Below are 56,708 nucleotides of genomic sequence, written 5' to 3'. Positions count from 1 at the left end.
TGACGCTGGCGTTTATCACCACGCCGATTTTCTACCTTTCCGGCACCATCTGGCCGCTGCAGGCGATGCCGGGCTGGGTGCGCGCCATTTCCTACTGCATTCCTTCCACCTGGGCCACCAAGGCGATCGCCGGGGTGAACCAGATGGGGATGTCGCTGAATGAAGTGGGGAACGACGTGCTGATGCTGCTGTTGCTTGGCGCGGTGTATACCGTGATTGGTATCGGGGTGGGTCTGGTGCACAACAGCGTGGCGCTGCGCAGCCTGTTTCGTAAGCGGCGGGCGTAGCGGCTGGCCCCTTTTTTCCGTTGTTTATTTAACGTGAACTGCCGTACAGGTAGTTGTTTCTGTAAGCTCTGCGTAATTGGAATTGCCGCAAACGAACTGTATTCCTCTGTTACTTCTGTGAACGGCAATTGCAGGGGCCGAGGGCGCGGCCCCTGCACCCGCGCCCGCGCTTAGGCACGTTCTGCCCGCTGTGCGGGTGCCCTCATGGCGTCACCATCGCCGGGCGGGTCGGCTCTACAGGCATCCCTGCCTGTGCCGCCTCAATCAGCCATCCCTGGCCGATTGCCCCTGGCTCCGGTTCCTTGTTCGGCAGCCCGTGATGCGCGCTAAAGGCCAACACCCGAATTTGCAGGCACCGGGATTGGCGACCATGGGTGCTGACGTTAGAGTCGCTAAGGTCGAAGTATTTACCGCACCAGCTCCAACCCGGCGACGCGTCGCCAGTAGCCGTTACAGTCGCTGCTGCCGGCCAGCGCCAGCGGTTGCTGAGCGTTTTCATTGGCGCGGAACTGCTCGAGCATCGTCAACGTCTCCACGCCCTGCGGCGATAGCCGCACGATATCGACCAGCTCCTGCATGCCGCTCAGCTCATTGCCCAGGTTGTAGCAGTAACCACTCATCGTCTGAATGCCGTTGAGTACGAACACCTGCTGGTCTTCCTGTGAGCGCATGGCGCGCCCCTGCGGGTATTTGATGCAGCAGGTTTCGCACTCGTCCTTGCCGCGGTTTTCCGAACGGGCGGTAAAGCAGCGGGCGGAGTAGGCCAGCGGCAGGTGACCGTAGCCCAGCACTTCCACCTCAAAACTGCGGCGGAAACCCAGCTCGCCGCACTGCTCCAGCACCTTACCCAGCCAGTCGCGGGACAGCTCCACCGGCATGCACCAGCGCGTCATGCCCTGCTTGTGCAGCAGCCGCAGGGTATAGGCGTTATAGCAGTTCAGCGCATGGCCGGCGACAAACGGCAGGCCGCGTTCCGCCGCCATATTCACCGTGCCGAGATCGTTGGCCTCAATCAGAAATTCGCCGTTCTCCACATAGCGCTTCAGCTCGTTTAACTCGGAGGGGGCCTGCAGCAGCGCCAGCGTGGAGAGCACCACCTGCTTGCCGGACTGCGCCACCGTCTTGGCCAGCGCCAGCCAGTCGCCGACTTTCATCTCGCGCCGCTTGGTGCAGACGCTCTCGCCGAGATAAATTATATCGGCGCTGCTGTGCTTCGCCTGCTGGTAAAAGCTTTCGGTCTCGGTTTTCGGCCAGTAGTAGAGCACCGGCCCCAATGCGTATTTCATGCAGCCTCCTGCTATTGCCATTTACGGTGATAGGCGCCGAGCGTGGTCTGGGTGCCTTCAGACATTGCGCCGAGCGCCGCCATCCAGCCGGCGTCGGGCTGGTAGCCGGCGGGGTCGGCGATGCAGCGGTCGATTGCCTGGCGCCAGACGCGCGCCACCTGGCTGACATAGGCCGGGCTGCGCTGGCGGCCCTCAATTTTTACCGAAGCGATATTGGCGGCCAGCAGCTCCGGCAGCAGCGCCAGCGTGTTCAGGCTGGTGGGCTCTTCCAGCGCGTGGTAGCGCACATCGTCAACCAGATAGCGGCCTTTGCATAGCGTCGGGTAGCCGGCGTTTTCGCCTTCCTGATAGCGGTCAATCAGCACGTCGTTCAGGCGTGATTCCATGCCCTGCGGCGTCTGCTGCCAGCGGACGAAACGCGCCGGCGAGCAGGCGCCGACGGTATTGGGGGATTCGCCGGTCAGGTAAGAAGAGAGATAGCAGCGGCCTTCCGCCATGATGCACAGACTGCCGAAGGCGAACACCTCCAGCGGCACCGGGCTGGTGCGCGCCAGCTGTTTCACCTGATGCATCGATAGCACGCGCGGCAGCACCACGCGGTGCACGGCAAAGTGACGCTGATAGAAGCGAATCGCCTCTTCATTGGTGGCGGAGGCCTGCACGGAGACGTGGCGCTCGATATGCGGGTAACGTTCGGCGGCGTACTCCAGCATCGCCAGATCCGCCAGAATCAGCGCATCGGCGCCCAGCTGCGCCGCCATATCCACCGCGCGCTGCCAGCGGGCGTAGCCGTCGGGGTGGGCGAAGGTGTTGATGGCGATATGCAGCTTACGGCCGTGGCGATGCACATACTCCACCGCTTCCTGCAGTTTCTTTTCGCTGAAGTTCAGCCCGGCGAAGTGGCGCGCGTTGGTGTCGTCCTTCAGACCGATATAAACGGCGTCGGCGCTGTTATCGATCGCGGCCTTCAGCGCCGGTAAATTTCCGGCGGGACAAAGCAGCTCCATACAGTGATCCTGGTCCAGCGGCGGGGCGCTGTGACGGTTGTCGCCGTGCGTAATACGGCAGCGGCGCTGTTTAACGGGGGGACAATTTTAGTGAAGTCATACGCAGCAGGTTTTGATTTGGGGCAGCTTCTGGCGTATTGATAAACGGCGGGGGAGTCACCCTCAATCGCATGATTTGTTGATATAGACCGCGGAAGCCTGGCCGCAATATGGCAAAATAGCGGGAATTGAGTAATGAAGGAGTGGATGACCGTGTTGGAAAAACTACGATCGCGCATTGTGCGCCAAGGGCCGTCGCTGCTGCGCGTGCCGCTCAAACTCACCCCTTTCGCCCTGCAGCGTCAACTGCTGGAGCAGGTGCTGGGTTGGCAGTTCCGTCAGGCGCTCGCGGATGGCGATCTGGAATTTCTTGAATCACGGTGGCTGAAGATCGAAGTACGCGATCTGGCGCTACAATGGTTTATGACGGTAGAAAACGATCGGCTGGTGGTTCGCCAGCATGCACAGGCCGACGTCAGCTTCAGCGGCGACGCCAACGATCTGATCCTGATCGCGGCGCGCAAGCAGGATCCTGACACGCTGTTTTTCCAGCGTCGGCTACAGATTGAAGGGGATACCGAATTGGGCCTGTATGTAAAAAATCTGATGGATGCGATTGAACTGGAAGCCATGCCGGCGCCGCTGCGCATTGGCTTGCTGCAGCTGGCGGAGTTTGTTGAAGCAGGTTTACAAGAGGGCGCAGAACCGTCTTCCCGAGTGGTGGCGCCATGCTGATTCGCGTAGAGATTCCGGTAGACGCCGCGGGCATCGATGCCCTGCTGCGCAGTGCCTTCGGGCGTGACGATGAAGCCGATCTGGTGCGCCAGCTGCGTGAAGACGGCCTGCTGACGCTGGGCGTGGTCGCCACCGATGACGAAGGCGGCGTGGTGGGCTATGCCGCCTTTAGCCCGGTCGACGTCGAAGGCGAGGATCGCCAGTGGGTCGGCCTGGCACCGCTGGCGGTGGAAGAGCGCCTGCGCCGTCAGGGGTTGGGGGAGAAGCTGGTTTACGAAGGGCTGGATGCGCTGAATGAGTTCAGCTATGCCGCCGTGGTGGTGCTGGGCGAGCCGGCGTATTACTCACGCTTTGGCTTTAAGCTGGCGGCGGAGTTCGGGCTGAGTTGCCGCTGGCCGGGCTGCGAGCAGGCGTTTCAGGTTTACCCGCTGGCGCAAGACGCGCTGGACGGCGTAAACGGCGCAGTGGAGTACGCCGCGCCGTTTAACCGTTTTTAACCAGCAGATAGTCCAAAGACAGAGGCGGGTGTGACACCAGCCTCTCTTTTTGCACCTTGCTCAGCTGCTTGATGCGGTATTCCAGCCGCAGCGCCAGCGAACGGTCGCCGACCGCGCAGTGAAAGGCCAGCTGCAGCTCGCCTTTGCCGCGCAGCGCCTTGGCGCCTTTGCCCGCCTGATGCTGCGCCAGCCGCCGTGCCACGTCGGTGGTGATGCCGGTATACAGCATGCCGCTTGGCAGACGCAGCATATACAGGTGCCAGGTGGTGGTTTCCGCCATTATTCCTACCTTTGAACGAATCGTCTCGTGCGGGTCTGTTCCGCATGGTTTACGGCGCTCAGTATCCCCGTTTCTCCTTTTTCTGTCTAACCGGGCAGTGATACCGGAAAAAATATAGGCAATAGACGATTATTATCGCCGAAGCGACTTTTTAGCAAAAATAAGAGGTCGGTAATAGCAAAACAGATAATAGAACTTTATATTTCACACGGAGAATGAGAATTTACTACCCGTGGTAGTGTAGTTGTCGGTTTTTTGTGAACAGCGCACCACAAAAAAGGAATTTTCTAATTTTATAGCAAAGGAATAATCACCGTGGGCAATATTGTTTCGCCGTCAGAATTAAAAACCATTCTGCACTCCAAACGTGCCAATTTATATTATCTGCAATATTGTCGGGTGCTGGTAAACGGTGGCCGGGTAGAATATGTCACGGATGAAGGACGGCAGTCGTTGTATTGGAATATTCCTATCGCCAACACCACGGTGGTGATGCTGGGCACCGGCACGTCGGTCACGCAAGCGGCGATGCGTGAATTCGCCAAGGCCGGCGTGCTGGTTGGCTTTTGCGGCGGTGGCGGCACGCCGCTGTACGCAGCCAATGAGGTCGAGGTCGACGTTTCCTGGTTAACCTCACAGAGCGAATACCGTCCTACTGAATATTTACAGCACTGGGTGAGTTTCTGGTTTGACGAACAATACCGTCTGGCGGCGGCCGTCGCTTTTCAGCGTGTACGCATTGCGAAAATAAAACAGCACTGGCTGAGCCCCGCCATGCAGCGGGAAAGTGGGTTTAATTTATCCCAGGAGCGGCTGCTGCAATTATTATCCCGTTATGAAAATAGCTTTGCAGATTGCCGCAACGGTACCGATTTATTAACGCAGGAAGCGGTGATGACCAAGGCGTTATATAAATTAGCGGCGCAGGCGGTGAGCTACGGCGATTTTACCCGCGCCAAACGCGGTGGCGGGGCGGATGTCGCTAATCGTTTTCTCGACCACGGCAATTACCTGGCTTACGGGCTGGCGGCGGTGGCTACCTGGGTGATTGGTTTACCCCACGGGCTGGCGGTGCTGCATGGCAAAACCCGGCGCGGTGGGCTGGTGTTTGACGTGGCCGATCTGATTAAAGACGCGCTGATCCTGCCGCAGGCGTTTATCGCCGCCATGGAAGGGGAAGATGAACAGACGTTTCGCCAACGTTGCCTGAATGGCTTCCAAAAGGCGCAGGCGTTGGACGTCATGATTGACGCCCTGCAGGATACGGCACTTCAACTGAGTCAGGTGGCGCGATGAATATCATGCTGGTGGCGCAGTGCAGCAAACGGGCGCTGGTGGAAACGCGGCGTATTCTCGACCAGTTCGCCGAACGCCGCGGCGACCGTACCTGGCAAACGGCGATTACGCTGGAGGGGCTGAATACCTTGCGCCGTCTGCTGCGTAAAACCGCGCGGCGCAATACGGCGGTGGCCTGCCACTGGATTAAAGGCGCCAACCAAACCGAGTTATTGTGGATTGTCGGCAACCCGCGCTGTTTTAACCGACAGGGCGCGGTGCCGACCAACGTCACGCAGCGCGATATTCTGCGTCAGCAGGATGAAGATCAGTGGCGCAGCGCGGAATGCATCAGCCTGCTGGCCGCCATCGCCGGTCTGTTCCACGACTTCGGCAAGGCCAACGTCCTGTTCCAGCAGGGGTTGCGTGGGCAGGCCAAGGGCTATCAGCCTTACCGTCATGAATGGGTGTCGCTACGGCTGTTTTGCGCTTGGGTGGGCGAGCGCAGCGATCGGGAGTGGTTGGCGGCGCTGAGTGAGATCGACGCAGATGATGATGCGCGTATGTTGGCTGCGCTGGTGGACGATGATGTGTCGCCCTCTGCTTCCGTTTTTGCCGCGTTGCCGCCGTTGGCTACCACCGTGGCCTGGCTGATTGTTTCCCACCACCGTTTGCCGACCTACCTTGGTGCTGACCATGCGCCGGATCCGACGCAGATGGACACCTGGCTTACGCGACAACTGGATGCGATGTGGAACGTCCCTCCTCATCAGCTTGCCGACTGGAGCCGGGAGGAGAGGAAAGCGGTATGGACATTTCCCGACGGCACGCCGATCCGCAGCCGGCACTGGCGTGCCAAGGCGCATAAATTTGCCCGGCGCGCCCTGTTGCAGCTGGCGTTATTACAGTTTGGCGTGCTGCAACAGCGTTTTACCAGCCATATGGCCCGCCTGACGCTGATGCTGGCAGACCACCACTATTCATCATTACCGACCACCACCGCTGCCTGGCAGGATGAAGGCTATCACGCCTATGCCAATAGCGATCGGCAGAGCGGTCGGTTAAAGCAAAAGCTGGATGAACACACCATCGGCGTCGGACAGAACGCGCTGCTGTTGGGGCGCAGTCTACCGAAGATCCGCCGGACACTGCCGGCGATAACCCGTCATAAAGGTTTTCAACGCCGCAGCACGCAGGAGCGCTTCCGCTGGCAGGATAAGGCATTCGACGTGGCCGCTGCATTACGGGAGCGCAGCGTGCGGCAGGGATTTTTTGGGGTCAACATGGCCTCGACCGGCTGCGGAAAAACCTTTGCCAATGCGCGCATTATGTATGCCTTGGCTGACGAGGCGCTGGGCTGCCGGTTCTCGGTGGCGCTTGGGCTGCGCACCCTGACCTTACAGACCGGCGATGCGCTGCGGGATAAATTGCATCTGCAGGATGATGATCTGGCTGTGCTGATTGGCTCTGCGGCGGTCAGCCAGCTCCATCAGCTGCGGCAGAAAGAAGCCGCGCCGGGCGGCAGCGCCTCGACTGAAGCGCTGCTGGCGGAGCATCACTATGTTAGTTATGAGGGCAGCCTGGACGACGGGCGGCTGAGCCGTTGGCTGCAGGAGCGTTCGCCGTTAAATAAATTGCTTAGCGCGCCGGTGCTGGTGACCACCATCGATCATCTGATCGGCGCGACGGAGGGCGTGCGCGGCGGGCAACAGATCGCCCCAATGCTGCGACTATTGACCGCCGATCTGGTGTTGGATGAACCGGATGATTTTGATCTTAACGATCTGCCGGCGCTGTGCCGCTTGGTCAACTGGGCCGGCATGCTGGGCAGCCGGGTGCTGCTCTCTTCCGCCACCTTGCCGCCGGCGCTGATTGAGGCGCTGTTTAACGCCTATTGCGCCGGCCGACAGGATTACCAGCAGGTGTGCGGCCAGCCCGACACGCCGCTGAACATATGTTGCGCCTGGTTCGATGAACATGAAGCCAGGCAGCAGGACATCGCCGATGCCGCTGGTTTTAAGCAGGCGCACGGTGCTTTTGTCGAACGCCGCGTGAAGCGGCTGGGCAGCACGCAAGTGCTGTGCCAGATGGCGCTGATTCCCATTGATGCCTCCAGCCAGCGCAAGGGTGACGTGCTGGACAGCGTGGCGACGACATTTTCAACGGCGATGCACCGCCTTCATCACGATCATCATCAATGCCATCCGTCCGGACAACGGGTATCGCTGGGGGTTGTACGCATGGCGAATATCGATCCGCTGGTGGCGGTGGCCCGGCGTCTGATGAATACGCCGTCGCCGGCGGATACGCGGGTGCACTACTGCGTTTACCACAGCCAGCACCCGCTGATGATGCGTTCGCATATCGAGCAGCGTCTGGACCAGACGCTGACGCGTTACGATCCGCAGGGGCTGTGGCAGATCCCGGAAATTGAGCAGGCGCTGCGCCGTTACCCTGAAAAAAATCAGCTGTTTGTGGTGCTGGCAACCTCGGTGGCCGAAGTCGGGCGCGATCATGACTATGACTGGGCGCTGGCCGAACCCAGCTCGATGCGTTCACTGATTCAGCTGGCGGGGCGCATTCAGCGCCACCGGCGGCAGCCCTGTGAGACGGCGAATTTATGGGTGCTCCGGCAAAATATCAGGGCGCTGTGCGGGGCAGAACCCGCCTACACGCGACCGGGTTTTGAGTCCGCCGCCTTTACGCTGAACCGTCACGATCTTAGCGACATCTTGCGGCCCGAACAGTATCAGGACATCAGCGCCATTCCGCGCATCCAACAGCGTAGATCGCTGTCTTATAAAGAGAACTTTGTCGATCTGGAGCACTACAGTCTGCGGGTCAAACTGCAGGGGCTGAAAGGGCAAAAAACCTATTACGCTGCGCAGTGGTGGCGGGAGCAGGCAACCTGGAGCGGTGAACAGCAGCGGCTGACGCCGTTCCGTCATTCCGCGCCCGACAAACGTCACTACCTGTGGATAGCGGAAGAGGGAGATACGCCGTGCTTTAAGTTTCCCGATCTGCAGCCAGGACAATGGCGTGAGAGCGCCGGATTCCGCGAAGCGTCGCTGGCCTTGGCCGACGGCGTCAGCGCGTGGTTTGAACTGAACTATCTCGATGTGTATCAGCGGCTGGCGGAGCAGTTGAACAAGGAACTGAGTGATATCAGTCAGCTGTTTGGCGAAGTGTGTTTGCGTCGAGAGAAGGGGGATGCGTCATGGCATTACCACCCGTTATTGGGAGTGTTTGGCGCACTCGAATGAGTGCGCCGCTGCCTGTACGGCAGTGATTAACTAATTGAATTAGCTGATATCAAATCATCTATTTCTAAGCTATCTGTTCGATAGTCGTTTCATTATACATGAAGATATTTACTTGAGAGAGACGTTCGAAGGACTCGTCTTGAATATTTTTTGTCCTTGCTAGCTGTAAGGTTATGAGTGTACAATTCATCCATGTTTGATTTTTAGTATAGATGAAATCAAATAATCTAGGTTAATTTAATGTATCAGAGACTTGCTTTTGTGCTGCTGGTCTTGGCTGTGGGCTTAATACTTTCAAAGTCAAACGTTAGCAATATGATTGTGAATGATGATTCGGCCTCATTAAGTAAGCAGCAATCTTTCTCAATTTTTTCAATCACTTTTAATCATAGGTAAGCCTTTTTTTGAAAGGGGGTTAGCATGTCAAATCAAGGGATTGTTGCTTTCATCGATAGCCGAAGGCAGCCAAAGCTGGAAGCCTTCGATAAAGACACGGAGAAAAAGCTGGCCGGGTTAAGCGATGCGCTGGAGATTGCCGCCGTCAGGCAGAGGGCGGCAGAGCAGCGGCGTGAGCTGGAGCAGCGTTATGAGGTGCGTAACTGGCTGACGGATGCGGCGAACCGCGCCGGGCAGATCGGTCTGGTGACCCATGCGCTGAAGTTTACCCACAGCGATGCCAAAGGCAGTAGCATTTTTGCGGTGCAGGAGGATGAAGATGCCCGCTACCTGGCCACCGCAACGTTGCGCCAGCCGGCGATCGACGCGGTTGGTAACGCTGCAGCGCTGGACGTCGCCAAGCTGCTGCAAATGGAACATCGGGGCGACACGCTGATTGCCCAGCTTAACCGTGGCGATGAGAGTGCACTGGCAGCGCTGGCGGAGGATGAACAGCAGTTAAACCAGTGGGTCAGCGGCTTTAAACAGGTTCTGATCAACAAGCAGCCTGCCTCCCATGCGCTGGCAAAACAGCTCTATTTTCCGATCGGCGATAACCAATATCACCTGCTGAGTCCATTGTTTTCCTCCTCGTTGGCGCAGGCGCTGCATCAGCGTCTGGCGCAGGCGCGTTTTAGCGAACAGGCGAAGGCGATTTCCGCCGCGGTCCGGGCGGGAAAATGGCACGCGGAAACGCGCGTGATGTACCCCAATCTGGCAGTGCAAAGCATGGGCGGCACCAAACCGCAGAATATTTCCTACCTTAACAGCACGCGCGGCGGCCGTAACTGGCTGCTGAACTGTGCCGCGCCGCAGTGGCTCACGCAGTCCAAGCCGCCGTTAAAACACACCTCTATTTTTTACCGTAGCAGCGAGTTCAGCGCGATAGCGCGCGATGCGGTGCGACAGCTGCGTGCCTACCTGCTTAGCGTCCAGCCCAGGGACAGCACAATGGAGATCCGCCAGCGGCGCGCGGCCGGCGTCGATGAAGTGATTGATATGTTGTTCAGCTACGCCGCCGGCCTCCAGAACCTGGAAGCGCAGGCCGGCTGGAGCGCGGAGGCAGAGTGTCGCCTGAAGCGATCCCAGCAGCTGTGGTTGGATCCGCTGAGAGGGCGCGTCGATCCGGATTTCCGCGCCGAACGCGAAGCCGGCGACTGGCAGCGGGAGATCGCGCTGGACTTCGGCGTATGGCTTAACAGACAGCTGGAGCATGAACAGATGCTGTTTAGCGAAGTGGAACGCAGGGAATGGTCAACGGCGCCGCTGTTTAAGCAGCGCCTGCGTGAGTTTGAGGCGGAGTGGGCGGAGGCGGCGCTATGAGTTCGTTAATTGTTTTGCGCCATGTTCGCGTGGAGAACGCCAACGCCATTGCGGGGCTGACCTATGGCTTTCCGGCCATCAGCCACTTTCTCGGTTTTACCCATGCGCTGTCGCGCAGGCTGCAGCACAGCCGAGGCCTGACGCTGGATAACTGCGGTGTGGTGTGCCACCAGCAGCAGTTGCAGGCGTACTCCTCCGGTTACGACAGGGTGTTCGCTCTGACGCGCAATCCGTTAACCAAAGAGGCTAAAACGGCGGCGTTCAATGAAGAAGGGCGCATGCATATCACCGTATCGCTGGTGATGGAGTGCAACGGCGTCATCGACGGCGGGGAAGCCGGTGCGCAGGCGCTGGCAGATGAGTTGACCCGCCTGAGTCTGAGCCAGCGTCTGGCCGGCGGCACCATTGTCGATATCGGTAACGTCAGCGTGATGGCATATCCCGCCACGCCGGCAGCGCTGCGACGTATTACCCGCCGGCTGCTGCCGGGCTTCGCGCTGCTGGATCGTTCCGAACTGCTGTACGACCACTATCAGACGCTGCACGCAAGTAATCCGCAGGTGGAGATGCTGGACGCCTGGCTGGACTTCGCCGCGCTGAAACAGCAGGCAGAAGGCGACGAGCAGAGCGAACACGTTGAGTGGCGCTACCTGCCGAAGCCGGCTGCCGGCTATCTGGTGCCGTTGCAAACCGGCTACCGGGCGATTTCTCCGCTGTACGCGCCGGGCGAGGTTAAAAACACCCGGGATGCGGCCACGCCGTTCCGTTTTGCCGAAGCGCTGTATGGCGTCGGCGAATGGCGCAGCCTGCACCGCATTAGCGACCTGCCGCAGATGTTATGGCAATACCACCATCAAGATGACTGCTACCTGTGCCGCGGCGTGATGTCGGCGCAGGAAGAGTACGCAGAATTTAATGAAGAATAATTTAAAGGATTAATGACATGGCTAAAGCAACGATTAAAACGGCATCCGTACTGGCTTTTGAACGTAAACTGGCGAACTCCGACGCCATGATGTACGCCGGCCTGTGGCAACAGGACACGTGGCAGCCGGTGAAGATTCAGGAAAAGGCGGTGCGCGGTACCATCTCCAACCGTTTGAAGAATGCGCTGACCAGCGATCCGGCCAAGCTGGACGCCGAGATTCAAAAAGCCAACCTGCAGCGGGTAGACGTGGCGGCGCTGCCGTTCGATGCTGATACGCTGAAGGTCAGCTTTACCCTGCGGGTGATGGGCAACCTGGCGACGCCGTCGGTGTGTAACGATCAGGATTATCAGGCCGCGCTGGCGCAGATTATCAACGGCTATATTACGGAACACGGCTTTGCCGTATTGGCGGCGCGCTATGCGGAAAACCTGGCCAACGGTCGCTTCTTGTGGCGCAACCGGGTTGGCGCCGAGGCGATTAAAGTCTGCGTCAGCAGCAACGAGCAGCGCTGGGAGTTTAACGGTGAAGATTACAGCCTGCGTGCCTTCAGCCAGCCGGACGGCGCGCTGGCTGAGCTGGCACAGGCGATCGAACGTGGTCTGTCGGGCGACAGCTTTGCCTTCTTCCGTGTAGATGCCTATGTGCGGCTGGGGCAGGGGCAGGAAGTGTTCCCGTCGCAGGAGCTGGTGTTGGACAGCAACAGCAAGAAAAGCAAAATCCTCTATCAGGTCAATGAGGTTGCTGCGCTGCACTCACAGAAGGTGGGCAACGCCTTGCGCACTATCGATACCTGGTATCCAGATGCCGTTGAATTAGGTCTGGGGCCGATTGCCGTGGAGCCTTACGGTTCGGTCACCAGCCGCGGCAAGGCCTACCGTCAGCCGAAGCAGAAAATGGATTTCTATACCCTGCTGGATAACTGGGTGACCAAAGGGCAGGTGCCGGAGGTGGAGCAGCAGCATTACGTGATGGCGATTCTGGTGCGCGGCGGCGTGTTCGGCGAGAAGGGCGAATAAGGGGAGCCTATGGACCACTATATCGAACTCCGCGTACTGCCCGATCCGGAATTCAGCGCGCCGATGCTGTTGGAGGCGCTGTTTGCCAAGCTGCACCGGGCGTTGGGTGCGGTTGGCAAGGGGCGTATCGGCGTCAGTTTTCCCGATGCAGGCAAAACGTTGGGGGAACGGCTGCGGCTGCACGGTTCGCAGGCGGCATTGACCGAGCTGGAGCAGCACAGCTGGCGTAAAGGCCTGCGTGACTACACCGAAAGCAGCGCGATATTGCCGGTGCCGGCAGGGGCGGCGTATCGCACGGTGCGTCGCGTGCAGGTGAAAAGCAGCGCAGAGCGGCTACAGCGCCGTTCGGTCGCCAAAGGCTGGCTGACGATGGAGCAGGCGCAGGAACGTATTCCGGCGGCGAAAGCGCAGCGCAGCACGCTGCCGTTTATCCGCCTGAAAAGCCTCTCCAACGGCCAGTCTTTTTTATTGTTTATCGAACAGGGCATGTTGCGCAGTACTCCGACCGCCGGTGAGTTCAGCGCTTATGGCCTGAGTGCTATCGCCACCGTTCCCTGGTTCTGACCCTTTTTCTGTACGCAATCCTAACCTGTTGATTTAGCAGGTTAGGATTGAAGCGTCTGAAAAAAGGGTTTTTAGCGGAAGAATGAGGGTCTGGCTGTTAAAACAGTCAGTTAGATGTAAATGGCAACAGCTCACTGCCGTACAGGCAGCTTAGAAAAACCTCCTCCGGCCAGTTCTCAAGAACTTTATGCTCACTGCCGTACAGGCAGCTTAGAAAGAGGACTCTACGACACGCCGGAATCTTTCCCTGCTCACTGCCGTACAGGCAGCTTAGAAATGGTAAAAACCGTTTTGCTTCCGATTCCGCCCGCTCACTGCCGTACAGGCAGCTTAGAAATGCCAGCAGGGGCAGCATCAGGTCATCAACCGCTCACTGCCGTACAGGCAGCTTAGAAATTACGGGCTTCCTGATCGTTCTTGTTCTTGTTGCTCACTGCCGTACAGGCAGCTTAGAAATTGCGTTGGCTCTTTACCAGCTGACGCCCGTTGCTCACTGCCGTACAGGCAGCTTAGAAAAGGGAAAAATTTGTAGCAGTTGAGTCTTACTGGCTCACTGCCGTACAGGCAGCTTAGAAATTTAATAATTTTAGCGGGGATACAGTAAAAATTGTTGTCGATCATGGTCGCCATATGAATTTTGGCGATCTACCACAGGGGATATTTAGGTGATTAAGAGAACTAAAATTTTTTCGATCGTTTTTATAACGATACTTTTGTTCGGTTGTTACAAAGTAGCCTCGGTTGCCATGACGGACAGCACTGATTACTCCCGTGCTGATTGGCTGGCGTATAAGCTAATCGCGCCAGATGAAGTAAAGAACGCTCCTTTTTTGACTGATGATACGGTCATTCATTTCCGAGCTGCTGATGGAGCTTCTCCGCAAATAGACGAGATTGAGTATGGCAAGAATGTGGATGAGGCTGTCTTGGTCGACTATCTGGAGTCTTTAGGATACCGACACGTTGACGACCCCGTCTTCGGTAAAAGGTGGGCACAAGAAAGCTCCGGAAGAAGCGCATATATAGCCAAAACAGAGGATGCGATAAAATTAACCTTCACTCATTGATCGGTAGTGTTCCACCGTATCATTCAGAGACTCATTGCTACATAGGCAGCTTAAAGCAGGTTATCTATGCCCAAGGTTTATGAATAGTCGGATTGATACCGTGCTTATCACTCCAGGGTAAACGGCAGAAGCATCCCTTCTTCACTGTCCGTTTTTAGTCTGCGTAGTTTTCTTTATCGGGTAAGACACCTGCGGTTTGATCTCTTTTAATACGAACATGCTCTGCATCTCTTTAATGCCGGGCAATCTGCGGACTACCGACATGGCAAAATCAGCATACGAATCGAGATCGGAGGCCACGACCTGCAGCAAGAAGTCGGCATCGCCGCCAATGCTGTAACAGGCCACCACATCTTCCAACGCCGTTACCTCTTCTTCAAATTTCTTGGCTTCCGTTTCGCTATGGCTGTCGATGGCGACGCGAATAAACACCATTACACCCAGGCCGATCTTTTTGCGATCCAACACCGCGCGATAGCCTTGGATTACTTCTTCTTCCTCAAGTTTGCGGACTTTGCGCCAGCACGGCGAGGCCGACATGCCTATTTTCTCCGCTAACGCCTGGTTTGTGACTCTGGCATCGTCTTGCAACAGCCTGAGGATTTTCATCTCTGTCATATCAAGCGGCATAGCGGAACATTCCTTCCATTTTTTGCTTTGTAATCGGTAATTCTTGCCAATAATTCTCGTTTAAGCAAGCAATATAGGTCACAAATTCCTCGATGCTCAATGCATAATAGGTTCGTGGAATTAATGTGTTGTTGTGCCTGTTTTATCTCGAAATGGCGAGGGTTTGTTAGCGATTCAGAGAGGGCTTCTGTTCTTAACGACGACTCATTGTGCACGTTAAATATATTCTCTGCTGCTTGTTAACAATATTTCAGTATGGGGATAAGGGATGGCGATTCTGCGCCGACATTGTCTTGTAATTATATGAATATTAATGTCGTGTGGAGATTTTTAGATAAATGCAGCGTAATAATAGGTGAGGTATTGATATAAAACCCACTCAATTGTGCTGATAACTCAAGAGCATTATTTAAATTCACAGATGTGATAATTCACGGTTTTGTCTTGGCTTATGTCTGGTATCAAATAACCGGCCTTCTAATTATCAATTACAACAGGAATTCTTATGTTAGGAACCGCTCAAATCATCTCTTACGCTGCTGCGTTAGGCTTGGCGGCTGCCGTGCCGGGGCCGGGCATGACCGCGCTGGTCGCCCGCAGCGTCAGCGGCGGCGCAGTGACGGGGTTTACCATGCTGACCGGGTTGATACTCGGGGACTTAATCTATCTTTCCACTGCGGTATTTGGTTTGGCGGTTATTGCGCATACCTATACCTCACTCTTTACCCTGATAAACTGGGCCGCCGCCTGCTACCTGTTCTTTCTCGCCTGGCAATTCTGGCGTTATCAGCCCCAGGCGGTAAATATCGACCAGAAGGCTACCCGTCGTGAGCTAACCTCCGCATGGCTGTCCGGGTTGACGATAACGCTTGGGAACCCCAAAACCATCGCCTTTTACCTGGCCATTCTACCGCTGGTTATCTCTTTGGATCGTGTATCCCTACAGGTTTGGGGAACGATGCTAGTGCCGTTGACCATGTCTGTCCTATTGGCCGTCGGCGCTATCTTTATTCTGGCGGCAATAAAAATACGCCGTTTCCTCACTAGCGCTTCGTCACAGCGCATACTCTTTCGTACCACGGGAGTTATTATGGTGCTGGCAGCTTTTGGTATGGTGATGAAATCTTTGTAAGGGCGGCAGAACATAGGCTGGCAAACGTTGTTTGCGCCTCGCGAGCTTTATAGTTTGAACACCAGTTCCCAGGCTTTGACCCTTTTTTTATACCGAATTTTAATCTATTGATTTATAAAGCTATAATTAGTGCGTCTAAAAAAAGGGTTATGGGCAAAATGATAGTGCTTATGCTGTTTAAACAATCGATTAGCGCTATACTGCAACAGTTCACTGCCGTGCAGGCAGCTTAGAAATCCCGCGCGGCCAGCAGTTCACGCGCCATTGCGTTCACTGCCGTGCAGGCAGCTTAGAAAAGCAGCGCCGGAGGCTTTCAAGGCACTGATTGGTTCACTGCCGTGCAGGCAGCTTAGAAATCGATACGCTTTCGAGGTTATGACTGTAAGCTGTTCACTGCCGTGCAGGCAGCTTAGAAATGGCGCGATAGGCTGGATTAAATCAGCCATCAGTTCACTGCCGTGCAGGCAGCTTAGAAAACTTTCATCTAGTGTGCAGCTCAATACACTACGTTCACTGCCGTGCAGGCAGCTTAGAAAGATAGAAAAGTGAATTCGCTAACTGAAACAGGGTTCACTGCCGTGCAGGCAGCTTAGAAATTAGCGATCACCCCGTGATTGTGGACGTGAAGGTTCACTGCCGTACAGGCAGCTTAGAAATGCAGGCGCACCCCGCGCAGGGCGCCGGCGGGGTTTTGCTTTTTCTATGTAAGTCACGGCCGGTAGCGAATCTCAAAAATTATAAACAACTGATACCAATATCGATTTTGAACTCTCCAACATGCTTACTGTCACTGTTTCTTGAGGATCGTCTCCAGTCCAACATGTGGCCTCGATAAAGCATTCTTTCTGCTTTTTGTACCCTGCGGTTTCTAGGTAAGCATCGACTTTACTCGAATCATTTGCATCGTAATATCTGATCGCATATACATGTGATGAAGGGCCGGTAATGTTTGCAAAATCAAAGTCATAACGAGGGGATATGCGCGGCATAGCCTTCAGGAGGTCAGGAGTATAAAACTCATACTCTCTCTTATCCTGTTCGGTATAGTGTGCGCTGCCGGCAAAATTCATCGCTATATAAGGCCATACCCACACGAATGCAGCGGTAATCACCACTCCCGCTACTATGATCGCTTTAACTGATTTACGCATAGGGCAATACCCCGTTCCTCGCACTATCTATATATGAACCATTAGCAGTGGCAATCTTAACAATACCTGAACGGAAGTCACTCCACGGCCTGACTGTTTTCATGAAACTAGGTAACTCCCCTCTTCGTGGTGTGGCATGTGGGAATCTTTTGGGATCCGGGAATAGTATCGGCTTGAACGTCTCATTTTTCCAAGAACCTATTTTCCCATAGTGATCCCAACGTTTTAATGCTTCGGCTTTACTTACGGGGCGCAGCATACCAAATGGATTTTGGAGTGATACGGCGCGGTAAAAGCCCAACAAATTTGATATCAGATCCTCCCCGCTGAACCCACTGTCTGTCACAAGACTCACGGGAAATGAGGCCTGAAGCCCTTCAAACTTCAGCGACAAAGACATCATCATTGCCAACGCAATACTTTGCCGCTCGTAATATGAGCGCCCGTGTTTAATTCGCCAGGTTATAAATTTACCCATTTTAATCGTCTTTGTTGGATCCCTCATAGACTGCGAATATGATACCCGATAGTATTCCTCGCCAGAGGATTCCCCGGAATCAATAGTGCGCATTAGGTTTCGAATATCAATGCCCTGCGCATGTCCCAGGTCGATCCAACCAATAACTTCCGTATATACCAGCCCATACGGCGCACTGGAAGCCTCCGCTCCATCAATTATATCGCTTCGTTTACTCATCCTTGAGATTCCTTCCTGTTAACAATAGATAATAAGCTACCAGCCATCCTTATCTAACGGCATAAAAACAACATATCTTGTAAGATTTTTACATTCAATAAGCACTGGAGAAAAAACGAGTGAAATGTGCGCTTGAGCATGTAAGTTAATTTAATGTTTTATTTACCTAGGGATATTAAATATAACTTAAAGGTATTGTATAAGGAATGAATGCACTGAAATTTTTAACTATATGATTTTTATTGAGGTTGAAGTTTTTGCATTGATAAAGTAAATGGCAAGACGTTTTATTGATTTATGTAAGTGGGAAAATGAAACGTTTCTGAATAGAAGCGCTATATTTTTCATTATCATTCAATAATGGCTATCAGCTATCAGCTATCAGCTATCAGCTATCAGCTATCAGCTATCAGCCATTTGCTAGTTATGCCGACAGCCAGTGAGTTTAGTGCTTATGGCCTGAGTGCCACTGCTAGCATCCTTTAGGTTCTAACCCTTTTTTTGTGAAAAACTATAACCTATTGATTTTTAATGGTTATATTGAAGTGTCAGAAAAAATGGTTTTTGGTCAAATAATAAGGAATTTTCTGTTTAAACAGACGATTAACGCTATACTGCAACAGTTCACTGCCGTACAGGCAGCTTAGAAATGTAGCTTTTTGAAAATTATTTGGTGCTTGATGTTCACTGCCGTACAGGCAGCTTAGAAAGACAGAGTTTACAGTAAATGCCTGCGCATACCGTTCACTGCCGTACAGGCAGCTTAGAGAAATCAGAATTCAGGCCGGGTTAACCGGCCTTTATTTAATCTGATTTATTCATTTTTTTTCTAATATGACGAACCAGCATAAATGTCAGCTTGCATAAAATTATGGATATTATTGTGTTTAAAAATAAAACTATTGCTATAGCCATGAAATCCCATGGTTCCGGATACCCCCCAATAATATCTGTAATGTTTGTTGCGGTATCCAGAGACATTACATGATGTATGTTGCGCCTGATGAAGTGATAAAATGGAAACCATACGCCAACGTTCATCAGGAATATGATGAAAACAGCTAATTTTGCCAGTATTAAAAATGCCTTTTTCATCCGCTTACCTTGCATTCTCCGTTGCTAATCACATCAATGATACCATACGCGCGCAATCTCATATTTCTGATATTGATTGTTTTAGTCCTCAGTAGAGCACTACGAATTGCTGCAAAGTCTGAGTGATGTTTTAGCGTGATACAACCATATGATATCGTTCCCGGATGCAGTCTAAAATTCCCTCGCTTGACGCCATTTATCCATGTGTGATCGTCTATCTTCCCGTCGTCCCTGAATAGTCCAAACCACTCATTTTTTCCGGTAGGTATATTGCGTAAATTCCGGTTTAGCACATCACTAAACCACGTTGCTATTGGTTCACGAATGCCACCGGTAGGGCGATCAACGATCCAGTATTTGCCCGAGGGGATTGGCCCCTCGTTGGGAATCATCCCACACCCTGGCGCGTTCCGGTAATTACCGTCGCCGGAGAACGCCATAAACGTGCCGATGCCATAAATCGTCAGCGGTGAATAATCCGCATCATTAACTATAAACTTCCCGTATAGTGCCATGTTTCCCATCCGTGATTGATAAAGTCGCGCCATTCCTGCGCTCTGAAAACATAAACCACCGCGTATTTTTTTCAATCACCTTTGACAAAATCAGGGCTTTGTTTAGCGTTATCATTGCCAATGTCTGATTTCTTGGGGCAATATTGGGACTCACTGCCGTACAGGCAGCTTAGAAACTCATCGCCCTCTCGTTTTAAATCAAGCGCATGTTCACTGCCGCACAGGCAGCCTCTCAATCCGGTGGTAAGATGCTGTTAACAGCCTAAAGGAGACCCCGGTGGAACAGAGCGAACAACAGCAGCATATCATCCGCTTCCTCAGCAAACAGTACGTGCTGACGCTCTGCGCCGGCAACGGCGTGGAGATGTGGTGCGCCAACTGTTTTTACGTGTTTGACGCCGAGCGCATGGCGCTGTGGCTGATGACCGAACCGCATACCCGCCACGGGCAGCTGATGCAGCAGCATGCTGAAGTGGTCGGCACCATTGCGCCAAAGCCCAAAAGCATCGCGCTGATTAAAGGCATCCAGTATCGCGCAGAGGCGCGCATACTGAGCGGTGATGAAGAGCAACAGGCGCGCGCCCGTTACTGCAAGCGTTTCCCGGTGGCAAAAGCCATGTCGGCCACCCTGTGGCAACTGAGCCTGCAGGAGGTGAAGATGACCGACAACGTTCTCGGTTTTGGCACCAAGTTGTTTTGGGCCCGCAGCTAGCGCAGGCTTCCTGCCGATCCAGGGTTTGTTACCTGTCTTATACTTACATGGAAAGCGACAACGGCACGGGAGGCATTATGGCACGGGTATTGATAACGGGCGCTACCGGGCTGGTGGGCGGCGAGCTGTTGCGCCTGCTGCTGGCGGACCAGCGGGTGACGGCGATTACCGCCCCCAGCCGCCGGCCGCTGCCGCCGCATGACAAACTGACCAACCCGGTGGGCGACGATCTGTTCGCCCTGCTGACGGAGCTGGATCAGCCGGTTGACGCGGTGTTCTGCTGTCTTGGCACCACGCGGCAGCAGGCCGGCAGCGACGGCAATTTCCACTACGTCGACTATACGCTGGTGGTGGAAAGCGCGCTGACCGGCCGTCGGCTCGGCGCGCAGCACTGTCTGGCGGTGAGCGCGATGGGCGCCAGCCCGCATTCCACCTTCCTGTATAACCGCATCAAAGGGGAGATGGAGCAGGCGCTGCGCGAGCAGGGCTGGCAGCGTCTGACGCTGGTGCGGCCGTCGATGCTGCTGGGTAAACGTGCCGCGCCGCGTTTGCTGGAGCGCGTAGCCCAGCCGCTGTTCAGGCTGCTGCCCGGCAGATGGAAATCGGTCGCCGCCCGCGATGTGGCGCAGACCCTGCTGGAGCAGGCGTTCAGCCCCGGCGACGGCGTCAGGGTGCTGGAGTCCGATCGGCTGCAGCACGGGGAGCGTCTGGCGCACTGACATCGATGCAGAGGCCATCGTACGCCAGCTCCAGCCCTGGCGGCAGCGGGTGCGTCAGCAGCCAGGCGTCGAGGTGGTGGCTGATATGCGTCAGCAGGGTGCGCTGCGGCAACAGCCGTTGCTGAATCTCCAGCGCGCGGGTGAGGTCGTTATGGTTGCGCGGCGCCTGTGCCTGCGGCGGCAGGCTGCAGTCCAGCACCAGCAGATCCAGGCGGACGCCCTGCAGAAAACGCAGGGTGTCCGGCGGCAGACCGACGGTATCGGTCAGGTAGGCCAGCGTGCGGTCGGCGCTCTGGATCAGGTAACCGTGGGTGATTTTAGAGTGGATCAGCGGCAGCGGGGTGATGCGCAGTCCGCCCAGCGTTATGCTGACAAACGGCGCCAGCGGCGGCTGAAAGTCCAGAATGCCGGGGTGTCTGAACAGATCGTCGCAGCCCTGTTCATCGGGCGGGCCGTACACCGGAATGGCGCTTCCACACCCCCAGCGCAAATGAAATAACCCCTGAACGTGATCCATGTGGTAATGTGTCAGTAAAAAACGCTGAATTTGCCCCGCCGAAAACCGCCGCTCCAATGACGTCAATCCCGCATCAATTAACGTAGTTTCCCCCTGATAATCCAGCATGGCGCTGCATGCGCGACGACGCCGGGCCGGCTCACGGCGCGCCCGTTGGCAGATGGCGCACGCGCAGCCAAATGCCGGCACCTGCTGGGCGCCGCCGGTGCCGAGAAAAGTCAGTTGCATGGTGTCTCCTCGCGCCGCAGCGCCGTCAGCAGTTGCAGCAGCGCCGCCAGCGTTTCGCTCAGCTCGCCGTTGTTATCCAGCCGCAGGCAGTCGGACGGCACGCTGTAGGCCGCCGCACGCGCCAGCCGCTGTTCAATCTGCCCGCTGTCTTCGCGGCCGCGCCGCTCCAGACGCCGGCGCAACACCGCCGGTTCAACCTGCAGGCACAGCGGCAGCAGTTGCGCGCCGTAGCGCTGACGGGCGTAGGGCAGATAGGCGCGCGAGCCGTTGATCACCACGTCGATCCCCTGCAACAGCCACAGATCGACCTCGATCCCTAACGCATAACGGGTGTGATGGGCCAGCCAGTCCAGCGCAAACAGGCCGTTGGCGCGCCGGCGCAGAAACTCGCGTTCACTCAGCGCCACGTGGTTCTCACAGCCGGCCTGCGCCGGGCGGGTGATATAGCGGTGCGCCACCAGCGGCGCGCTGTCCGCCGCGTTGCGCAGGGCGGCCAGCAGGCTGTCCTTGCCGGAGCCGGAGGCCCCCATCAGATAGATAAGCTGCGCCATCAGAACACCTGCCGTCCCTGACGCCACACGTGCTGTACATAGATATGCTCGCCGTGCGCGCGCGCCAGCACCAGATCGGCGCGCAGCCCCTCGGCAATGGTGCCGCGATCGGCTAACCCCAATGCCCGCGCCGGGTTGCGGGTGACCATTGCCACCGACTGCGGCAGGTCATAACCGTTGCGCGCGTCGGCGGCCAGGAGGAACGCCGCGTCGAGCAGGCTGGCGGGGTAGTAGTCGGAAGAGAGGATATCCAGCACCCCCTGCGCCGCCAGCTGATGCGCCGCCACGTTGCCGGAGTGCGAGCCGCCGCGCACGATGTTCGGCGCTCCCATCAGCACCTGCAGCCCCTGCCGGTGCGAGGCGCGGGCCGCTTCCTCGGTGGTGGGGAACTCGGCGATCGCGCTGCCCAGCGCGCAGGACTCGGCAACGTGCGCGGCGGTGGCGTCGTCATGGCTGGCGAGCGCAATGCCCCGTTCGCGACAGCGTTCGGCAATGGCCTGGCGGTTCGGCGTCGCCCAGCGGGCTGACAGCGCGACCTGCTGCTGTTCATACTCATCCATCGCGGCGTCGCTCAGGTTATATTTGCCCTGATAATATTCGCGATACTTGGCGCGCGAGGCGAACTGGCGCTGGCCCGGCGAATGGTCCATCAGCGACACCAGCGACACGCCCGGTTTATCCATCAGTTGTTCAAACAGCGGCAGCGTGCCGGCGTTGGGCAGTTCACAGCGCAGGTGCAGGCGGTGTTCGGCGCGGTTTACCCCGGCGCGCTGGCTGTGGATCACCGCGTCGATCATTTTTTGCAGGTTCTCCAGCCGGTGGCCGCCGTCGCGTACATCGCCTATCGCCACCGCGTCCAGCACCGTGGTGATGCCGCAGGCAACCATCAGCGCGTCGTGGCTGCTCATGGCGGAGTGGGCCGGCCAGTCCACGTTGGGGCGCGGCATAAAGAATTTATCCAGGTTATCGGTATGCAGTTCGATCAGGCCCGGCAGCAGCCAGCCGCCTTCGCCGTCCAGCGCCTGCGGCAGACGGCTGTGGCCGTCGGCAAAGCTGCGGATCACGCCGTCGCCCATCTCCAGCGAGCCGTTCACCACCTGGTCGTCCAGCACCAGCTTTACGTTATTAATAATCATCACGGCGTCTCCAGCGCCTGCGGCGCTTGCATGATGTGCAGCCGGTCGGCGACCTGAGCGCGCACCTGGTCGTCATGAAAAATGCCGACGATGGCGGCACCGCGCCGGCGCGCCTGTTCGACCAAGGCGACCACCGCCGCGCTGTTGCGTGCGTCCAGCGAGGCGGTGGGCTCATCCAGCAGCAGGATCGGGTAGTCGACGATAAAGCCGCGGGCGATGTTGACCCGCTGCTGTTCGCCGCCGGAAAAGGTGGACGGCGCCAGCCCCCACAGCCGTTGCGGCACGTTAAGCCGGCTGAGCAGTGCGCTGGCGCGCTCGCGGCACTCGTCATGCGCCACGCCCAGCTCCAGCAGCGGCTGCATCACCACCTCCAGTGCGCTGATACGCGGGATCACCCGCAGAAACTGGCTGACCCAGCCCAGCGTCCGGCGGCGCACCGCCAGGATCTGCCGCGCCTCCGCCTGCGCCATATCGATCCATTCTCCCTGATGGTCCAGCCAGATATGGCCGCTGTCCGGCAGGTAGTTGGCGTACAGCGAGCGCAGCAGGGTGGACTTACCGCTGCCGGAGTGGCCGTGCAGCACCACGCATTCGCCGGCGCTGACCGTCAGGCTGGCGTCGTGCAGCACCGGCAGCCGCGTCCCGTGCTGCTGGTGCAGCACAAAGGTCTTGCTCAGATGTTCGACGCGAATTTTGATCGTCATAGATTCCCCACTCAGTTACGACAACACGGAAGACACCAGCAGTTGGGTATAGGGATGGTGCGGGTCGTCCAGCACCCGGTCGGTCAGGCCGCTTTCCACCACTTCCCCCTGTTTCATCACCAGCAGCCGGTGCGCCAGCAGGCGCGCGACGCCCAGATCGTGGGTGACGATCACCGCCGCCAGCCGCATCTCCACCACCAGCGTGCGCAGCAGATCCAGCAGCCGCGCCTGCACCGACACGTCCAGCCCGCCGGTCGGTTCGTCCATAAACACCAGCTTGGGATGGGTGACCAGGTTGCGGGCGATCTGCAGCCGCTGCTGCATGCCGCCGGAAAAGGTGGTGGGCAGATCGTCAAGGCGCGACAGCGGGATCTCGACGTCCTCCAGCCATTGCCCGGCCTGACGGCGGATATCGCCGTAGTGGCGCTGGCCGACGGCCATCAGCCGCTCGCCGATATTGCCGCCGGCGGACACCTGCGGCCGCAGCCCGTCCAGCGGGTGCTGGTGCACCACGCCCCAGTCGGTGCGCAGCAGGCGGCGGCGCGCGCTCTCCGCCATGGCGTACAGATCCTGCTCCTGCCCGGCCTGCGGACGGTAGAGGATGCGCCCCTGCTGCGGCGCCAGCCGCGCCGAGATGCTTTTCAACAGGGTGGTTTTACCGGAGCCGGATTCGCCGACGATGCCCAGCACTTCGCCGGGGTAAATATCAAAAGAGACGTCGCTGAAGCCTTTGCCCGGCGCGTACAGATGGGTCAGACGCTCGACCGACAGCAGCGGGGCGTCGTGTAACGGTGTGGTGCTCATGGGCGCGGTGTCTCCGTGGATGACGCCAGCTGCTGCCGGCAGTAGTCGGTATCTGAGCAGACGAACATGCGGTTGCCCTGATCGTCGAGCACCACCTCGTCCAGGTAGCTGCTGCGGGAGCCGCACAGCGCACAGGGCTGCTCCCACTGCTGGACGCTGAACGGGTGATCGTCAAAGTCCAGGCTGACCACTTTGGTGTACGGCGGCAGGGCGTAGATCCGCTTCTCCCGCCCGGCGCCGAACAATTGCAGCGCCGGCATCATATGCATCTTCGGGTTGTCGAATTTCGGGATCGGCGACGGGTCCATCACGTAGCGGTCATTGACCTTCACCGGGTAGGCGTAGGTGGTGGCGATATGGCCGTAGCGGGCGATATCCTCGTAGAGTTTCACCTGCATCACGCCGTACTCCTCCAGCGCGTGCATTTTGCGCGTTTCGGTTTCGCGCGGTTCGATAAAGCGCAGCGGCTCCGGAATCGGCACCTGATAGATCAGGATCTGGTCTTCCCGCAGCGGCGTTTCCGGGATGCGGTGGCGGGTCTGGATCAGCGTAGCCTCGACGGTACGTTCGGTGGTGGCGACGCCGGTGACGCGCTGGAAGAAGCGGCGAATCGATACCGCGTTGGTGGTGTCGTCCGCGCCCTGATCGATGACTTTCAGCACGTCGGCGTCGCCGACCACGCTGGCGGTCAGCTGGATGCCGCCGGTGCCCCAGCCGTAGGGCATCGGCATCTCGCGGCCGCCGAACGGCACCTGATAGCCGGGGATGGCCACGCCCTTCAGGATGGCGCGGCGGATCATGCGTTTGGTCTGTTCATCCAGATAGCCGGGGTTGTAGCCGCTCAGTACGTTACTCATGGGGCGTCTCCTGCGTGGGCTCGCCGCGCTGCCGCAGGCGTTGCAGCAGTTCCAGTTCCGCCTGGAAATCCACATAGTGCGGCAGTTTCAGATGGGACACGAAGCCGGCGGCCTCGACGTTATCGGCGTGGGACAGCACGAACTCTTCGTCCTGTGCCGGGCTGTCGCCGTCTTCCGCGTACTCGTCCTTCTGCAGGGCGCGGTCCACCAGCGCCATCGCCATCGCTTTGCGCTCGGCGCGGCCGAACACCAGGCCGTAGCCGCGGGTAAAGTGCGGCGGCTGCTGTTCCGGGGCGACAAAGCCGTTCACCATCTCGCACTCGGTCAGCAGGATTTCGCCGATGTCGATGGCGAAGCCCAGCTCTTCCGGCACGATCTCCACCGTGACATAGCCGCTGCGGATCTCGCCGGCGAACGGGTGGTTGCGGCCATAGCCGCGCTGGGTGGAGTAGCCGAGCGCCAGCAGAAAGCCTTCATCGCCGCGCACCAGTTGCTGCAGGCGCGCCGAGCGCGGGCAGGGGTAGACCGGCGGCGTGCGGGTGATATCCGCCGGCGTGCTGCCGTCGTCCTGTTCCGCCTGCGCCAGCTGCTGGCGGCTCAGCAGGCTGAACACGTGCGGGCAGCCGGTTGCCGGCGCATCGTCGGCGAGCTGCGGCGTTGCATCGGGCGCGCCGCCGTCCGCCAACAGCGCGAAGTCCAGCAGCCGGTGGGTGTAGTCATAGGTCGGGCCGAGCAGCTGGCCGCCGGGCAGGTCTTTGTAAATCGCCGAAATGCGGCGTTCCAGCCGCATCTGCTCGGTGAGTAATGGCTCACTGACGGCCAGACGCGGCAGCGTGGTGCGGTAGGCGCGCAGCAGGAAAATCGCCTCCACCAGATCGCCGCTGGCCTGCTTAATCGCCAGCGCCGCCAGTTCACGGTCATAGACGCCGCCTTCGGTCATGACCCGGTCCACCGCCAGCCCGAGCTGCTGCTCCACCTGCGCGGCCGTCAGCGCCGGTTGTGCCGGGTCGCCGCGTCGCAGTTGCTCCTGCAGTCGGTGCGCGGCCTCAATGGCTTTTTCGCCCCCTTTTACGGCTACGTACATCAGCATTCCTCCAGATGAGTGGTGCGCGGGATGGCCAGCAGCGCGTCGCCGCAGGTCAGAATCACGTCAAGCCCGAGCGGGAAGGGCTGCGGGCGCGCCAGCAGATAGCGGCGCAGCGCCTCCGGCAACGGCGGCGCGATGGTGCGGCTGTGGGCAATGCCGGGGCCGCGCAGCCGCAGCGGCGCGCCGTTTTCCAGATCGTCGAGCTGGACGATCAGCGTCGCGCCTTGTTCCGGCGCCAGTTCGTCGCCGTGCGGCAGCGCGTGCAGATCCGCCTCCTGCAGGCGCGGGTCGTAAACGGCGAACGCCGCCTGCGCCGCCGAGGAGGCCTGCGGCGCGCCGGTGTGGAAACGAAGGTTAGTCAGCACCTGCTCACTGTTCAGCGCCGGTTCGATCAGGAGCGGCGTTTCGCCGTCGGCCAGCGTCAGCAAGGCGGCGGTGGTGGCGGCGTTAAGCGGCGGCCACTGCGGCCCGTCCGTCAACCGCACCGTGACGCCCGGCTCGCTCAATGCTTTCAGGATCAGGCGGAACGTCTGCTGCGCCTGCGCCACCGGGCTGGCGAAACCATCCAGTAAACTCATGGCGACTCTCCCCGTACCAGCGTAAAGAAATCGACCCGGCTGGTGGCCACCTCGCGGGCGCGCTGCTGGCGTTGTTCCTGCTGCGCCGCCGCCAGCGGGGCGATCAGCTGTTGCTGCAGCCGTTCCTGGTATGCCGGCTGTTGCAGCAGGGCGTCGACCAGCGCGCACAGTTCAGCATGCGCCTTATCGCGCCCGGCAACGTAGCTGTAGCCGTGGCCGCCGCTTTCCAGCTGCACCACCGCGCAGGTAACGGTCATATCACCCAGCACAAAGCGGCGGCCGGTGGCGCCCATGCGCCCCTGCAGCTGCGTCAGGCCAATCTCCGGCGCGCGCAGCAGCCGGTACTCGGGGTTCAGGTTCAGCGCCTGCCAGTGGCTGCGCAGTTGGGCCGGCCGGCTGTGCGCCAGCACCGACATCCAGCGTTGTCGTGATGAGAGAGAGGACATTCAGTGCTCCATGGTCAGTTCGAGCATATCGGCGCGCGCCAGGCTGACGGAGTATTCCGCCAGCCGGTCGCTGCCGCTGCAGACGTTGAGGGTGCGCACGCACAGCAGCGGCGCGTCGGCGGCCAGTTCCAGCAGTTGGCGCTCTTTCGCCTGCGCCTGCCGGGCGCTGATGCGCGTCTGGCGGCGGCTGAGCGGCTGATGGATATGCTGTTCAATAAATTCATGCAGCGATCCCTGGCGGAACTGCTGCAGGGCCGGCCACCAGTCGAGGTCGGGCAGGTAGTGGTCGATCACGCTCATCGGTACGCCGTTTACCCGGCGCAGGGTACGCAGGTGGATCGCCTGCTGGCCCTCCTCACAGCCCAGCGCGCTGGCGATGTGGTCGTTGCACGGGCGCAATACTGCGAGTAAGCACTCACTGGTGGGGTGGTTGCCCTGCTCGAGCAGGTTCTGGGTAAAGCGGGTTTTGGCGTGCAGCGGGTAGTCGTAAGGGCGCATCAGCACCAAAATGCCGACGCCGTGGCGGCGCTGCAGCCAGCCGCGCTCCACCAGCTGATCCACCGCCCGGCGCAGGGTATGGCGGTTGACCTGATAATGGTCCGCCAGCTGCTGTTCCGAAGGCAGGTAGTCGCCGCCGCGGTAACGGCTGCGTAGCTCTTCTTCCAGCTGCGCCGCGATTTGCTGATAGCGTGTAGGGTAACTGGTAGGATGTCTAGATATCTGCGTCATGGTTAAAACCTCCGTGCGCCAATCGCCGCTAACAGCGCCGGTGCGGCGGCTGGGAGGCGGTTGGTGATGGGGCTTATCCTGCCGGGCGCAGATGACGCTGAGGTGACGGCGATGTGGCGAACAGATGAACTATTTTCGACAGGCGGGTGCGCACGGCGCGCTATCGCGCTAAGCTAGCGCCATTGTTTGTTACTTGCTGGTTACTCTCATGTCTCAACCTTTACCTGCCTCCGGCAGCCAGACGCGTTCATGGCCGCTGTGGAAACCCGTGCTGTTTTTACTGGTGGTCGCCGTCGGTCTGTACTACGTCAAATGGCAGCCTTACTACGGTAAGGCGTTTGTTGCGGCGGAAAGCCACTCCATCGGCGGCTCGATCCTGGCCGATGGTGCGCATAACCCGTGGATAGCGGCGTGGCAGTACGCGCTGACCTACTTTGCGGCGGTGTGGAAGGCCGCGCTGCTGGGCGTGCTGGTGGGGTCACTGGTGCAGGTGTTGATTCCGCGCGACTGGCTGGTGCGTACGCTGGGGCATCAGCGTTTCTCCGGCACGCTGCTGGGGTCGCTGATCGCGCTGCCGGGCATGATGTGCACCTGCTGCGCGGCGCCGGTGGCGGCCGGTTTACGCCGCCAGTCGGTATCCAGCGGTGCGGCGCTGGCGTTTTGGCTCAGCAACCCGGTGCTGAACCCGGCCACGCTGATTTTTATGGGCTTCGTGCTGGGCTGGCAGTTTGCCGCCATGCGTCTGGCGGCCGGTGTGATCATGGTGCTGGGCGTGGCCTGGCTGGTGCAGCGTCTGACCGCAAACGACGCGCCGCCGGCGAGCGAAGCGGTGACGACTCTGCCGGCGTGCGAGAACGCGCCTCAGCCGTTCCTGCGCCGCTGGATGGCGGCGCTGTGGACGCTGTTTTGGTCAACCATCCCGGTTTATATTCTGGCGGTGCTGCTGTTGGGCGCGGCGCGGGTCTGGCTGTTCCCGCACGCCGAGGGCGCGGTGGATAACAGCCTGCTGTGGATTATCGGCCTGGCGCTTGCCGGCTGTCTGTTTGTGATTCCCACCGCGGCGGAAATTCCGATCGTGCAGGCGATGATGCTGGCGGGCATGGGCCCCGGCCCGGCGCTGGCGTTGCTGATGACGCTGCCGGCGGTCAGCCTGCCGTCGCTGCTGATGCTGAAGAAGGCCTTCACCGCCAAAGCGCTGTGCCTGACGGCGGCGCTGGTGGCGCTGTGCGGCATCCTGACCGGCATGGTCGGGATGTTTATATTCTAAAAAGTTGCGGGGATGCAAAAATGCATCCCCGCTTCACGCTCAGCGCAGCTTATGCACCACCTGATTGCTGCTGCCGCGCCAAATCAGCGCCGGATCGCGCAACGCCTGTACGAACTTCCCGTCGATCAGCACGTTGATCAGATTTACCACCCGTAGCTGCGCCGCGTCCAGCTCCGCCAGCCGGTAGCCGGTCCACAGCCAGATATCTTTACCGGGGCATTCAGCGCGCACCCGCTGCACCAGCCGTAATATCTCCGGCACATTGGCCGGATGCAGCGGATCGCCGCCGGACAGCGACAATCCCTGGCGTGTAATGCGCAGGTCGTTGAGGTCGGCGATAATCTGGTCCGCCAGCGCCGCAGTAAACGGCTGGCCGGAATCAAGCCGCCAGGTGCTCTGGTTGTAGCAGCCGCGGCACTGGTGCACGCAGCCGGCGACAAACAGCGTGCAGCGGGTGCCGGGGCCGTTGACCACGTCGACGGGGTAATACTGGTGATAATTCATCGCCGATCCTTTCGTAAACGGCCGGCCGGGCCGTTAGCCCAACTGCCCGTTATCCAGATGCTTCACCCGGCGTTTAACCTCTTCCTGCTTGCCGGCGTTGAACGGCCGCGCGTCCGGGCTGCCGAGATAGCCGCAGACGCGGCGGGTGACCGACACTTTGGCAGAGTCGTGATTGCCGCATTTCGGGCAGGTAAACCCTTTGCTGGTGCAGGAGAACTCGCCGGTGTAGCCGCATTGGTAACACTCGTCGATCGGCGTATTGGTGCCGTAATAGGGCACGCGGCTGTAGCTGTAGTCCCACACGTCTTCCAGCGCCTTCAGGTTATGCTGCAGGTTCGGATATTCGCCGTAACAGATAAAGCCGCCGTTGGCCAACGGCGGGTAAGGCGCCTCGAAGTCCAGCTTGTCGTACGGATTCACCTTTTTCTCGACGTCGAGGTGGAAGCTGTTGGTGTAGTAGCCCTTGTCGGTCACCCCCGGTACCACGCCGAAATCGGCGGTGTCCAGCCGGCAGAAGCGGTCGCACAGGTTTTCGCTCGGGGTGCTGTACAGGCTGAAGCCGTAGCCGGTTTCCTCTTTCCAGCTTTCGGTGGCGGCGCGCAGACGTTCGACAATGGCGACGGCCTTGGCGCGCAGCGCCTGGTCATCGAACAGGTGCCCGGCGTTGCCGAACAGCGCGTTGATGGTTTCATGAATGCCGATATAGCCGAGGGAGATCGACGCCCGGCCGTTTTTGAAGATCTCGGCGATATCGTCGTCGGCGTTCAGCCGCACGCCGCAGGCCCCTTCCATATACAGAATCGGTGCCACGCGCGCCTTGATGCCCTGCAGGCGTGCGATGCGCGTCATCAGCGCCTTTTTCGCCAGCAGCAGGCGGCGATCCAGCAACTGCCAGAAGCGCTCCTCATTGCCCTGCGATTCCAGCGCAATGCGCGGCAGATTAAGGCTGATGACGCCGAGGTTGTTGCGCCCGTCGTGCACCGGCTTACCGTTCTCCTGATAGCTGCCGAGGAAGCTGCGGCAGCCCATCGGCGTTTTAAACGAGCCGGTTACCTGCACCACCTGATCGTAATTGAGGATATCGGGGTACATGCGTTTGCTGGCGCACTCCAGCGCCAGCTGCTTGATGTCGTAGTTCCGATCGCCGTAACGGTGGTTGAGGCCGTCGCGGATGGCGAATACCAGCTTCGGGAACACCGCCGTTTTGCGGTTTTTCCCCAGCCCGGCGATGCGGTTTTTCAGGATCGACTGCTGGATCAGCCGCGACTGCCAGCTGGTGCCGAGGCCGAAGCCAAAGGTGACGAACGGCGTCTGGCCGTTGGCGGTATGCAGCGTATTGACCTCATACTCCAGCGACTGGAAAGCGTCGTAACACTCTTTTTCAGTGCGCGCCATGGCATAGCCCGCTACGTCCGGGATCTGCCACTCTTCGGCCACCTGCTGGTGTTTGCGGAAGCTGGCGCTGACGTACGGCGCCAGGATCTCATCAATACGGTTGATGGTAGTTCCGCCGTAGATATGGCTGGCCACCTGCGCGATGATCTGCGCGGTGACCGCGGTGGCGGTGGAGATCGATTTCGGCGTTTCGATCTCGGCGTTGCCCATTTTAAAGCCGTTGGTCAGCATGCCCTGCAGGTCGATCAGCATGCAGTTGAACATCGGGAAAAACGGCGCGTAGTCCAGATCGTGGTAGTGAATTTCACCGCGTTCGTGGGCCAGCACCACGTCGCGCGGCAGGATATGCTGCTTGGCATAGTGTTTGGCGACAATGCCGGCCAGCAGATCGCGCTGGGTGGGAATGACCTTGCTGTCTTTATTGGCGTTTTCATTCAGCAGCGCGGCGTTGCTTTGTTCGACCAGGCCGCGGATCTCCTGATTCAGCCGGCCGCGCAGTTCGCGGGCGACGTCGCGGTCGTGACGGTATTCGATATAGGCGCGCGCCAGTTGTTTGTATTCGCCGGCCATCAGCCGGTTTTCCACTGCCTGCTGAATATCATGGATATCCAGCCGCGGCTGGCGGGACATCTGTTGAGCGACTTCACGGGCGACGGCGGCGCAATACTCACTGTCGTTCACCTCGGCGGCGCGGGCGGCGCGTTCGATGGCCTGTTTGATACGTGCTTCGTCGAAGGGAACCTGACAGCCGTCCCGTTTAATCACTACTGGTTTCACGTCGTTCTCCTTGTTCCGCCGATGGGAACAGATAGCCGTTTCAGCTTATCCACAGGGCAATGCCGCAGCGGGTCTGGGCTACGGGGCAGTGTGGATGATTTTGTGGATAACTACTATATATAGGTGCTGGTGGTAATGGAAATACTATATATGGGTGCTGGCGGAATTTTCTTGATGCAGGACAAAGAAAGCCGGCGGCGGGGCGATCGCTATACAGATCGCCGTCTCGCCGACGGGAAACGGGCCGTTTGGCCCTGAGCATTGGTTGACGCAGATGAGTGTGGAAACTTCACTCCTCCAGCAGCCACCACACCGCCTCAAACGGACGCAGGGTTAGCGGTTGCGGCAGCGGCGGCGCATCGGCGTAGTTGCCGATCGCCACGCGCCACAGATCGGATGCTGTAACGCCGGCCGCGTCCCACGCCTGCGGCCGGGCGCTCAGGTTGGCTGCCACCAGCAGCCGCTGACCGTTCCAGCTGCGCAGGTAGCACCACAGCGCCGGGTGCGCCGGCGCCAGATCCTGATAGTCGCCGTGGGTCAGCAGCGGATACTGCTTGCGCAGGGCGATCAGGTGGCGATAGGTGTAAAACACCGAATCCCGATCGGCCAGCGCCGCCTCGACGTTAATCTGCAGGTAGTTGTCGGCGCAGGGGATCCAGGGCGTGCCCCGGCTGAAGCCGGCGTTGGGGCCGGCATTCCACTGCATCGGCGTGCGTCCGTTATCGCGCGATTTACTGGCCAGTATCGCCAGCAGCTCGGCGTCGCTGCGCCCCGCGGCGCGCAGTTCGGCGTACATATTCAGGCTTTCGACGTCTCGGTATTGATCAATACGCGCAAAGCGCGGATTGGTCATGCCGATCTCCTCGCCCTGATAGATATAGGGTGTGCCCTGCATGCCGTGCAGCACCATCGCCAGCATCTTCGCCGCCGGCACGCGCAGCGCATGGTCGTCGCCGAAGCGCGAGACAATGCGCGGCTGATCGTGGTTACACCAGAACAGCGCGTTCCAGGCGTGGTTGTGCATGCCCTGCTGCCAGTGGCGGAAAATCTGCTTCAGCTCCACGTAGTCCGGCGCCGCCAGCGTCCATTTTTCGCCGTTGGCGTAATCGACCTTCAGGTGGTGAAAGTTAAAGGTCATCGACAGCTCTTCGCCGCCGTTCGCCGCATATTGCCGGCAATGTTCCAGGCTGGTGGACGACATCTCGCCGACCGTCATCAGACCGCGCGGCCGGAACACTTCGCGGCTCATTTCCTGCAGGAATGGGTGAATGCGCGGGCCGTCGGTGTAAAAACGCCGGCCGTCGCCGTGCGCGTCGTCCGGGAAATCCTGCTGCTTGGACACCAGATTGATCACATCCAGCCGCAGGCCGTCGACGCCTTTGTCCGCCCAGAACCGGCAGATTTTCTTCAGCTCCTCGCGAACCGGCGGGTGCTCCCAGTTCAAATCTGCCTGCTCGGTGGCGAACAGGTGCAGATAATACTGACCGCTGTCGGCGTGCCACTGCCAGGCCGAACCGCCGAACTTGGAGCGCCAGTTATTCGGCGGCGTCCCCTCAGCGCCGTCGCGCCAGATATAGAACTGGCGCTGCGGGCTGTGGCGATCCTGCGCCGCCCGGAACCACGGATGCTCGGTCGACGTATGGTTGAACACCATATCCATCACGATGCGGATATCGCGCTGGTGCGCGGCCGCCACCAGTTGTTCGAAGGTTTCCATGCTGCCGTAGGCCGGGTCGATGGCGCAGTAGTCGGCGACGTCATAGCCGTTATCCACCTGCGGGGAGAGATAGACCGGCGTCAGCCAGATGGCGTCGACGCCCAGCTCCTGCAGATAGTCCAGCCGCTGGATCACGCCGGCCAGATCGCCGTAGCCGTTACCGCTGCTGTCCTGAAAGCTCTTCGGGTAGATTTGGTAGATGACGCCGTTTTGCCACCAGGGGATTGGGTTGCTCATAAAGAATACCTTTTGACTGTGACAGCGGGCCAGGCGAGCCTGGCCCCTACATTCATGATCGATAGCGCGTTATACCGGCAGTTCGCCGCGGCGCGCCTTGCGCCGGTACACCAGCATGGTCAGCACCAGCGGCACTACCACGGCCACCAGCATCGCCAGCGCGAACACCAGCCAGAACTGCGGTTTGATCGACAAAATACCCGGCAGGCCGCCGACGCCGATACCGTTGGCCATCACCCCGGCCAGGCCGCAGATCAGGCCGGCGCAGGCGGAACCAATCATCGCGCACAGCATCGGGAAGCGGTACTTCAGGTTGATGCCGTACATTGCCGGCTCGGTGACGCCGAGGTAGGCGGAAATTGCCGCCGGCACCGAAATTTCACGTTCGTTGGCCTTGCGGCTGACGATAATGATCGCCAGCACCGCCGAGGCCTGCGCGATATTGGACAGGGCGATGATCGGCCACACCGGTGTGCCGCCCATGCTCTGCACCATCTGCATATCGATCGCCAGCGTGGTCTGGTGGACGCCGGTGATCACCAGCGGCGCATACAGGAAGCCGAACAGCGCGGCGCCGATCGGCGCAAAGCTGCCGGTCATGACCGCTTTAACCGCCCAGGCGACGCCGTCGCCGATCATGCGGCCGAACGGCCCGATCAGCGTATGGGCCAGGAAGGTCGCCAGCAGCAGCGACAGCACCGGCACTACCACCAGATAGAGGTAATCCGGCACCCACTTTTTCAGCCGGGTTTCAATCCAGCCGAGCGCCATACCGGCGAGGATCGACGGGATCACCTGCGCCTGATAGCCGACCTTCTCCACGGTAAACCAGCCGAAGTTCCACAGTTCAGGCACCTGTTGGCCGAGCAGATAGGAGTTCATCAGCTGCGGCGACACCAGTGTGACGCCCAGCACGATGCCCAATACCGGGGTGCCGCCCATTTTTTTCACCGTCGACCAGCAGATGGCGACCGGCAGGAACATAAAGATCGCCTCGCCCAGCAGCCACAGGAAGTCGTAGGCAGTTTTCCAGCCGGCGCTGGACTGCGTCAGCGTCTGGCCGTCGGACAGCGGAATATCGCCGATCACATTGCGGAAGCCGAGGATCAGACCGCCGCTGATCAGCGCCGGCAGCAGCGGGAAGAAGATCTCGGCGAAGTGGGAGATGGCACGTTCGGACCAGGTCATATTCTGGCGTGCGGCGGTTTTGGCCTGCTCTTTGTCCGCCTCGTTGACGCCGGCGCTGGCGATCAGCGCCTGATAGTAATCGCCGACCTCCGGGCCGATCACCACCTGAAACTGCCCGGCGTTGGTGAAGCAGCCTTTCACCATGGGTAAGGTTTCGATCTCTTTCGGGCTGGCTTTGGCCGGGTCGTTAAGCACGAAGCGCAGCCGGGTAATGCAGTGGCTGACGGTGGCGATATTGTCGCGGCCGCCGACCAGCGCAATCAGGCGATCGATATCCTGCTGTTTTACTTTGCTCATTATGAATACCTTTCTATGGGTATATCTGGCGTTGTTATGCGTATGCCGTGCCGGCGAGCGGGGCCTGAACGACACGCAGAGGTAAGTAGGGTGAAGCCGATCAAAGCTTAGTCATTTCGCCGTGGCTAGAAAATGGGAACGTTCCCGGAATCGGATGACGATCACAAAATGACGTGTGAGATCTCAAGGGAAACCGCCGCGCGGGTGGCCCGATGCGGCAGGAGGGTTAAGAGAGTTTGCTCGGCACCACGATGCGGCGGATCGGCGCGTCGCCGCTGAGCTGGGCCAGCAGTTGCTGCGCCGCCTGCACGCCTGCGCTGCCGTAGCCGAACTCCACCGACAGCGTCTCCGGGAACAGGAAGCTGAGCAGCGGGGTATTGCCGATGGCGCACACCTGAATATCGGCGATCTGCTGCTGCTGCAGATATTTGATCGCGCCGAGGGCGATGCTGTCAGACGCGCAGATCAACGCGCGGGTCTGCGGGACGATCGCCTCCGCCGCCAGCTGGAAGCCGCTCTGGTAGCTGAGTTCGCCCAGCGCCGCGTGCGGGGTCAGGCCGTGGCGCTGGCAGGCATCCAGATAGGCCTGATAGCGGCGCGCGCCGGTGGTGGCGTCCGACTGCCGGACGCCGAGGTAGCTGATATCGCGGTGCCCCTGCTGGCGCAGCCGGTCCATCAGCAGGTTCACCGCGCCGGCATCATCGTAGCAGACTGAAGAGAAGCCCTGATACTCGCGCACCATCACCACAATTTTCTCCTGCCACGGCTGCAGCATCTCGGCCTCCAGGCCGGTAAAGCCGAACAGGATCACCCCGTCGACGTTACGCTGCGCCAGCACGTGCAGGTGTTCCTGTACCAGTTGGCTGTCGAACTGGCTTTCCATCACGATCGGGTCATAGCCGTGCTGGTAGAGCAGCGGCAGCATGGTGCGCACCGCCTGATTTTCCGACGGCGAATCCAGGCGCGACACCAGAATGCCGACCACCTTATCGCTCTGGCCACGCATGGCGCGTGCGGATTTGGACGGGGTGAACCCCTGCTGACGGATCACTGCCTCCACGCGCTCACGGGTTTGCTGGCTCACGCTGCCCTCATTGTTCAGCACGCGTGAAACGGTGGATTTTCCTACCCCGCTGAGGCGGGCGATGTCCTTAATGGTCAGCCGGTTTTGCATGATCGGTTTATCGTTATGGTTGAAAGGCGTAAACGTCAGCTTTAATTCTGCCGGTCAGAATAGCGCATTTTTCTACGGGGATACTAACCGGGTATGCGACCGTCTGCAGGTTACTCCGCCAGGGTGAGCGTAAAGCCCTGGCCATGCAGCGTCTGCTGCAGCTCCGGCGACAGACGGCCATCGGTGATGATATGGGTCAGCGCCGCCAGCGGCGAGGCGCAAAACAGCGACCAGGCGCCATATTTGCTGCTGTCCGCCAGCAGGATGCGGCGCGAGGCGTTGGCCAGCAGATCCTGCTTCAGGCCGGCTTTTTCTTCGGTGGGCGCTGTGATGCCTTTTTCCAGGCACCAGGAGTTGCAGCTGATAAAGGCGATATCCGGATTGATGCCGCGCAGCAGGCGGCGGCCGTGGTCGCCGATGCAGGACTGGCTGCTTTCATCGATGCGCCCGCCGATAATCGTGACTTCAATCTGCTTGAACTCGGATAAAAACAGCGCGATGCGCAAGTCGGCGGTGATCACCCGCAGCGGCAGATGCGTCAACTGACGCGCCAGTTCCAGCATGGTGGTGCCGGCATCCAGCACCAGGCTATCGCCGGCTTTGACCCACTGCGCCGCCGCTTGGGCGATGGCCTGCTTTTCCCGCTGGTTGCGCTGCTGTTTTTCCAGCGTGGTGGGCTGGGCAGGAATAAACCGATTCAGGGTTACGCCGCCGTGGCTGCGGCTGATAACCCCCTCGCGATCGAGCTTTATCAGGTCACGACGAATGGTGGCCGGCGAGGCGGAAATCGCGGTGACCAACTGATCTACGGTAACCAGATTATGGCTTTTCAGATAATCCATAATCTGATCGAGGCGACTTTGTCCCTTCATACTGTCCCTAGGCGAGTTGTACGGCGAATCGGGTGAAGATCGTCATGCTCTCAGACTTCTCTTTAGCTGTCCAGACGATATCAAATGCGCCGTTGCGGCGCGGATAAACGGCAGGGCGGCGCCGAGATTGACGACGTCTGCGCCGCTAAATTTACCGGCCGTCTCCGGCAGCGCTCTGTTCCAGGTCATGGCGTGTCCCTTGGCTTTTTTAATCTAGATTTGATTGAATTTAATCATGATTGATTATATGTGAGCAAGTTCAAATTAATTAACCATATTTTAACGTATAAACAACATCCATAGTGTGATGCTTATCGCTCTACGCTGAGCAATTACAATCATCACTCCCCATCCGTGCCGGCAGGAAACAGGAGAATAGGTAAGAGCAATGAACATCAACAGCACCCTTATAAGCGGCTACCAGGCATTAAATGACATCGGCTATCTGTTGGCGGGAAAACGCAGCGTTCTGCTGGTCACGGATAAAAACATCGCGCGCATCACAACGGCGCAGCAGCTGATGACGCAGCTGCGCGCCAGCGACTGCGCGTTGACCGTCGTGGATGACGTCCCGCCAGAGCCCAGCCAGCATGATGTCGCCGCTGTCCTGCAGGCGCTCGGCACACGGGATATCGATCTGGTGATTGGCCTGGGCGGCGGCAGCGTGCTGGACGTTGCCAAATTGCTCTCTGTACTGTGCGTTGCCGAAGCGCCGACGCTTGAGGCGTTGTTGGCCGGGGAAAAACCGCAGCGGCGCGTCACGTCGCTGCTGATTCCCACCACCGCTGGCACCGGATCGGAGGCTACGCCCAACGCCATTTTGGCCATTCCGGAGCAGGAGACCAAAGTCGGCATTATTTCTCCGGTCATGCTGCCCGACTATGTGGCGTTGATCCCGGAGCTGACCACCAGCATGCCGGCACATATTGCCGCCTCTACCGGTATTGACGCCCTGTGCCATCTGATTGAGTGCTTTACCGCCACCATCGCTAATCCGGTCAGCGATAACTACGCCCTGATCGGGCTGAAAAAGCTGTTCGCCAGTCTGGAAACTTCGGTTGAGGCGCCGGAAAACCTGGCCGCCAAGCTCGATATGCTGTGGGCGTCCTATTACGGCGGCGCCGCTATCGCCCATGCCGGCACGCATCTGGTGCATGCCATGTCGTACCCGCTGGGCGGCAAGTACCACATTCCACACGGCGTAGCCAACGCTATCCTGCTGGTGCCGTGCATGCGTTTTGTGCGTCCGGCGGCGGTGAGCAAGTTCGCCCAGGCTTATGACCTGCTTCCGCAGGCGGACTGCACGCTGAGCGAGGAGGACAAGTCACACGCGCTGGTGACGTATTTTTCCGCCCTGGTTAAACGTTTGCGGCTGCCTGCCAGCCTGGATGAGCTGGGCATCGGCGCCGATCATCTGCCGCATCTGGTTGAGGGGGCGCTGAACGTACAGCGTCTGATGAAGAATGTACCGATGTCAGTCAGCGCCGCCGACGTGCGCGATGTCTACCTGACGCTGTTTCCGGGATTACAGGCTAAATAAGAGTGGGGACTGTCATGACAAGAAAAATTGACGGGGTGCTGACGGCGATCGTCACGCCTTTCGATGCGCGGGGCGATTTTGACCCGGAGGCGATGCGCGAGCAAATCCGGCGACAGCTGGCGGCGGGCAACGGCGTCTTTTGCGGCGGCACCAACGGTGAGTTTTTTGTGTTGAATGAGCAGGAGAAGCTGGCGCTGACGCAAACCTGCGTGGATGAGGTCAACGGTTCAGCGCCGGTGGTGGCGCATATCGGCGAAATATCGACGCGCGACACCGTCCGGCTGGGCAAGCAGGTGGCGGCGCTCGGCGTGGACGCGGTCTCGGTGATTACGCCCTATTTTATCCCGCTGACGCAGGATGAACTGATCGGGCACTATCTGCAGGTCGCCGATGCTCTGGAGACGCCGATTTTCCTCTACAACATTCCCGCGCGCACCGGCAATACCCTACAGCCTGAGACGGTACGTCGTCTGGCGCAGCACCCGAATATCATCGGTATCAAAGACAGCGCCGGCAGCTATGACAGCCTGCGGGGCTTCCTGCACGCCGCCGAAGGCATTCCGGGGTTTGAGGTGCTCAACGGGCCGGACTCGCTGATTCACCAGGGCTTTGTCGACGGCTGTTCCGCCTGTATTTCCGGGCTGGCGAACGTGGCGCCGGCGGAAATCAACGCCATCTGGCGACGTTTTCAGGCCGGCGATATCGACGGCTCGCGGCTGGCGCAGGAAAACGTCACCGGGCTGCGCTGCGAGTTGTACAGCGTGGCCTTCTCGCCGGCGGCGGTGAAAAAAGCGCTGACGCTGCTGGGCTATGTGGTGGGTGAAAGCCGTTATGCGGTGTGTTTTGATGCCGATGACGAACGGCGCATCCGCCAGATTCTGGATACCTATTTGCGCTAACCCATCACGCTGTTTCCGACCGATTACGCAACCTTTGGGCGATGTATGCATCGCTCAGGGGAAGCCATGTCCCGAGAGAGGCAAAAATGAAAGAGTTTACGGCTGAAGGTACCCTGATCATCGTCAGCATCGTCGTGGTCTATATCCTGTTTACCACCTGGCTGACCTACCGGCTGCGCAGTAAAAGTTCCGGCGATTTTATGGAAGGCTCGCGCGCCATGCCGGCCTTTATCGTCGGCGTCCTGCTGATGTCCGAATATATTGGCGCCAAATCGACCATCGGCACCGCGCAGGCGGCGTTTGAGGATGGTTTCGCCGCCTCATGGTCAGTGATCGGCGCCGCGATTGGTTTCCCGCTGTTCGGCCTGCTGTTGGTCAAACGGATCTATAACACGGGGAAAATCACGATTTCCGGCGCGATCGCCGAGAAATACGGTAACTCCACCAAAAACATTATTTCGCTGATTATGATTTACGCGCTGCTGCTGGTGAACGTCGGCAACTATGTGAGCGGCGCTGCGGCGATATCCACGGTATTGAAGGTTAATCTGCCGGTTGCGGCGTTGATTACCGCAGTGGTCAGCACCTTCTATTTCGCCTTCGGCGGCATGAAGGGGATGGCCTGGGTCACCCTGCTGCACAGCGCCATTAAATACTTCGGCATTCTGGTGATTCTGGGGGTGGCGCTGCATATGACCGGCGGCATTACGCCGATGGTAGAGCAGATGCCGGACTTCTACTGGACCTGGGACGGCAATATCGGCGCCAGCACCATCGTGGCCTGGCTGATCGGCACTATCGGTTCGATTTTCTGCACCCAGTTTGTTATCCAGGCCATCTCCTCGACTAAAAGCGCCGCTTCGGCCAAGCGCGCCACCTGGATTGCCTTTCTTTTCTGTTTGCCGATCGCCATCGCCATCGCGATTATCGGCGTCGCCGCCAAGTTCCTGCACCCGAATATCGATAGCCTGTACGCCCTGCCGGTATTTTTGCAGGATATGAGCCCGTGGCTGGCCGGGTTGGTGACAACATCGCTGGTGGCGTCGATTTTTGTCAGCGTCAGCACCGTGGCGCTGGCGATCGCTTCGCTGATCGTGAAGGACTTCTATGTGCCTTACCGCAATCCGACGCCGGAGCGCGAATTCAAAATGACGCGCTGGCTGTCGCTGCTGATTGGTTTCCTGCCGCTGATCTTCGTGCTGCTGGTGCCGGAAGTGCTGAAACTCTCTTTCTTTACCCGCGCCATCCGCCTGTCGATTTCGGTGGTGGCGGTGGTGGCGTTCTATCTGCCGTTCTTCAAGAGCGCGCGCGGTGCCAATGCCGGGCTGATCGGCGCCTGCGTGATGACCTCCGTCTGGTATTTGCTGGGCGATCCTTTCGGTATCAATAACATGTATATCGCGCTGATTACGCCGGCGGTGATTATGGGCATTGATATGCTGCTGCCAGGCAAGGCCGCAGGGGCGAAAGTTAAACAAAATATTCAAAACGATGGAGCCTAATATGAGTCAGGAAACCCTCACCGTTGAACGTACCGGACGGGTAAGCCCCGTCGCGGGCGATGCCGGGCGTCAGAGCGCGATGCTGCCTTCTGCGTGTCCGCAGAACCACGCCGCCAATCTGCTGCCGCTGCCCAATGGCGATCTGCTGTGCGTCTGGTTTGCCGGCACGCAGGAAGGCATTGCCGATATTTCTATTTACAGTTCGCGCCTGCCGCAGGGCCGGGAGCAGTGGACCCCGGCGGTCAAACTGTCGGACGACGCATCCCGCTCAGAGCAAAACCCGGTACTGTTCCTCGATCCGGACAACGTGCTCTGGCTGTTATGGACGGCGCAGAAGTCGGGCAACCAGGATACGGCCTTTGTGCGCTACCGTCAGTCGCACGATTTGGGCGCCAGCTGGGGTGAGATCGCGACGCTGCTGGAGCAGCCGGGCACCTTTATCCGCCAGCCGATCGTGGTGCTGGACAACGGCGACTGGCTGCTGCCGGTCTTCTACTGCCGCACCGTGCCAGGTGAGAAATGGGTGGGAAACAACGACGACAGCGCGGTGAAAATTTCCGGCGACAAGGGGAAAACCTGGCGCGATGTGGTAGTGCCGGACAGCACCGGCTGCGTGCATATGAATATCACCCTGCTGCAGGATGGCTCTCTGCTGGCGCTGTTCCGCAGCCGCTGGGCCGATTTTATTTATCAGAGTCGCTCGGCGGACGGTGGCCGCAGCTGGAGCGCACCGCAGCCGACGGCGCTGCCCAACAATAACTCCTCGATTCAGCTGACCACGTTGCGTAACGGCGATCTGGCGCTGGTGTTTAACGCCATGAGCGCCAGCGGCGCGCTGGAACGCAGGGCGTCGCTGTATGACGAAATTGAGGATGAGGAGGATGATGCTGGCACGGAAGCGGTGGTTCCGACGCCGGACGACGGCCGCAGCGCGTTCTGGGGCGCGCCGCGTGCGCCGATGACGCTGGCAATCTCGCGCGACGGCGGCCGCAGTTGGCCGTATCAGCGCAATCTTGATGAAGGCGACGGCTATTGCATGACCAACAACTCGCGTGAAAAGCTGAACCGGGAGTTTTCTTACCCGAGCATTAAGCAGGGTGCCGATGGTCGGCTGCATATTGCCTATACCTATTTCCGCCAGGCGATTAAGTACGTGTGTGTGGATGAGCGCTGGGTCACCGGCGAAGGAGCGCCATAATGATCGCCGGTACCCTGCATGACCTGCGGCTGCCCGGCTTGCCGGCCAGCCTGTATCGCATCCTGAACCAGCCGGCCCACAGCCTGCCGGCGCTGATGGCCGCCGCGGACGGGCGGTTGGAGGGCGAGGGTTGGTTCTGCCATATCGGCGTGGCGCATACCGCCCCGCCGGAGAGCCGTCACACGGAGTATCACCGGCAGTATCTGGATATTCAGGTGGTGCTGGAAGGGGAGGAAATCATCCGTTTCGCCCCCCGGCGGGCGGTCGGCGGCAGCGAGAAAAAACCGGATCTGTTTATCGTGCCGCAGCCGGAACTGCCGCACCGGCTGCATCTGCGACAGGGGGACTTTGCCGTGTTTTATCCCGGCGAGGCGCATCAGGCGCTGTGCGCGGTCGGCCAACCGGCGCCGGTGCGTAAAGCGGTGTTTAAAGTTGCTGTTCACCTGCTGGAGGCTGACGGATGAGGCGGCATGCGCTGGTAACCGGCGCTAGCTCCGGCATAGGCGCCGCCATTGTCCAGCAGTTGCTGGATGACGGCTGGCAGGTGACCGGTCTCAGCCGGCGGGACGCGGTGCGGGAGCAGGCCGGCTATCGTTCCCGTCAGGTCGACCTGTGCGACAGCGGGGCGCTGGCGGCGACGCTGTCCGATCTGCCGCCGCCGCAGGCGGTGGTGCATGCGGCGGGGATGATGCATGCTGCACCGCTCGGCGAGCTGGACGCAGCGGCGAGCCGGTGGTTGTGGCAGCTGCACGTACTGGCGGCGGAAACGCTGGTGACGACGCTGGCGCCAAACATGTCTGCCGGCGGACGTATCGTGCTGCTCGGCAGCCGGACGTCACGGGGCGCCGCCGGACGCAGCCAGTATGCGGCGACCAAGGCGGCGATGGTGGGGATGGTGCGCAGCTGGGCGGCGGAGCTGGCACCGCGCGGCATCACCGCCAACGTGGTGGCGCCGGGCGCGACGCAGACCCCGATGCTGGAGCAGCCCGGCCGGCAAAGTTCGCCGCCGAAACTGCCGCCCATCGGTCGCTATATTCAGCCGCAGGAAGTCGCGGCGCTGGTGGCTTTTCTGCTTTCGGCGCCAGCCGCCGCCATCACCGGCCAGGAGATGGTGATATGCGGCGGCGCGTCCTTGTAATCAGAGTGCGGGCGGCAGCGCCCGCTTTGATGTTGTGATCCACCCCTCCTTTTCACCCTCCGGTTTGCCAGCGGCGCCACGCTCTACATTATGCTCAGGTTTTGCTTCTATTTTTGCTGTATTTCGTTGATTACTGGCACCTCTGAGGAATTTTCGATGCATAAACCGCTTTGTTATACGCTGCTTGCGGCGTCGTTACTTTGCCCATTGGGCGCGCTGGCGCAGCCGGCGGGCAAACTGCCGCTGATGCCGTGGCCGCAGCAGGTGGATATCGCCCAGCCGCAGGGCAAACTGGTGCTGACGCCCCGGCTGAACCTGAAGATTGAAGGCGATAATCTGGGTGACGCGCCGGCGCGCTGGCGTCAGCGCCTGGAACTGCAGACCGGCTGGACGCTGGCGCCGCCGACGGCGCAGCAGGCCAGCAATATTACGGTGAAGATCCAACGTCAGGTCTCGGCGCAGCCGCTGCCGGACAGCGATGAAAGTTACCAATTATCGGTGACGCCGCAGGGGGCGACGCTGACCGCCGCCACCCGCTTCGGCGCGCTGCGCGGCATGGAAACCCTGCTGCAGCTGGTGCAGACCGATGGACACAACACCTTCTTGCCGCTGGTCAGTATCAGCGACAAGCCACGCTTTGCCTGGCGCGGCGTGCTGCTGGATTCGGCGCGCCATTTCCTGCCGGTCGGCGATATTCTGCGCCAGCTGGACGGCATGGCGGCGGCCAAGCTCAACGTGTTCCACTGGCACCTGACCGACGATCAGGGCTGGCGTTTTGCCTCCGTGCGTTATCCCAAGCTGCAGCAACTGGCCAGCGACGGCCAGTTCTATACCCGCGAACAAATGCAGCAGGTGGTGGCCTACGCCGCGGCACGCGGCATCCGCGTGGTGCCGGAGATCGATCTGCCGGGCCATGCTTCCAGCATTGCGGTGGCCTATCCGGAACTGATCAGCGCGCCGGGGCCATACCAGATGGAGCGCGAGTGGGGCGTGCACGCGCCGACGCTGGATCCCGGCAACGAGCAGGTGTATCAGTTTATTGATGCGATCGTCGGCGAGCTGGCGACGATCTTCCCCGATCCCTATGTGCATATCGGCGGCGATGAGGTCGATCCCAGCCAGTGGCAGCAGTCGAAAACGCTGCAGGCGTTTATGCGCCAGCATCAGCTGGCGGATGCCCATGCGCTGCAGGCCTGGTTCAACCAGCGGCTGGAAAAGATCCTCGAACAGCACCGGCGGCGTATGGTGGGCTGGGATGAGATCTATCATCCTGCGCTGCCGCGCACCATTCTGATCCAGTCCTGGCAGGGGCCGGACTCGCTGGGCGCAAGCGCGCAGGATGGCTATCAGGGAATTTTGTCCACCGGCTTCTACCTCGATCAGCCGCAGAGCACCGCCTATCACTACCGCAATGAGGTGCTGCCGCAGCCGCTGAGCGTGGAAACAAAGGCGGCGGCCGGCGAGCAGGCGCAAAGCTGGCGCTTTGACATTCCGCGCCTGAAGGGCAGCGCGGTGACGGGCAGCTTTACCCTGATTAAAGGCCGGCAGGGCTGGCGCGGCTTTATCGACTTTGACGGCAAAACGCGCCGCGCCCTGCATGATATTGTCTGGCGCACGCCGCAGCAGGTGAGCTTCCGGCTGGATACCTGGATGGGCGATACCCGTCCGGTGCTGACCCTGAAAAAGGATACGCTCAGCGGCTATACGCTGCTGGGCAACGTACGTTATCCCACCAGCGGCAGCCGACTGGATGCGGCGCCGGCGGGTAAAATGCCGGTGGTGCCGGGTGCCAAACAGCAGGCCAATATTCTTGGCGGTGAGGCGGCGCTGTGGGCGGAGAACGTGCGCGCGCCGCTGCTGGACCTGAAGCTGTGGCCGCGCGCCTTCGCCGTGGCGGAGCGGCTGTGGTCGGCGCAGGACGTCACCGACGAGAGCAGTATGTACCGCCGTCTGGCGGCGGTGGACGCCTGGTCGGTGGTGTCCGTCGGCCTGCAGCAGCATGCGGAAACCGCGCGTGAATTCACCCGTCTGGCCAACAGCGTCGAGATTATGCCGCTGCAGACGCTGGCCGAAGCGCTGGAGCCGGCGCAGTATTACACGCGTCAGCATCTGAAGTTCCAGGCGGGCAACTATCACCAGTTTGAGCCGCTGAACCACCTGGCGGACGCGCTGCCGCCGGAGAGCCGGGCGGTGCGCGAGATGCATCAGCAGGTGGAAGCGCTGCTGCGCGATCGCGATAACCGCGTGGCCGCCGAGGCGCTGCGTAGCCGCCTGCTGCGCTGGCAGCAGAACGCGGCGCCGGTGAAACGGCTGATTGGCGGCAACGTGCTGATGAAAGATCTGGCGCCGGTGGCGCAGGACGTCAACGCGCTGGCGGATCTGGGGCTGAAGCTGCTGGATCGCTGGCGGCAGGGTAAGCCGCTGGGCAAGCATGAGGCGGAGCAAATCCAGCAGCAGCTGGATGCGGCGGCGCAGGTGCGCGATGAGCTGATCATCGCCGCGGTGTATCCGTTGGAAACCCTGCTGCGCGGGCTGACGGTGCGCTGAGGAACAGGGCGGGCCATTGCCGGCCCGCCGTTTGGCTATGCCGTCAGCGAGATCGGCACTTTGCCGGTGAGCCGGTACAGGTAGTTTTCCAGCTCCTGCCGGGTGAAGCGCGGCTCCTCAATGCCGCTGCCGGTCAGAAAGCGCTTCACGTTGCTGCAGTCCCACTGATAGGTATTCTGATACAGTTGCACCGCCGCCTGGCCATGCGACATGTTGTCGCGGAACAGGCTGAGCAGCGGGTACAGGGGCGCGTTTTCATCATGCTGCCACTGCGCCAGCCAGTCGTGGTACGGCATCTGACGGAAGCGGTAACCGAAATAGTGCTCCAGCCGCTGGAAGAACTGCTGCAGCGTCAGGTTGTTGCTATCCTGATGAATCAGATTGAATTTCAGCCCTAGAGCCTGTGGGTTACGGCTGATATGCGCAATGGTGCGCGTCATATAATCCACCGTGGTCAGGCCTTCGCGCAGGTCATGCAGCTCAGGCACCGTGCCGCTGCTCAGGCAGGTTTTCACCAGGCGTCCCCACCACTGATAGTCGGCGCTGACGCCGCTCTGGCTGTGGCTGGTGGCGTAACCCAGCCGGAAGGTCATCAGCGGTAACCCTTGTTGCGCCGCCAGATCGGCGATTTTTTCCATTACCCACTTACTGCGCACATAGCCAAGATCGCTGAGCACCGCCGGCAGGTTCTGGTCGATGTCGTCACTCTCCAGCATTACCCGTTTACCGGTGTGCAGATGTCCCCAGCTATAGACGGAGATGGTGGACAGCAGCATCAGCGGTTTGGTGCGCAGGTGAGCGGCGAAGCGGATAACTTCGTTCAGGCCCTGCACATTGTCGCGCTTCATGTAGGAGTAGGGCTGGATAAAGTTCACCGCGCTGGCGGAGTGATAAATCAGATCGATCTGTCGGCATAGCTGCTGATACTGCTCATCGGGCAGCGCGAAATGCGGTTCCGCCAGATCGCCGGGCACGACATATACCCGACTGCGCTGTTCGGTGCTCAGGACGATGTGGTGTTTTTGCAGTACCGCATCCAGGCGTTTGCCGGCCTGCTCGGCGCTGCCTTCGCGCACCATGCAGTAAATATCCGCTTGACGCGTGGCAAGCAGATCCGCCAGCAGGTGTGAGCCGACAAATCCGCTGGCACCGGTCAGCAGAATGGCGCGCGGATCGGTCAGTTGCTGCGGTTCATAGTGTGGATTGATATGGACGTCCGGCGTTAATTTTGCATCTTCCTGCAACGCGCGCACCGGTTCGCTGTCCAGCTCCGACTGCGCCTGCCCGGCGCGTTGCGCCAGCGCGGTGGTGAGCGTGGTGACGGTGGGGTATTCATAAATATCGCGCACATAGGTTTTCACCCCGAGCCGTTGGCCGATGGTCTCCGCCAGCCGGGCCGCCAGCAGCGAATGGCCGCCGACGTCAAAGAAGTTGTCATCGGCACCGATTGTGCTGAGTTCCAGCAGCTCGCGCCAGACGGCGGCGACCTGTTCCTGTGCGGCGTTCGGCAGGGCGTCGTCGCCGGCAGTGCGGTTGGCGGCGTAGTGTGTCAGCAGCGCCGCCTTGTCGGTTTTACCGTTGGCGTTAAGCGGCAAACGCGGCAGCAGCAGGTAATCGGCCGGCAGGAAGTAAGATGGGAGTGTCTTTTTTAGCCGTGCTTTTACGGCCTCAATCAGCGCTGGCTGGGCGGTGTCGGCCACCAGGCAGGCGATAATTTTTTTATCGATGGCATGCTCTGGATTCGTCACCAGCGCGACCGCCGCGTTGACGCCGGGCGTCTGCATTATCACGCTCTCAATCTCGCCCAGTTCGATGCGGTTGCCGCGGATCTTGATCTGATCGTCCAGCCGGCCGAGGAACTGAATACGACCGTCCGCCAGCCAGCGGGCACGGTCACCGCTGCGGTACAGGCGTTTACCGTTAAACCCGGCGGGCTGGAGAAATTTTTCGGCCGTGAGCTGCGGGTTATGCAGATAGCCGCGTGCCAGGCAACTGCCGCCGATAAACAGTTCGCCGGGCGTATCGCCGCTGACCGGTTGCAGCTGTTCATCCAGAATAAAGATTTCCGTGTCGGTGACCGGGCGGCCGATGCTGGCGGTGGCGGCATCGGCGGCGCAGGTGAGCGAATTATAGGTGGCGAAGATGGTCGCTTCGGTCGGGCCGTAGTAGTCAATCAGCGGGCTGCCGAGCGGCGTTGGGTCGAGCGGGGCGAGTTTTTCGCCGGCGGTGAACAGGTAGCGCAGCACCAGTTGCGCCGGCTTGTCGGCGCGCACCACATCCGGCACCAGCACCGTCGGCACAAAGGCGTGGGTCAGCCGTCGGTCGGCAAAAAACTGCAGCAGTGCGGCGGGCTGCAGGCGCAGATCTTCCGCAGGCAGGCACAGCGCGGCGCCGCTGGTCAGCGCCGACCAAATCTCCCATTGCGCGACGTCAAAACCGATGCCGGCGTTCAGCGTGGTGCGGCAGTCGGCGTCCATGGCGAATTGTTGATTGTGCCAGCGGATGATATTCCACAGCGAATGGTGTTCGACCATCACGCCTTTTGGCGTGCCGGTAGTGCCGGAGGTAAAAATAACATACGCCAGCGTGTGCTGCGGAATATCAACCTGTCGACTATTTAATACTATGTCGTTTGGAATAGTATCGATGTGAATTATTTTCTCGCTGTCGTACTGATTTATTTTAGTATTATGTTTATGATCGGACAATATAATTGGTGAGCGGCTTTGTTCGATAATGTATTTGATCCGTTCTTCAGGATAGCTGCTGTCCAGAGGAATATAAGCGGCGCCGGTTTTGACAATCGCCAGTATGCCGATAATCAGCTGCGGCGTACGCTGTGCCAGCAGCGGAACTAGATCGCCGGGGCCGATGCCAGACTGTTGTAGCAAGGCGCACAGACGATCGCTGAGCGTATCGAGCTGTTGATAACTCATTATATTTTCGTCTTTATCTATAATTGCCGGGCTATTTGGAAACGTGGAAACCTGTTGGATAAATGCATCCAATACGTGATGGGCCATGGTTCTCTCCTGATAGCAAATATGGGTATAAAGAGATAATGGAGTGATGCTGCCCGGCCGGACGAAAATTAATTATAGCTAGCTTTGGTAAATTTAAATTAAATTTAGTGGTAAATTGTATTACTGCTTGTTTTAAAGGAAGTAATAATTATCCTATAAAATAAAACGGCCGGCATAAGCCGACCGCTGTCAATTTAGCTTGCCGTCAGAATTAACGACGCACGGCAATCGCTTCGATTTCAATCTTCACGTCTTTTGGCAGACGCGCTACTTCCACGCAGGAGCGGGCCGGGAACGGCGCATTGTGCTCGCTGAAGAACGCCTCGTAGGTGGCGTTCACGGTGGCGAAATCGTTGAGATCTTTGACGAACACGGTGGTTTTAACGATGTCGGCGACCTTCAGGCCGGCGGCTTCGACGATCGCCTGCACGTTTTCCAGCGACTGGCGCGCCTGCGCGGCGATGTCGTCGGCTACGGCGCCGGTTTTCGGATCGACCGGGATCTGGCCGGAAGTGATGATCATGCTGCCCAGGTCAACGCCCTGCACGTAAGGACCAATGGCTGCCGGTGCGAGTTCAGTGCTGATGTTACGTGACATGTTTTCTCCTGATTTTCCCTGCGGGTTTAGGCCGCGCTGCGGCGAAAATCCGTCAGGTATCAACGTGGGTAGAGAGCTTCGGAAACCCCATTATAGGGCGTCGCCGGCAGATGAACAGCGGACGCCCGACATGAAACGCTAAATTTTATCCGGCCTGCAGCACCACCTGATGCTCAAACTCTTTTTCGCAGTAGCGGCACTGCAGGTGCACCGCGTCGGCGCGGGATTTTACGCTGAAGCTGGAAGGCACCGGCTCGCTGCGGCTGATGCAGTTGCTGTTCGGGCAGGTCAGCACGCCGTCGATATGGTCCGGCAGGCTGGGGGTCAGCTTGTGCACCACTTCATAATTGTCGATACGGTTGACCGTGGCCTTCGGCGCGTACATCGCCAGCTGGTTGGCCTGCTGTTCGGTCAGGAAGGTGTTCTCAATCTTGATCAGATCTTTATGCCCCAGCTCTTTCGAAGGCAGGTTCAGGCCGATGGTGATGCGCTGGTCGGTGGCGGTCAGTTTGAACAGGGTCAGCAACTTAAAGCCGACCTGCGCCGGAATGTGGTCGATCACCGTGCCGCATTTGATGGCTTCAACCTGCAGTTTGTTATCGTGCGTCATGACGGTTCCCCCTTAAAAGTCCAGTTCTGCGGTTAATACCAGCGCCAGCAGCGCCTGCCGGGCGAAAATGCCGTTGCCCGCCTGCTGGAAGTAGTAGGCGTGCGGCGTGTTATCGACGTCGATGGTGATTTCATCGATGCGCGGCAGCGGGTGCAGCACCTTCATATTGTCGCGCGCGCCGGCCAGATCGGCGGCGCGCAGCACGAACTGCGCCTTCACGTTGGCGTATTCCGATGGGTCGAGGCGCTCTTTCTGCACGCGCGTCATATACAGAATATCCAACTGCGGCACCACTTCCTCAATGCTGTTGTGCAGGCTGTAGGCGATGCCTTTCTCCTCCAGCATCTTCAGGATATAGCCCGGCATCGCCAGCGCGTCCGGGGCGATGAAATAGAAGCGGTTGCCTTCGAACTTGGCCAGCGCCTGGGTCAGGGAATGCACCGTGCGGCCGTACTTCAGGTCGCCGACCATGGCGATGTTGATATTGCTCAGCCGCCCCTGCGTTTCCTGAATGGTGAACAGGTCCAGCAGTGTTTGCGTCGGGTGCTGGTTGGCGCCGTCGCCGGCGTTAAGCACCGGGATATTGCCGGAGAAGTCGGAGGCCAGGCGCGCCGCGCCCTCCTGCGGGTGGCGCATCACAATCGCGTCGACATAGGTGCTGATGACGGAAATGGTGTCGGACAGCGTTTCGCCTTTTTTGCCGAGGGAGGTGTTGCTGCTGTCGGAAAAGCCGACCACCGAGGCGCCCAGGCGCTGAATGGCGGTTTCAAACGACAGGCGGGTGCGGGTCGAGGCCTCGAAGAAACAGCTGGCGATGACCTTGTGCTTCAGCAGTTCCGGCTGCGGGTGCGCCTTCAGACTGGCGGCGGTGCGCAGCACCAATTCCAGATCTTCACGGCTGAGATCGTTAATAGAGATGATGTTTTTGTGATACAGCGGGTTGGCCATTTTTCACTCTCCTCGACGCATGCCCGTGGCGCGGGGCGGTTAACAAACGCGGTGTTGCTCTGTCTTGCAGGCAAAAAAAAGCCCCTCAACGAGGGGCCTTTTAATAAGATCGATCCGGCAACAGGAGAAAGAACGCCAGCTGACCGCCGATTGGCAGCCGGTTTTGCGGTGCAAAAGTGATGCTGTTGTTCATGCTTTCTCCTGGCAAATTGCCGCGCATTATACCCGCGACGGACGCCGCTGCAAACGTTAAAAAGGGATTTTAGCAATCGATTGGCCGGCAGGAAAAAACGGAAAAGGGAGAGCGGGCCGCAACCCGCTCTCCCATTGCCCGTGCGTGACGCGCCCCGGCAATATGGTGTTGAGCTTAGCCTAAATCAGGCGAAAGGGATCGTTTTCTTACCCTTCACGGCTCAGGGTGGCGACCATCACCGCCTTGATGGTGTGCAGACGGTTCTCCGCCTGATCGAACACGATGCTGTGCGGCGACTCAAACACCTCGTCGGTGACCTCCATGCCGCCGTACAGGCCGTACTGCTCGGCCATCTGTTTGCCGAGCGTGGTCTGGTCGTCGTGGAACGCCGGCAGGCAGTGCAGGAACTTGACCTGCGGGTTGCCGGTCTGGCGCAGCATCGCCATATTGACCTGATAAGGTTTGAGCAGCGCGATGCGCTCCTGCCACACTTCCTTTGGCTCGCCCATCGATACCCAGACGTCGGTATACAGGAAGTCGGCGTCTTTCACCCCGACGGCGATATCTTCGGTCAGGGTAATTTTACCGCCCTGGCGTTCGGCCAGCGCCTGGCACTCCGCCACCAGTTCCGCCTGCGGCCAGCAGGCCTTGGGCGCTACCAGACGCAGATCCATACCCGTCAGCGCCGCCGCCTCCAGCAGTGTATTGCCCATGTTGTTGCGCGCATCGCCGAGGTAGGCGAACTTCACCGCCGACAGCGGTTTGCCCGGCAGGTGTTCCTGCACCGTCAGCAGGTCGGCGAGCAGTTGGGTCGGGTGGAACTCATCGGTCAGGCCGTTCCAGACCGGCACGCCGGCGTAGTGCGCCAGCGTTTCCACCAGCGGCTGGCCGTAGCCGCGGTACTGAATACCGTCATACATGCGCCCCAGCACCCGGGCGGTGTCTTTCATCGACTCTTTATGGCCGATCTGGCTGCCGCTCGGGCCGAGATAAGTGACCTGCGCGCCCTGATCGAACGCGGCGACCTCAAACGCGCAGCGGGTGCGGGTGGAGTCTTTTTCAAAGATGAGCGCAATATTTTTCCCCTGCAGACGGCGGGTTTCACGACCCTGCTTTTTTGCCTGTTTCAGATCGGCGGCCAGCTGCAGCAGCGCCTGCAGCTCTGCCGGGGTGAAATCCATCAAGCGTAAAAAATGCCGCTGGTAAAAAGGGTTTATGCTGCTCATCGCCAGGTATCCTTTATTGTCTATTTTGAATTAAAATTCACTTTATATGTATGAATATTCAAATTCAACCCCGGGGCGGAAATCTTTCGTGATTAACGTGGCAGCGGCGCCGACGCTGTGTGAAAATAGAAGGAGTAAAAGCCATTTATTGAGGATAGAGTCATGGCAAACCGCGAATTGCTGGAAGAACAACGGGAAGAGACGCGTCTGATCATTGAAGAACTGCTGGAAGACGGCAGCGATCCGGACGCACTCTACACCATCGAGCACCATTTCTCTGCCGAAAAGTTTGAAATTCTGGAGAAGGCCGCGGTGGAAGCCTTCAAACTGGGCTACGAAGTGACCGACGCCGAAGAGCTGGAAGTGGAAGACGGCCAGGTGCTGATGTGCTGCGACGTGATCAGCGAAGTGGGCCTGAACCCGGACGTGATCGACGCGCAGGTTGAGCAACTGGTGGCGCTGGCGGAAAAATGCGGCGTTAACTACGACGGCTGGGGCACCTATTTTGAAGACCCGGACGGCGAAGACGGCGACGAAGAAGACGGCGAATTTATCGACGAAGACGACGACGGCAAGCGCCACTGATCGTTTCCCTGTTAACCACTCTGTAGGGCCGGCTCCCGCCGGCCTTTGAAGATCTTATGAATTACCCATCGTTACTTGCCCCGATTCTCTCTTTTCTGCACTGTGAAACCCCGGACGGCTGGATCGACGCCGCGCGCCGGCCGGAAAACCTGTCGCTGCTGCTGACCGACCATCTGGTGTGCGAGCTTAAGGCCGCCCAGACCGGCATGTGGCTGATCCGCCGCTACGTGGTGGACAAGGCGAGCGGCGATGCGCTGCTGGCGCTGCTGAAGCCGTATGAGACGTTTGTGCATGAAGAGCAGGGCGTGCCGGACGCGCTGTTCAACCAGAGCCAGTTCACCCGGAAACTGCTGCCGAAGCAGGGCTCCGCCTACGGCCAGGATCTGGTGGATAAAATGGTGCTGCTGATTAAAGAAGAGCTGCACCACTTTTCTCAGGTGCTGGGAATTATGCAGTCGCGCGGCATTGCCTATAAGAAGATTACCGCCAGCCGTTACGCCAAGCGGATGATCCGAGAGGTGCGCACCCACGATCCGGCGACGTTGATCGATAAACTGATCTGCGGCGCCTATATCGAGGCCCGCTCCTGTGAGCGCTTTGCCAAGCTGGCGCCGCATCTGGACGACGAGCTGCACCGTTTCTACCTGTCGCTGCTGCGTTCGGAAGCGCGCCACTACCAGGATTACCTGACGCTGGCGCAGCAGATCGCCGGCGAGGAAGATATCAGCGAGCGCGTCGCCTACTTCGGCCGTCTCGAAGCGGATCTGATCCTGTCGCCGGACAGCGAGTTCCGCTTCCACAGCGGCCTGCCGGCTTAATCCGGCGCGCCGAGGATCAGATCGACGGCCTTCTCGGCCAGCATAATGGTCGGCGCATTGGTGTTGCCGCTGGTAACCTGCGGCATCACTGAACCGTCGACCACTCTCAGCCGCTCAAAACCATGCACCCGCAGCTGCAGATCGGTGACCGAATCCGTGGCGTGCTGCCCCATGCGGCAGCTGCCCACCGGGTGATACACCGTTTTACAGAAGTTGCGCACAAACTCCTCCAGCTGCGCGTCATCGCGCTGCCAGTCCGGCTGCGGCATCAGCACCTCTTTGACTAATGGCTTCAGCGCCGCGGTCTGCAGAAAACGCAGGCCGAATTTTACCGCGCGCACGCAGCCGGCCAGGTCTTCCGGGTGGCCAAGGTAGTTGGCGTGCAGCTTGACCGCATCGGCCGGGTTGCGGCTGCGCAGCAGTACCTCGCCGCGCGCCTTCGGCTGCAGGTAGCCGACCTTCAGCGTAATGCCGTGGGTTTCGGGCAGCGGTTCGCCCGGCACATCGTCCCAGCCGTCGAGCAGCGGCAGGAAGTGCACCTGCACGTCGGGACGATCGCCGCCGCGGCTGTCGGCAAAGGCCGCGCCTTCCAGGATATTGGAGGTTAGCACGCCGCTGCGGAACGCCAGCCACTGCGCGCCGTGGCGCAGCGCCTGCAGGCCGCGGTCGGCGCCGAACAGGCTGACCGGCTGCCGGGTGCTGGCGTTGATCGACATATGCAAATGGTCGTGGAAGTTTTTGCCCACCGGCAGGTCGGCCAGCGGCGTGATGCCCAGCGATTCCAGGTGCGTGCGCGGGCCGATGCCCGACAGCATCAGCAGTTTGGGTGAGCCGACCGCGCCGGCGCTGATAATCACCTCCCGTTCGGCGAAGGCGCTCACCTCCGCGCCGCCGTTCTGGCTGTACACCACGCCGCGGGCGACGTTGTCTTCAATAATCACCCGGTGCGCCAGCGCGTTAAGTTTCACCACCAGCCGCTGCTGGTCACGCACTGCCTGCAGGTAGGTGCGCGCGGTGCTGGCGCGTTCGCCGTTGCGGGTGGTGGTCTGGTAGAAGCCGACGCCGTGCTGGCTGTCGCCGTTGAAGTCGTTGCGATAGGGCAGGTTCAGCTCCTGCCCGGCGCGGATAAACGCCATGCTGAGCGGATGGCGATAGCGGTTTTCACTGACCGGCAGCAGCCCGTCGTCGCCGTGAAATTCGCCGCACAGGCTTTCGTTGGCCTCCGCGCGTTTGAAATAAGGCAGCACATCGCGGTAGCCCCAGCCGTGGCAGCCGTACTGTTGCTCCCACGCGTCGAAGTCCTGCTGCTGGCCGCGGATATAGATCATGCCGTTGACCGAGCTGCTGCCGCCCAGCACTTTCCCCTGGGCGATCTGCATGCGCCGGTTATTGGCGTGCGGTTCCGGTTCGGTTTCATAGGGCCAGCTTTTCTTGGCGATAATCTTCGCCACCCCGGCCGGCATTTTGATAAACAGATTATTGTCGTCGCCGCCGGCTTCCAGCAGTAATACCCGCGCCTGCGTGCGGCGGATCAGCTGCGCCGCCAGCACGCAGCCGGCCGAGCCGGCGCCGACGATGATGTAATCAAAACGGTTGTCTGACATAGGCACTCCCTGTTGGCTGAACGAATCGCTGATAGCAGCGTAGTTCAGCCGGCAGGGCGGTCAAACATGCTTTCATTAATTTATTAATGAATATCACAATAAATTATGAAGAAATGATTTTTCGTGAATTTAACTGATTGAATATGGCAGATTTCTTTCTGAAAAAATCAATAATTCTGATGTTAATGGGTTCGCCGTGGGCAGGGTGTCCACGGCGGCATTGGGCGGGGGTTACAGCATCTTGAGCATGGTGACTTCGCAGTCGCCGTGGCCGGTGTGGCCCATGGCATGGTCGATATGGACAAAGCCAAGGTGCTGATACAGGCCAACGGCCTGCGTCAGGCTGGCGGTGGTTTCCAGATAGCAGCGCAGGAAGCCCTGTTCACGGGCGAAGTCCAGCGCCTGCAGCGCCAGCCGTTTTGCCAGCCCCTGTCCGCGCAGCGATGGCAGGAAATACATCTTCTGCAGTTCGCACACGTCCGCCTCGCCACCCGGCAGCGGAGCGACGCCGCCGCCGCCGGCCACCTGGCCGTTGAGTTCCACCACCCAGTAGGCGCTGC

The 56,708-nt window shown here is 59.5% G+C and carries 54 protein-coding genes and 3 CRISPR repeat arrays (2 of these 57 running past the window's edge); of the genes, 23 read left to right on the top strand and 31 right to left on the bottom strand.

Annotation, left to right across the window (positions count from 1 at the left end; translation table 11 throughout):
• On the top strand, positions 1–287 hold the 3' end of the coding sequence (locus tag HF675_RS21395) for an ABC transporter permease (protein ID WP_105229542.1). The gene continues 853 nt to the left of window position 1, outside the view; 287 of the gene's 1,140 nt are visible here — the last part of the coding sequence; its start codon lies beyond the left edge, outside the window; it ends in the stop codon at positions 285–287.
• Between the two features lie 407 nt (positions 288–694).
• Here the strand turns inward: HF675_RS21395 and HF675_RS21390 are convergent, their stop codons facing one another.
• Together HF675_RS21390 and HF675_RS21385 are read right to left on the bottom strand one after the other, a co-directional pair.
• On the bottom strand, positions 695–1,573 hold the full coding sequence (locus tag HF675_RS21390) for a U32 family peptidase (RefSeq protein ID WP_187043774.1): 879 nt from the start codon (positions 1,571–1,573) through the stop codon (positions 695–697).
• 11 nt (positions 1,574–1,584) lie between these two features.
• On the bottom strand, positions 1,585–2,580 hold the full coding sequence (locus HF675_RS21385; protein ID WP_187043773.1) for a peptidase U32 family protein: 996 nt from the start codon (positions 2,578–2,580) through the stop codon (positions 1,585–1,587).
• A gap of 246 nt (positions 2,581–2,826) precedes the next feature.
• On the opposite strand from HF675_RS21385, the gene HF675_RS21380 reads away from it, so the two are divergent.
• Positions 2,827–3,354 carry an SCP2 domain-containing protein gene (locus HF675_RS21380; RefSeq protein WP_172606355.1) on the top strand — a complete coding sequence of 176 codons (528 nt, stop codon included), beginning with the start codon at positions 2,827–2,829 and terminating at the stop codon, positions 3,352–3,354.
• A complete protein-coding gene (locus HF675_RS21375) occupies positions 3,348–3,851 on the top strand; it encodes a GNAT family N-acetyltransferase (protein ID WP_187043772.1) in 504 nt (167 codons plus the stop codon). Before HF675_RS21380 ends, HF675_RS21375 begins: the two co-directional genes overlap by 7 nt.
• Here the strand turns inward: HF675_RS21375 and HF675_RS21370 are convergent.
• Positions 3,838–4,131, bottom strand: coding sequence for a GIY-YIG nuclease family protein (locus HF675_RS21370; RefSeq protein ID WP_145961161.1), 294 nt, complete (start codon positions 4,129–4,131; stop codon positions 3,838–3,840). The two genes, HF675_RS21375 and HF675_RS21370, sit on opposite strands and share 14 nt — an antisense overlap.
• 315 nt (positions 4,132–4,446) lie before the next feature.
• Between HF675_RS21370 and cas1f the strand changes: the two genes are divergently transcribed.
• From cas1f to HF675_RS21335, 7 genes are all read left to right on the top strand, one after another.
• A complete protein-coding gene (cas1f, locus tag HF675_RS21365; protein ID WP_187043771.1) occupies positions 4,447–5,427 on the top strand; it encodes a type I-F CRISPR-associated endonuclease Cas1f in 981 nt (326 codons plus the stop codon).
• A complete protein-coding gene (gene cas3f, locus HF675_RS21360; protein WP_187043770.1) occupies positions 5,424–8,669 on the top strand; it encodes a type I-F CRISPR-associated helicase Cas3f in 3,246 nt (1,081 codons plus the stop codon). The genes cas1f and cas3f overlap by 4 nt, the downstream gene beginning before the upstream one ends.
• A gap of 420 nt (positions 8,670–9,089) precedes the next feature.
• Positions 9,090–10,427 (top strand): type I-F CRISPR-associated protein Csy1, encoded by a 1,338-nt coding sequence (gene csy1, locus HF675_RS21355; RefSeq protein ID WP_187043769.1) that lies wholly within the window; start codon positions 9,090–9,092, stop codon positions 10,425–10,427.
• Positions 10,424–11,353: a type I-F CRISPR-associated protein Csy2 gene (gene csy2, locus HF675_RS21350; RefSeq protein WP_187043768.1), complete on the top strand. Its 930-nt coding sequence runs from the start codon at positions 10,424–10,426 to the stop codon at positions 11,351–11,353. Before csy1 ends, csy2 begins: the two co-directional genes overlap by 4 nt.
• 17 nt (positions 11,354–11,370) lie before the next feature.
• On the top strand, positions 11,371–12,372 hold the full coding sequence (gene csy3, locus HF675_RS21345; RefSeq protein WP_187043767.1) for a type I-F CRISPR-associated protein Csy3: 1,002 nt from the start codon (positions 11,371–11,373) through the stop codon (positions 12,370–12,372).
• Between the two features lie 9 nt (positions 12,373–12,381).
• A complete protein-coding gene (gene cas6f / locus HF675_RS21340; protein WP_187043766.1) occupies positions 12,382–12,936 on the top strand; it encodes a type I-F CRISPR-associated endoribonuclease Cas6/Csy4 in 555 nt (184 codons plus the stop codon).
• A gap of 129 nt (positions 12,937–13,065) precedes the next feature.
• Positions 13,066–13,512: direct repeats of the CRISPR family, unit length 28 nt; unit sequence GCTCACTGCCGTACAGGCAGCTTAGAAA.
• A gap of 89 nt (positions 13,513–13,601) precedes the next feature.
• On the top strand, positions 13,602–14,003 hold the full coding sequence (locus HF675_RS21335) for a hypothetical protein (protein WP_187043765.1): 402 nt from the start codon (positions 13,602–13,604) through the stop codon (positions 14,001–14,003).
• A gap of 141 nt (positions 14,004–14,144) precedes the next feature.
• Here the strand turns inward: HF675_RS21335 and HF675_RS21330 are convergent, their stop codons facing one another.
• Positions 14,145–14,633 carry an Lrp/AsnC family transcriptional regulator gene (locus HF675_RS21330; RefSeq protein WP_187043764.1) on the bottom strand — a complete coding sequence of 163 codons (489 nt, stop codon included), beginning with the start codon at positions 14,631–14,633 and terminating at the stop codon, positions 14,145–14,147.
• A gap of 505 nt (positions 14,634–15,138) precedes the next feature.
• Between HF675_RS21330 and HF675_RS21325 the strand changes: the two genes are divergently transcribed.
• Positions 15,139–15,765: a LysE family translocator gene (locus tag HF675_RS21325; protein WP_105229548.1), complete on the top strand. Its 627-nt coding sequence runs from the start codon at positions 15,139–15,141 to the stop codon at positions 15,763–15,765.
• Between the two features lie 208 nt (positions 15,766–15,973).
• Positions 15,974–16,421: a CRISPR direct-repeat array (repeat unit 28 nt; unit sequence GTTCACTGCCGTGCAGGCAGCTTAGAAA).
• 72 nt (positions 16,422–16,493) lie between these two features.
• Here HF675_RS21325 and HF675_RS21320 read toward each other — a convergent pair.
• The 4 genes from HF675_RS21320 to HF675_RS21305 all read right to left on the bottom strand — a co-directional run bounded on the left by HF675_RS21320 (position 16,494) and on the right by HF675_RS21305 (position 19,223).
• Positions 16,494–16,916 carry a hypothetical protein gene (locus HF675_RS21320; RefSeq protein WP_187043763.1) on the bottom strand — a complete coding sequence of 141 codons (423 nt, stop codon included), beginning with the start codon at positions 16,914–16,916 and terminating at the stop codon, positions 16,494–16,496.
• The gene (locus HF675_RS21315) at positions 16,909–17,613 is read right to left on the bottom strand and encodes a hypothetical protein (protein ID WP_187043762.1); all 705 of its coding nucleotides are present in this window, start codon (positions 17,611–17,613) and stop codon (positions 16,909–16,911) included. Before HF675_RS21315 ends, HF675_RS21320 begins: the two co-directional genes overlap by 8 nt.
• Before the next feature lie 622 nt (positions 17,614–18,235).
• Positions 18,236–18,381: direct repeats of the CRISPR family, unit length 26 nt; unit sequence GTTCACTGCCGTACAGGCAGCTTAGA.
• A gap of 36 nt (positions 18,382–18,417) precedes the next feature.
• On the bottom strand, positions 18,418–18,708 hold the full coding sequence (locus HF675_RS21310) for a hypothetical protein (RefSeq protein WP_187043761.1): 291 nt from the start codon (positions 18,706–18,708) through the stop codon (positions 18,418–18,420).
• Complete coding sequence (locus HF675_RS21305) at positions 18,705–19,223, bottom strand: DUF2778 domain-containing protein (RefSeq protein WP_187043760.1); 519 nt, start codon at positions 19,221–19,223, stop codon at positions 18,705–18,707. The genes HF675_RS21310 and HF675_RS21305 overlap by 4 nt, the downstream gene beginning before the upstream one ends.
• 277 nt (positions 19,224–19,500) lie before the next feature.
• Between HF675_RS21305 and HF675_RS21300 the strand changes: the two genes are divergently transcribed.
• Entirely contained in the window at positions 19,501–19,935 is a 435-nt protein-coding gene (locus tag HF675_RS21300) for a YhbP family protein (RefSeq protein ID WP_187043759.1), read from the top strand.
• 77 nt (positions 19,936–20,012) lie between these two features.
• Positions 20,013–20,654 (top strand): NAD(P)H-binding protein, encoded by a 642-nt coding sequence (locus HF675_RS21295; protein ID WP_187043758.1) that lies wholly within the window; start codon positions 20,013–20,015, stop codon positions 20,652–20,654.
• Here HF675_RS21295 and phnP read toward each other — a convergent pair.
• From phnP to phnF, 10 genes are read right to left on the bottom strand one after another with little or no spacing between them, the layout of a single operon-like run.
• The gene (phnP, locus tag HF675_RS21290; RefSeq protein WP_187043757.1) at positions 20,602–21,399 is read right to left on the bottom strand and encodes a phosphonate metabolism protein PhnP; all 798 of its coding nucleotides are present in this window, start codon (positions 21,397–21,399) and stop codon (positions 20,602–20,604) included. The two genes, HF675_RS21295 and phnP, sit on opposite strands and share 53 nt — an antisense overlap.
• Positions 21,390–21,950 carry a ribose 1,5-bisphosphokinase gene (gene phnN, locus HF675_RS21285; RefSeq protein ID WP_187043756.1) on the bottom strand — a complete coding sequence of 187 codons (561 nt, stop codon included), beginning with the start codon at positions 21,948–21,950 and terminating at the stop codon, positions 21,390–21,392. The genes phnP and phnN overlap by 10 nt, the downstream gene beginning before the upstream one ends.
• Entirely contained in the window at positions 21,950–23,086 is a 1,137-nt protein-coding gene (gene phnM / locus HF675_RS21280) for an alpha-D-ribose 1-methylphosphonate 5-triphosphate diphosphatase (RefSeq protein ID WP_187043755.1), read from the bottom strand. Before phnM ends, phnN begins: the two co-directional genes overlap by 1 nt.
• Positions 23,086–23,790 (bottom strand): phosphonate C-P lyase system protein PhnL, encoded by a 705-nt coding sequence (phnL, locus tag HF675_RS21275; RefSeq protein WP_111737842.1) that lies wholly within the window; start codon positions 23,788–23,790, stop codon positions 23,086–23,088. Before phnL ends, phnM begins: the two co-directional genes overlap by 1 nt.
• A gap of 15 nt (positions 23,791–23,805) precedes the next feature.
• Complete coding sequence (gene phnK, locus HF675_RS21270; RefSeq protein WP_105229557.1) at positions 23,806–24,594, bottom strand: phosphonate C-P lyase system protein PhnK; 789 nt, start codon at positions 24,592–24,594, stop codon at positions 23,806–23,808.
• Complete coding sequence (locus HF675_RS21265) at positions 24,591–25,451, bottom strand: alpha-D-ribose 1-methylphosphonate 5-phosphate C-P-lyase PhnJ (RefSeq protein WP_187043754.1); 861 nt, start codon at positions 25,449–25,451, stop codon at positions 24,591–24,593. Before HF675_RS21265 ends, phnK begins: the two co-directional genes overlap by 4 nt.
• On the bottom strand, positions 25,444–26,535 hold the full coding sequence (locus HF675_RS21260; RefSeq protein WP_105233195.1) for a carbon-phosphorus lyase complex subunit PhnI: 1,092 nt from the start codon (positions 26,533–26,535) through the stop codon (positions 25,444–25,446). The genes HF675_RS21265 and HF675_RS21260 overlap by 8 nt, the downstream gene beginning before the upstream one ends.
• Complete coding sequence (gene phnH / locus HF675_RS21255) at positions 26,535–27,116, bottom strand: phosphonate C-P lyase system protein PhnH (RefSeq protein WP_187043753.1); 582 nt, start codon at positions 27,114–27,116, stop codon at positions 26,535–26,537. The genes HF675_RS21260 and phnH overlap by 1 nt, the downstream gene beginning before the upstream one ends.
• The gene (phnG, locus tag HF675_RS21250; protein WP_187043752.1) at positions 27,113–27,562 is read right to left on the bottom strand and encodes a phosphonate C-P lyase system protein PhnG; all 450 of its coding nucleotides are present in this window, start codon (positions 27,560–27,562) and stop codon (positions 27,113–27,115) included. The genes phnH and phnG overlap by 4 nt, the downstream gene beginning before the upstream one ends.
• Positions 27,563–28,291, bottom strand: a complete 729-nt coding sequence (phnF, locus tag HF675_RS21245; RefSeq protein WP_105229561.1) for a phosphonate metabolism transcriptional regulator PhnF — start codon at positions 28,289–28,291, stop codon at positions 27,563–27,565.
• Positions 28,292–28,499: 208 nt separating this feature from the next.
• Here phnF and HF675_RS21240 point away from each other — a divergent pair, with 208 nt between their 5' ends.
• The gene (locus HF675_RS21240) at positions 28,500–29,558 is read left to right on the top strand and encodes a permease (RefSeq protein ID WP_105229562.1); all 1,059 of its coding nucleotides are present in this window, start codon (positions 28,500–28,502) and stop codon (positions 29,556–29,558) included.
• Between the two features lie 39 nt (positions 29,559–29,597).
• On the opposite strand, the gene nrdG is transcribed toward HF675_RS21240, so the two are convergent.
• The 6 genes from nrdG to HF675_RS21210 form a co-directional block, all read right to left on the bottom strand.
• Positions 29,598–30,062 carry an anaerobic ribonucleoside-triphosphate reductase-activating protein gene (gene nrdG / locus HF675_RS21235; RefSeq protein WP_105229563.1) on the bottom strand — a complete coding sequence of 155 codons (465 nt, stop codon included), beginning with the start codon at positions 30,060–30,062 and terminating at the stop codon, positions 29,598–29,600.
• A 33-nt stretch (positions 30,063–30,095) separates the two neighbouring features.
• Positions 30,096–32,234, bottom strand: a complete 2,139-nt coding sequence (gene nrdD, locus HF675_RS21230; protein WP_105229564.1) for an anaerobic ribonucleoside-triphosphate reductase — start codon at positions 32,232–32,234, stop codon at positions 30,096–30,098.
• A 289-nt stretch (positions 32,235–32,523) separates the two neighbouring features.
• A complete protein-coding gene (treC, locus tag HF675_RS21225; protein ID WP_187043751.1) occupies positions 32,524–34,188 on the bottom strand; it encodes an alpha,alpha-phosphotrehalase in 1,665 nt (554 codons plus the stop codon).
• 69 nt (positions 34,189–34,257) lie between these two features.
• Entirely contained in the window at positions 34,258–35,673 is a 1,416-nt protein-coding gene (treB, locus tag HF675_RS21220; protein WP_187043750.1) for a PTS trehalose transporter subunit IIBC, read from the bottom strand.
• A 226-nt stretch (positions 35,674–35,899) separates the two neighbouring features.
• On the bottom strand, positions 35,900–36,847 hold the full coding sequence (gene treR / locus HF675_RS21215) for a trehalose operon repressor TreR (RefSeq protein ID WP_187043749.1): 948 nt from the start codon (positions 36,845–36,847) through the stop codon (positions 35,900–35,902).
• Between the two features lie 110 nt (positions 36,848–36,957).
• Complete coding sequence (locus tag HF675_RS21210; RefSeq protein WP_187043748.1) at positions 36,958–37,719, bottom strand: DeoR/GlpR family DNA-binding transcription regulator; 762 nt, start codon at positions 37,717–37,719, stop codon at positions 36,958–36,960.
• Between the two features lie 388 nt (positions 37,720–38,107).
• On the opposite strand from HF675_RS21210, the gene HF675_RS21205 reads away from it, so the two are divergent.
• The 7 genes from HF675_RS21205 (at position 38,108) to HF675_RS21175 (ending at position 46,543) form a co-directional block, all read left to right on the top strand.
• Positions 38,108–39,259, top strand: a complete 1,152-nt coding sequence (locus HF675_RS21205; protein WP_187043747.1) for an iron-containing alcohol dehydrogenase — start codon at positions 38,108–38,110, stop codon at positions 39,257–39,259.
• Between the two features lie 14 nt (positions 39,260–39,273).
• Complete coding sequence (locus HF675_RS21200; protein ID WP_187043746.1) at positions 39,274–40,158, top strand: dihydrodipicolinate synthase family protein; 885 nt, start codon at positions 39,274–39,276, stop codon at positions 40,156–40,158.
• A gap of 86 nt (positions 40,159–40,244) precedes the next feature.
• Positions 40,245–41,660, top strand: coding sequence for a sodium:solute symporter family protein (locus HF675_RS21195; protein WP_187043745.1), 1,416 nt, complete (start codon positions 40,245–40,247; stop codon positions 41,658–41,660).
• A gap of 1 nt (position 41,661) precedes the next feature.
• Complete coding sequence (locus HF675_RS21190) at positions 41,662–42,858, top strand: exo-alpha-sialidase (protein ID WP_187043744.1); 1,197 nt, start codon at positions 41,662–41,664, stop codon at positions 42,856–42,858.
• On the top strand, positions 42,858–43,322 hold the full coding sequence (locus HF675_RS21185; protein ID WP_187043743.1) for a YhcH/YjgK/YiaL family protein: 465 nt from the start codon (positions 42,858–42,860) through the stop codon (positions 43,320–43,322). Before HF675_RS21190 ends, HF675_RS21185 begins: the two co-directional genes overlap by 1 nt.
• Positions 43,319–43,996, top strand: coding sequence for an SDR family NAD(P)-dependent oxidoreductase (locus HF675_RS21180; protein WP_187043742.1), 678 nt, complete (start codon positions 43,319–43,321; stop codon positions 43,994–43,996). Before HF675_RS21185 ends, HF675_RS21180 begins: the two co-directional genes overlap by 4 nt.
• A gap of 156 nt (positions 43,997–44,152) precedes the next feature.
• Complete coding sequence (locus tag HF675_RS21175) at positions 44,153–46,543, top strand: beta-N-acetylhexosaminidase (protein WP_187043741.1); 2,391 nt, start codon at positions 44,153–44,155, stop codon at positions 46,541–46,543.
• 35 nt (positions 46,544–46,578) lie between these two features.
• Here HF675_RS21175 and HF675_RS21170 read toward each other — a convergent pair whose 3' ends face one another.
• From HF675_RS21170 to argF, 5 genes are all read right to left on the bottom strand, one after another.
• Positions 46,579–49,566 (bottom strand): amino acid adenylation domain-containing protein, encoded by a 2,988-nt coding sequence (locus HF675_RS21170; protein ID WP_187043740.1) that lies wholly within the window; start codon positions 49,564–49,566, stop codon positions 46,579–46,581.
• Positions 49,567–49,777: 211 nt separating this feature from the next.
• Complete coding sequence (ridA, locus tag HF675_RS21165; RefSeq protein ID WP_105229570.1) at positions 49,778–50,164, bottom strand: 2-iminobutanoate/2-iminopropanoate deaminase; 387 nt, start codon at positions 50,162–50,164, stop codon at positions 49,778–49,780.
• A gap of 145 nt (positions 50,165–50,309) precedes the next feature.
• Positions 50,310–50,774, bottom strand: a complete 465-nt coding sequence (pyrI, locus tag HF675_RS21160; protein WP_105229571.1) for an aspartate carbamoyltransferase regulatory subunit — start codon at positions 50,772–50,774, stop codon at positions 50,310–50,312.
• A 12-nt stretch (positions 50,775–50,786) separates the two neighbouring features.
• Positions 50,787–51,722, bottom strand: coding sequence for an aspartate carbamoyltransferase (gene pyrB / locus HF675_RS21155; RefSeq protein WP_105229572.1), 936 nt, complete (start codon positions 51,720–51,722; stop codon positions 50,787–50,789).
• 399 nt (positions 51,723–52,121) lie between these two features.
• Positions 52,122–53,141, bottom strand: coding sequence for an ornithine carbamoyltransferase (gene argF / locus HF675_RS21150; protein ID WP_111737832.1), 1,020 nt, complete (start codon positions 53,139–53,141; stop codon positions 52,122–52,124).
• A gap of 162 nt (positions 53,142–53,303) precedes the next feature.
• Between argF and rraB the strand changes: the two genes are divergently transcribed.
• Together rraB and HF675_RS21140 are read left to right on the top strand one after the other, a co-directional pair.
• Complete coding sequence (gene rraB, locus HF675_RS21145; protein ID WP_105229574.1) at positions 53,304–53,726, top strand: ribonuclease E inhibitor RraB; 423 nt, start codon at positions 53,304–53,306, stop codon at positions 53,724–53,726.
• Positions 53,727–53,782: 56 nt separating this feature from the next.
• Positions 53,783–54,544 carry a tRNA isopentenyl-2-thiomethyl-A-37 hydroxylase MiaE gene (locus HF675_RS21140; RefSeq protein ID WP_105229575.1) on the top strand — a complete coding sequence of 254 codons (762 nt, stop codon included), beginning with the start codon at positions 53,783–53,785 and terminating at the stop codon, positions 54,542–54,544.
• Here HF675_RS21140 and HF675_RS21135 read toward each other — a convergent pair.
• Together HF675_RS21135 and HF675_RS21130 are read right to left on the bottom strand one after the other, a co-directional pair.
• Entirely contained in the window at positions 54,541–56,148 is a 1,608-nt protein-coding gene (locus HF675_RS21135; protein ID WP_187043739.1) for a GMC family oxidoreductase, read from the bottom strand. The genes HF675_RS21140 and HF675_RS21135 overlap by 4 nt on opposite strands.
• A gap of 231 nt (positions 56,149–56,379) precedes the next feature.
• A protein-coding gene (locus HF675_RS21130; protein WP_105229577.1) for a GNAT family N-acetyltransferase crosses the window boundary here: on the bottom strand, positions 56,380–56,708 show its 3' portion. The gene runs 175 nt beyond the window's last position; 329 of the gene's 504 nt are visible here — the last part of the coding sequence; its start codon lies off the right edge, out of view; its stop codon occupies positions 56,380–56,382.

The sequence above is a fragment of the Serratia sp. JUb9 genome, assembly GCF_014298095.1.
Classification (GTDB): Bacteria; Pseudomonadota; Gammaproteobacteria; order Enterobacterales; family Enterobacteriaceae; genus Serratia_B; species Serratia_B rhizosphaerae.
Note: the sequence above shows the minus strand (reverse complement) of the source record. Positions and strands in the feature narration are given on the sequence as shown.

Coding starts and splice junctions, on each gene's coding strand:
- argF (WP_111737832.1), bottom strand. CDS start 53,141: ATGAGCAGCATAAACCCTTTTTACCAGCGGCATTTTTTACGCTTGATG.
- HF675_RS21375 (WP_187043772.1), top strand. CDS start 3,348: ATGCTGATTCGCGTAGAGATTCCGGTAGACGCCGCGGGCATCGATGCC.
- phnF (WP_105229561.1), bottom strand. CDS start 28,291: ATGACGCAGATATCTAGACATCCTACCAGTTACCCTACACGCTATCAG.
- HF675_RS21330 (WP_187043764.1), bottom strand. CDS start 14,633: ATGCCGCTTGATATGACAGAGATGAAAATCCTCAGGCTGTTGCAAGAC.
- ridA (WP_105229570.1), bottom strand. CDS start 50,164: ATGTCACGTAACATCAGCACTGAACTCGCACCGGCAGCCATTGGTCCT.
- HF675_RS21320 (WP_187043763.1), bottom strand. CDS start 16,916: ATGCGTAAATCAGTTAAAGCGATCATAGTAGCGGGAGTGGTGATTACC.
- phnK (WP_105229557.1), bottom strand. CDS start 24,594: ATGAGCACCACACCGTTACACGACGCCCCGCTGCTGTCGGTCGAGCGT.
- phnP (WP_187043757.1), bottom strand. CDS start 21,399: ATGCAACTGACTTTTCTCGGCACCGGCGGCGCCCAGCAGGTGCCGGCA.
- HF675_RS21140 (WP_105229575.1), top strand. CDS start 53,783: ATGAATTACCCATCGTTACTTGCCCCGATTCTCTCTTTTCTGCACTGT.
- phnG (WP_187043752.1), bottom strand. CDS start 27,562: ATGTCCTCTCTCTCATCACGACAACGCTGGATGTCGGTGCTGGCGCAC.
- phnM (WP_187043755.1), bottom strand. CDS start 23,086: ATGATTATTAATAACGTAAAGCTGGTGCTGGACGACCAGGTGGTGAAC.
- HF675_RS21390 (WP_187043774.1), bottom strand. CDS start 1,573: ATGAAATACGCATTGGGGCCGGTGCTCTACTACTGGCCGAAAACCGAG.
- HF675_RS21315 (WP_187043762.1), bottom strand. CDS start 17,613: ATGAGTAAACGAAGCGATATAATTGATGGAGCGGAGGCTTCCAGTGCG.
- HF675_RS21205 (WP_187043747.1), top strand. CDS start 38,108: ATGAACATCAACAGCACCCTTATAAGCGGCTACCAGGCATTAAATGAC.
- treR (WP_187043749.1), bottom strand. CDS start 36,847: ATGCAAAACCGGCTGACCATTAAGGACATCGCCCGCCTCAGCGGGGTA.
- phnN (WP_187043756.1), bottom strand. CDS start 21,950: ATGGCGCAGCTTATCTATCTGATGGGGGCCTCCGGCTCCGGCAAGGAC.
- phnH (WP_187043753.1), bottom strand. CDS start 27,116: ATGAGTTTACTGGATGGTTTCGCCAGCCCGGTGGCGCAGGCGCAGCAG.
- HF675_RS21175 (WP_187043741.1), top strand. CDS start 44,153: ATGCATAAACCGCTTTGTTATACGCTGCTTGCGGCGTCGTTACTTTGC.
- HF675_RS21295 (WP_187043758.1), top strand. CDS start 20,013: ATGGCACGGGTATTGATAACGGGCGCTACCGGGCTGGTGGGCGGCGAG.
- rraB (WP_105229574.1), top strand. CDS start 53,304: ATGGCAAACCGCGAATTGCTGGAAGAACAACGGGAAGAGACGCGTCTG.
- HF675_RS21180 (WP_187043742.1), top strand. CDS start 43,319: ATGAGGCGGCATGCGCTGGTAACCGGCGCTAGCTCCGGCATAGGCGCC.
- HF675_RS21385 (WP_187043773.1), bottom strand. CDS start 2,580: ATGGAGCTGCTTTGTCCCGCCGGAAATTTACCGGCGCTGAAGGCCGCG.
- phnL (WP_111737842.1), bottom strand. CDS start 23,790: ATGACGATCAAAATTCGCGTCGAACATCTGAGCAAGACCTTTGTGCTG.
- HF675_RS21135 (WP_187043739.1), bottom strand. CDS start 56,148: ATGTCAGACAACCGTTTTGATTACATCATCGTCGGCGCCGGCTCGGCC.
- HF675_RS21200 (WP_187043746.1), top strand. CDS start 39,274: ATGACAAGAAAAATTGACGGGGTGCTGACGGCGATCGTCACGCCTTTC.
- nrdG (WP_105229563.1), bottom strand. CDS start 30,062: ATGAATTATCACCAGTATTACCCCGTCGACGTGGTCAACGGCCCCGGC.
- HF675_RS21380 (WP_172606355.1), top strand. CDS start 2,827: ATGACCGTGTTGGAAAAACTACGATCGCGCATTGTGCGCCAAGGGCCG.
- HF675_RS21170 (WP_187043740.1), bottom strand. CDS start 49,566: ATGGCCCATCACGTATTGGATGCATTTATCCAACAGGTTTCCACGTTT.
- HF675_RS21185 (WP_187043743.1), top strand. CDS start 42,858: ATGATCGCCGGTACCCTGCATGACCTGCGGCTGCCCGGCTTGCCGGCC.
- csy1 (WP_187043769.1), top strand. CDS start 9,090: ATGTCAAATCAAGGGATTGTTGCTTTCATCGATAGCCGAAGGCAGCCA.
- HF675_RS21325 (WP_105229548.1), top strand. CDS start 15,139: ATGTTAGGAACCGCTCAAATCATCTCTTACGCTGCTGCGTTAGGCTTG.
- HF675_RS21240 (WP_105229562.1), top strand. CDS start 28,500: ATGTCTCAACCTTTACCTGCCTCCGGCAGCCAGACGCGTTCATGGCCG.
- HF675_RS21260 (WP_105233195.1), bottom strand. CDS start 26,535: ATGTACGTAGCCGTAAAAGGGGGCGAAAAAGCCATTGAGGCCGCGCAC.
- cas6f (WP_187043766.1), top strand. CDS start 12,382: ATGGACCACTATATCGAACTCCGCGTACTGCCCGATCCGGAATTCAGC.
- HF675_RS21195 (WP_187043745.1), top strand. CDS start 40,245: ATGAAAGAGTTTACGGCTGAAGGTACCCTGATCATCGTCAGCATCGTC.
- pyrI (WP_105229571.1), bottom strand. CDS start 50,774: ATGACGCACGATAACAAACTGCAGGTTGAAGCCATCAAATGCGGCACG.
- csy3 (WP_187043767.1), top strand. CDS start 11,371: ATGGCTAAAGCAACGATTAAAACGGCATCCGTACTGGCTTTTGAACGT.
- HF675_RS21210 (WP_187043748.1), bottom strand. CDS start 37,719: ATGAAGGGACAAAGTCGCCTCGATCAGATTATGGATTATCTGAAAAGC.
- HF675_RS21310 (WP_187043761.1), bottom strand. CDS start 18,708: ATGAAAAAGGCATTTTTAATACTGGCAAAATTAGCTGTTTTCATCATA.
- treB (WP_187043750.1), bottom strand. CDS start 35,673: ATGAGCAAAGTAAAACAGCAGGATATCGATCGCCTGATTGCGCTGGTC.
- HF675_RS21190 (WP_187043744.1), top strand. CDS start 41,662: ATGAGTCAGGAAACCCTCACCGTTGAACGTACCGGACGGGTAAGCCCC.
- pyrB (WP_105229572.1), bottom strand. CDS start 51,722: ATGGCCAACCCGCTGTATCACAAAAACATCATCTCTATTAACGATCTC.
- treC (WP_187043751.1), bottom strand. CDS start 34,188: ATGAGCAACCCAATCCCCTGGTGGCAAAACGGCGTCATCTACCAAATC.
- HF675_RS21305 (WP_187043760.1), bottom strand. CDS start 19,223: ATGGCACTATACGGGAAGTTTATAGTTAATGATGCGGATTATTCACCG.
- HF675_RS21370 (WP_145961161.1), bottom strand. CDS start 4,131: ATGGCGGAAACCACCACCTGGCACCTGTATATGCTGCGTCTGCCAAGC.
- csy2 (WP_187043768.1), top strand. CDS start 10,424: ATGAGTTCGTTAATTGTTTTGCGCCATGTTCGCGTGGAGAACGCCAAC.
- cas3f (WP_187043770.1), top strand. CDS start 5,424: ATGAATATCATGCTGGTGGCGCAGTGCAGCAAACGGGCGCTGGTGGAA.
- HF675_RS21265 (WP_187043754.1), bottom strand. CDS start 25,451: ATGAGTAACGTACTGAGCGGCTACAACCCCGGCTATCTGGATGAACAG.